General features: G+C 71.2%; 48 protein-coding genes and 2 pseudogenes (1 of these 50 cut by a window edge). 20 read left to right on the forward strand and 30 right to left on the reverse strand.

The genetic code is table 11. The features are described 5' to 3' along the window. Positions 1–464: hypothetical protein (locus NLX86_RS08755; RefSeq protein ID WP_254371029.1), on the reverse strand; the 464-nt coding region annotated here is incomplete at its 3' end. Between the two features lie 335 nt (positions 465–799). Between NLX86_RS08755 and NLX86_RS08760 the strand changes: the two genes are divergently transcribed. Then, entirely contained in the window at positions 800–1468 is a 669-nt protein-coding gene (locus tag NLX86_RS08760; protein WP_254371030.1) for a class F sortase, read from the forward strand. A gap of 4 nt (positions 1469–1472) precedes the next feature. Here the strand turns inward: NLX86_RS08760 and NLX86_RS08765 are convergent, their stop codons facing one another. Then, entirely contained in the window at positions 1473–2369 is an 897-nt protein-coding gene (locus tag NLX86_RS08765) for a polysaccharide deacetylase family protein (protein ID WP_254371031.1), read from the reverse strand. Positions 2370–2472: 103 nt separating this feature from the next. Next, the gene (locus NLX86_RS08770; RefSeq protein ID WP_254371032.1) at positions 2473–3702 is read right to left on the reverse strand and encodes a CapA family protein; all 1230 of its coding nucleotides are present in this window, start codon (positions 3700–3702) and stop codon (positions 2473–2475) included. Between the two features lie 263 nt (positions 3703–3965). Between NLX86_RS08770 and NLX86_RS08775 the strand changes: the two genes are divergently transcribed. After that, positions 3966–4523 (forward strand): sigma-70 family RNA polymerase sigma factor, encoded by a 558-nt coding sequence (locus NLX86_RS08775; protein WP_254371033.1) that lies wholly within the window; start codon positions 3966–3968, stop codon positions 4521–4523. A gap of 16 nt (positions 4524–4539) precedes the next feature. Here NLX86_RS08775 and NLX86_RS34670 read toward each other — a convergent pair whose 3' ends face one another. Next, a complete protein-coding gene (locus tag NLX86_RS34670; protein ID WP_308409562.1) occupies positions 4540–7851 on the reverse strand; it encodes an AAA family ATPase in 3312 nt (1103 codons plus the stop codon). Positions 7852–8145: 294 nt separating this feature from the next. Between NLX86_RS34670 and NLX86_RS08785 the strand changes: the two genes are divergently transcribed. Further along, entirely contained in the window at positions 8146–8604 is a 459-nt protein-coding gene (locus tag NLX86_RS08785) for a hypothetical protein (RefSeq protein WP_254371225.1), read from the forward strand. Positions 8605–8610: 6 nt separating this feature from the next. Here NLX86_RS08785 and NLX86_RS08790 read toward each other — a convergent pair whose 3' ends face one another. The 4 genes from NLX86_RS08790 to NLX86_RS08805 all read right to left on the reverse strand — a co-directional run bounded on the left by NLX86_RS08790 (position 8611) and on the right by NLX86_RS08805 (position 13090). Beyond that, positions 8611–9813 (reverse strand): histidine kinase, encoded by a 1203-nt coding sequence (locus tag NLX86_RS08790; protein WP_254371035.1) that lies wholly within the window; start codon positions 9811–9813, stop codon positions 8611–8613. After that, positions 9810–11540: a cation acetate symporter gene (locus NLX86_RS08795; RefSeq protein ID WP_254371036.1), complete on the reverse strand. Its 1731-nt coding sequence runs from the start codon at positions 11538–11540 to the stop codon at positions 9810–9812. Before NLX86_RS08795 ends, NLX86_RS08790 begins: the two co-directional genes overlap by 4 nt. Positions 11541–11545: 5 nt before the next feature. After that, on the reverse strand, positions 11546–11926 hold the full coding sequence (locus NLX86_RS08800; RefSeq protein ID WP_254371037.1) for a hypothetical protein: 381 nt from the start codon (positions 11924–11926) through the stop codon (positions 11546–11548). A 345-nt stretch (positions 11927–12271) separates the two neighbouring features. Beyond that, the gene (locus NLX86_RS08805) at positions 12272–13090 is read right to left on the reverse strand and encodes a LytTR family DNA-binding domain-containing protein (RefSeq protein ID WP_254371038.1); all 819 of its coding nucleotides are present in this window, start codon (positions 13088–13090) and stop codon (positions 12272–12274) included. 174 nt (positions 13091–13264) lie between these two features. Between NLX86_RS08805 and NLX86_RS08810 the strand changes: the two genes are divergently transcribed. Further along, positions 13265–13909 carry a zf-HC2 domain-containing protein gene (locus tag NLX86_RS08810; RefSeq protein ID WP_254371039.1) on the forward strand — a complete coding sequence of 215 codons (645 nt, stop codon included), beginning with the start codon at positions 13265–13267 and terminating at the stop codon, positions 13907–13909. 38 nt (positions 13910–13947) lie between these two features. On the opposite strand, the gene NLX86_RS08815 is transcribed toward NLX86_RS08810, so the two are convergent. From NLX86_RS08815 to NLX86_RS08825, 3 genes are read right to left on the reverse strand one after another with little or no spacing between them, the layout of a single operon-like run. Then, positions 13948–14808, reverse strand: coding sequence for an Fpg/Nei family DNA glycosylase (locus NLX86_RS08815; protein WP_254371040.1), 861 nt, complete (start codon positions 14806–14808; stop codon positions 13948–13950). A gap of 58 nt (positions 14809–14866) precedes the next feature. Then, positions 14867–16915, reverse strand: a complete 2049-nt coding sequence (locus tag NLX86_RS08820; protein WP_254371041.1) for a SpoIIE family protein phosphatase — start codon at positions 16913–16915, stop codon at positions 14867–14869. Between the two features lie 51 nt (positions 16916–16966). Next, the gene (locus tag NLX86_RS08825; RefSeq protein ID WP_254371042.1) at positions 16967–18052 is read right to left on the reverse strand and encodes a DUF6777 domain-containing protein; all 1086 of its coding nucleotides are present in this window, start codon (positions 18050–18052) and stop codon (positions 16967–16969) included. A gap of 197 nt (positions 18053–18249) precedes the next feature. Between NLX86_RS08825 and NLX86_RS08830 the strand changes: the two genes are divergently transcribed. From NLX86_RS08830 to NLX86_RS08840, 3 genes are read left to right on the forward strand one after another with little or no spacing between them, the layout of a single operon-like run. Then, entirely contained in the window at positions 18250–18759 is a 510-nt protein-coding gene (locus NLX86_RS08830; protein WP_254371043.1) for a DUF1990 domain-containing protein, read from the forward strand. Between the two features lie 43 nt (positions 18760–18802). Then, complete coding sequence (locus NLX86_RS08835) at positions 18803–20215, forward strand: lipase maturation factor family protein (RefSeq protein WP_254371044.1); 1413 nt, start codon at positions 18803–18805, stop codon at positions 20213–20215. Beyond that, entirely contained in the window at positions 20212–21576 is a 1365-nt protein-coding gene (locus NLX86_RS08840; protein WP_254371045.1) for an amidase, read from the forward strand. The genes NLX86_RS08835 and NLX86_RS08840 overlap by 4 nt, the downstream gene beginning before the upstream one ends. 33 nt (positions 21577–21609) lie before the next feature. Here NLX86_RS08840 and NLX86_RS08845 read toward each other — a convergent pair whose 3' ends face one another. Next, entirely contained in the window at positions 21610–22593 is a 984-nt protein-coding gene (locus tag NLX86_RS08845; protein WP_254371226.1) for an NAD-dependent epimerase/dehydratase family protein, read from the reverse strand. 178 nt (positions 22594–22771) lie between these two features. Further along, entirely contained in the window at positions 22772–22942 is a 171-nt protein-coding gene (locus tag NLX86_RS08850; RefSeq protein ID WP_254371046.1) for a hypothetical protein, read from the reverse strand. 343 nt (positions 22943–23285) lie between these two features. Here NLX86_RS08850 and NLX86_RS08855 point away from each other — a divergent pair, with 343 nt between their 5' ends. Continuing rightward, positions 23286–23717: an inositol oxygenase family protein gene (locus tag NLX86_RS08855; protein ID WP_254371227.1), complete on the forward strand. Its 432-nt coding sequence runs from the start codon at positions 23286–23288 to the stop codon at positions 23715–23717. On the opposite strand, the gene NLX86_RS08860 is transcribed toward NLX86_RS08855, so the two are convergent. Together NLX86_RS08860 and NLX86_RS08865 are read right to left on the reverse strand one after the other, a co-directional pair. Next, complete coding sequence (locus NLX86_RS08860; RefSeq protein ID WP_254371047.1) at positions 23696–25150, reverse strand: SDR family NAD(P)-dependent oxidoreductase; 1455 nt, start codon at positions 25148–25150, stop codon at positions 23696–23698. The two genes, NLX86_RS08855 and NLX86_RS08860, sit on opposite strands and share 22 nt — an antisense overlap. Positions 25151–25250: 100 nt before the next feature. Beyond that, positions 25251–25943: a (2Fe-2S)-binding protein gene (locus tag NLX86_RS08865; protein WP_254371048.1), complete on the reverse strand. Its 693-nt coding sequence runs from the start codon at positions 25941–25943 to the stop codon at positions 25251–25253. A 234-nt stretch (positions 25944–26177) separates the two neighbouring features. Here NLX86_RS08865 and NLX86_RS08870 point away from each other — a divergent pair. Continuing rightward, positions 26178–27003, forward strand: a pseudogene (locus NLX86_RS08870) (DMT family transporter); the annotation flags it as partial. Positions 27004–27023: 20 nt separating this feature from the next. Here NLX86_RS08870 and NLX86_RS08875 read toward each other — a convergent pair. Next, positions 27024–28178, reverse strand: a complete 1155-nt coding sequence (locus NLX86_RS08875; protein ID WP_254371049.1) for a transglycosylase family protein — start codon at positions 28176–28178, stop codon at positions 27024–27026. Between the two features lie 195 nt (positions 28179–28373). On the opposite strand from NLX86_RS08875, the gene gndA reads away from it, so the two are divergent. Next, on the forward strand, positions 28374–29816 hold the full coding sequence (gndA, locus tag NLX86_RS08880; protein WP_254371050.1) for an NADP-dependent phosphogluconate dehydrogenase: 1443 nt from the start codon (positions 28374–28376) through the stop codon (positions 29814–29816). A 378-nt stretch (positions 29817–30194) separates the two neighbouring features. Here gndA and NLX86_RS08885 read toward each other — a convergent pair whose 3' ends face one another. From NLX86_RS08885 to NLX86_RS08915, 7 genes are all read right to left on the reverse strand, one after another. Beyond that, a complete protein-coding gene (locus NLX86_RS08885; RefSeq protein WP_254371051.1) occupies positions 30195–30635 on the reverse strand; it encodes a nitroreductase family deazaflavin-dependent oxidoreductase in 441 nt (146 codons plus the stop codon). Between the two features lie 81 nt (positions 30636–30716). Further along, the gene (gene panD, locus NLX86_RS08890; protein WP_254371052.1) at positions 30717–31148 is read right to left on the reverse strand and encodes an aspartate 1-decarboxylase; all 432 of its coding nucleotides are present in this window, start codon (positions 31146–31148) and stop codon (positions 30717–30719) included. Between the two features lie 240 nt (positions 31149–31388). Continuing rightward, the gene (gene argJ, locus NLX86_RS08895) at positions 31389–32555 is read right to left on the reverse strand and encodes a bifunctional glutamate N-acetyltransferase/amino-acid acetyltransferase ArgJ (RefSeq protein ID WP_254371053.1); all 1167 of its coding nucleotides are present in this window, start codon (positions 32553–32555) and stop codon (positions 31389–31391) included. Positions 32556–32685: 130 nt separating this feature from the next. Continuing rightward, positions 32686–34335: an ABC transporter substrate-binding protein gene (locus tag NLX86_RS08900; protein ID WP_254371054.1), complete on the reverse strand. Its 1650-nt coding sequence runs from the start codon at positions 34333–34335 to the stop codon at positions 32686–32688. Positions 34336–34388: 53 nt separating this feature from the next. Then, positions 34389–35471: a GNAT family N-acetyltransferase gene (locus NLX86_RS34675; RefSeq protein ID WP_254371055.1), complete on the reverse strand. Its 1083-nt coding sequence runs from the start codon at positions 35469–35471 to the stop codon at positions 34389–34391. Continuing rightward, the gene (locus NLX86_RS08910) at positions 35468–37096 is read right to left on the reverse strand and encodes an ABC transporter substrate-binding protein (RefSeq protein ID WP_254371056.1); all 1629 of its coding nucleotides are present in this window, start codon (positions 37094–37096) and stop codon (positions 35468–35470) included. Before NLX86_RS08910 ends, NLX86_RS34675 begins: the two co-directional genes overlap by 4 nt. Then, entirely contained in the window at positions 37096–38178 is a 1083-nt protein-coding gene (locus NLX86_RS08915; RefSeq protein ID WP_254371057.1) for a GNAT family N-acetyltransferase, read from the reverse strand. The genes NLX86_RS08910 and NLX86_RS08915 overlap by 1 nt, the downstream gene beginning before the upstream one ends. Positions 38179–38316: 138 nt before the next feature. Between NLX86_RS08915 and NLX86_RS08920 the strand changes: the two genes are divergently transcribed. The 6 genes and pseudogenes from NLX86_RS08920 to NLX86_RS08945 form a co-directional block, all read left to right on the forward strand. Then, positions 38317–40038, forward strand: coding sequence for a thiamine pyrophosphate-binding protein (locus NLX86_RS08920; RefSeq protein ID WP_254371058.1), 1722 nt, complete (start codon positions 38317–38319; stop codon positions 40036–40038). Between the two features lies 1 nt (position 40039). Further along, positions 40040–41569, forward strand: coding sequence for an asparagine synthase-related protein (locus NLX86_RS08925; RefSeq protein WP_254371059.1), 1530 nt, complete (start codon positions 40040–40042; stop codon positions 41567–41569). After that, positions 41566–42849, forward strand: a complete 1284-nt coding sequence (locus NLX86_RS08930) for an ATP-grasp domain-containing protein (RefSeq protein WP_254371060.1) — start codon at positions 41566–41568, stop codon at positions 42847–42849. The genes NLX86_RS08925 and NLX86_RS08930 overlap by 4 nt, the downstream gene beginning before the upstream one ends. A gap of 53 nt (positions 42850–42902) precedes the next feature. Further along, complete coding sequence (gene speB, locus NLX86_RS08935; RefSeq protein WP_254371228.1) at positions 42903–43805, forward strand: agmatinase; 903 nt, start codon at positions 42903–42905, stop codon at positions 43803–43805. 2 nt (positions 43806–43807) lie between these two features. Beyond that, the gene (gene cs1 / locus NLX86_RS08940; protein ID WP_254371061.1) at positions 43808–44785 is read left to right on the forward strand and encodes a clavaminate synthase Cs1; all 978 of its coding nucleotides are present in this window, start codon (positions 43808–43810) and stop codon (positions 44783–44785) included. 144 nt (positions 44786–44929) lie between these two features. After that, a pseudogene (locus NLX86_RS08945) lies at positions 44930–45098 on the forward strand (IS5/IS1182 family transposase); the annotation flags it as partial. 173 nt (positions 45099–45271) lie between these two features. On the opposite strand, the gene NLX86_RS08950 reads toward NLX86_RS08945, so the two are convergent. Further along, entirely contained in the window at positions 45272–46042 is a 771-nt protein-coding gene (locus NLX86_RS08950; protein WP_254371062.1) for an AfsR/SARP family transcriptional regulator, read from the reverse strand. Between the two features lie 971 nt (positions 46043–47013). Here NLX86_RS08950 and NLX86_RS08955 point away from each other — a divergent pair. From NLX86_RS08955 to NLX86_RS34680, 3 genes are all read left to right on the forward strand, one after another. Continuing rightward, entirely contained in the window at positions 47014–48033 is a 1020-nt protein-coding gene (locus NLX86_RS08955) for an MBL fold metallo-hydrolase (protein ID WP_254371063.1), read from the forward strand. A 251-nt stretch (positions 48034–48284) separates the two neighbouring features. Next, positions 48285–49580 (forward strand): MFS transporter, encoded by a 1296-nt coding sequence (locus NLX86_RS08960; RefSeq protein ID WP_254371064.1) that lies wholly within the window; start codon positions 48285–48287, stop codon positions 49578–49580. Next, positions 49577–50554, forward strand: coding sequence for a hypothetical protein (locus NLX86_RS34680; RefSeq protein ID WP_254371065.1), 978 nt, complete (start codon positions 49577–49579; stop codon positions 50552–50554). The genes NLX86_RS08960 and NLX86_RS34680 overlap by 4 nt, the downstream gene beginning before the upstream one ends. A 428-nt stretch (positions 50555–50982) precedes the next feature. On the opposite strand, the gene NLX86_RS08970 is transcribed toward NLX86_RS34680, so the two are convergent. Further along, the gene (locus NLX86_RS08970) at positions 50983–52428 is read right to left on the reverse strand and encodes a glyceraldehyde-3-phosphate dehydrogenase (RefSeq protein ID WP_254371066.1); all 1446 of its coding nucleotides are present in this window, start codon (positions 52426–52428) and stop codon (positions 50983–50985) included. Positions 52429–52703: 275 nt separating this feature from the next. Between NLX86_RS08970 and NLX86_RS08975 the strand changes: the two genes are divergently transcribed. Next, positions 52704–53054 carry a VOC family protein gene (locus NLX86_RS08975; protein ID WP_254371067.1) on the forward strand — a complete coding sequence of 117 codons (351 nt, stop codon included), beginning with the start codon at positions 52704–52706 and terminating at the stop codon, positions 53052–53054. Between the two features lie 132 nt (positions 53055–53186). Here the strand turns inward: NLX86_RS08975 and NLX86_RS08980 are convergent, their stop codons facing one another. The 5 genes from NLX86_RS08980 to NLX86_RS09000 all read right to left on the reverse strand — a co-directional run. Next, complete coding sequence (locus NLX86_RS08980; protein ID WP_254371068.1) at positions 53187–54404, reverse strand: ABC transporter permease; 1218 nt, start codon at positions 54402–54404, stop codon at positions 53187–53189. Beyond that, positions 54401–55114 (reverse strand): ABC transporter ATP-binding protein, encoded by a 714-nt coding sequence (locus NLX86_RS08985; RefSeq protein ID WP_254371069.1) that lies wholly within the window; start codon positions 55112–55114, stop codon positions 54401–54403. The genes NLX86_RS08980 and NLX86_RS08985 overlap by 4 nt, the downstream gene beginning before the upstream one ends. Further along, the gene (locus tag NLX86_RS08990) at positions 55111–56346 is read right to left on the reverse strand and encodes a peptidoglycan-binding domain-containing protein (RefSeq protein WP_254371070.1); all 1236 of its coding nucleotides are present in this window, start codon (positions 56344–56346) and stop codon (positions 55111–55113) included. The genes NLX86_RS08985 and NLX86_RS08990 overlap by 4 nt, the downstream gene beginning before the upstream one ends. Further along, complete coding sequence (locus NLX86_RS08995; RefSeq protein WP_254371071.1) at positions 56343–56891, reverse strand: hypothetical protein; 549 nt, start codon at positions 56889–56891, stop codon at positions 56343–56345. The genes NLX86_RS08990 and NLX86_RS08995 overlap by 4 nt, the downstream gene beginning before the upstream one ends. A 134-nt stretch (positions 56892–57025) precedes the next feature. Beyond that, positions 57026–57671, reverse strand: partial view of a cell wall metabolism sensor histidine kinase WalK gene (locus tag NLX86_RS09000; RefSeq protein WP_254371072.1) — the 3' portion only. Its footprint extends 857 nt past the window's final position; 646 of the gene's 1503 nt are visible here — the last part of the coding sequence; its start codon lies beyond the right edge, outside the window; it ends in the stop codon at positions 57026–57028.

The following is a 57671-nucleotide window of genomic DNA, read 5'->3' on the forward strand; positions in this document are numbered from 1 at the left end:
ACGTTGTCGCCCCGGTTGTCACCGTTGCCGTTACCACCCCGGTTGTTGTCGCCCCGGTTGTCACCGTTGCCGTTACCACCCCGGTTGTTGTCGCCCCGGTTGTCACCGTTGCCGTTACCGCCCCGGTTGTCGCCATCGCACCTGACGGACAGCGTGTGCCGCCCCGGCGACGCGTGATCGTTGATCCGGACCCTGGCGAATCCGACCGAGCCCGCCGACAGCTCGGCACGCGGAAACGTGCCGTCATTGGATGTCACGGTGCCACCGCGGTCGCAGCCGCTGGCACTGACCTGCAAGATGCCGCCCTGGTGGACCTGCCGTGGGTTGACCGTGACGTTGCGCGGTCCGCCGTTTCCGCCGCTCGGCGCCCCGCCGTTGGGGACGTTGGTGGCTGTCGCCACCGGGGCGGAGAGCGCGACCGCGGCGCAGGCGGCGATCAGCGAGAGAGCGCGTGAAGCACGCATGTGAACCTCCATCAGGGAAACGCCCCGGGGCGGTGCCCTGGGATATTCGACGAGAACGCCTCCCACGACGAACACTCACCGGAGTAGGCAATCGGCGCATTTCGGCACTGGTCCGCCCCGGTGAGGCGACACGCCGGAGCGGAGTCGCCCGGAACCGGCTGACGCGCAGGTCACGGACCGTCAGCCCGCTTATCGGATCAATACTCGGATGGATGCACCCGGATCCGGAGCCGCCACCCGTTCGCCCTTCCCTCCTCGCCGCCCTCCTCGCGCGCGCTTAGCGTGCGTACTGGCGCAGTGAACGCGGGGACGGACCGCGTCGGGAAGGGAGAGCCATGACCGAGGACGAGACCGGCACGGAGTCCAGGAGGCGCCGCTCCCCCTGGGGTGTCCTGGCTTTGGTCATGCTCACCGGCCTCGCCATGATGCGAAACGGCGCGGATGTGCCCATGGGGCCGCCGCAACCCGCCGCGGCCGCCGCAGTTGACGGCCGACCCGACTCCCTCTCCGCGGCTGCGCCGACGCCCCCCGAGGGTCTCGACCCCCTGATGCACTCCTCGGTCCAGGGGGTACGGATTCCCACCATCAATGTCGACGCACCCGTGATGACGGTGGGTCTGGACAGCCAGGGGTGGATCGAGGCACCGCCGCCCGGGGACTCCAATCTCGCCGGCTGGTACTTGAACGGCATCGCGCCGGGGCAGCAGGGCACGGCGGTTATCGTCGGCCATGTCGACAACGACTCGGGCCCCGCGGTGTTCTACAAACTCGGGACACTCCGGAAGGGCCACCAGGTCGAGGTCACCCGGTACGACGGGCGGGTCGCGATCTTCGAGGTGTACGGCGTCGAGGTGTTCAGCAAGAACGGCTTCCCCGGCGCTCTCGTCTACGGCGACAACGGGCACCCGGAACTCCGGGTGATCACCTGCGGCGGCGGTTACTCGAAGGCGGGCGGCTACGACGGGAATGTCGTGGTCTTCGCCCGGATGATCGCGACCCGCTGACGGCTCAGCGTGCCGGCAGGACGGGGAGGGTGACGCCGTAGCCCGCGTCCAGCAGCTCCGGCAGATATCTGCGCAGCGCACGGACGCTTTGCGAGCGGTCACCGCCCGCGTCGTGCGACAGGACCACCACCCCCGGGCCCGCGCCTTCCCGTACTCGCCTGACGATGGTCCCGGTGCCCGGCTCGGTCCAGTCCAGGGTGTCCACGGTCCAGGCGAGCGGCTCCATGCCGAGTTCGGCGCCGATTTCGAACGTCCACCGGTTCCAGGCCCCGTACGGTGCCCGGAACCAGACGGGCGGCATTCCGGTCGTACGCGCCACCAGGTCGCTGGTGCGGCCCAGTTCGGCGGCGATCATCCGCCGTCGGAGCCGGGTGAGGAGCGGGTGCGACCAGGAGTGATTGCCGACCACGTGCCCGTCGTCGGCCATCTCGCGCAGCAGGTCCCGGTTGTCTACGGCCATCTCGCCGCAGACGAAGAACATCGCCCGGACCTCGTGACGGCGCAGGGTGCGCAGGATGGCGGGGGTGTAGCGCGGGTCGGGTCCGTCGTCGAAGGTCAGCACCATGCTGCGGTCGTGCGGGGGCAGCCGCAGGATCGGCTTGCGCCGCACGGGCGGCAGTCCCGGCCGGTACCGTTGCGGTGCGTGGGCGGCCATGGGCCGGAGCCGGTACGAGGCGGGCCCGAGCGGACGACTCACCCGCACCCCCGCGCCGGACCCGACACCCGTACCCACACCGGGCCCCACGCCGGGACCGGCGGCGGGGGGCGCGCCGGGGGCGTCTGGTCCCGGCGGGCCGCCGGTCTGTTCCCTGATCAGGGCTCCGGCGGCCCAGATGGCGCCGAGGCAGACGGCCGCGCGCAGCAGCGCTCGGCGCTCAATAGGCGGTTCATCGTTTTTCATGATTAATGGCTTGCATGGTGGGCAGCCCACCTGCCCGACCCACACCGGCCGACACAGCGAAAGCACCCGATAGGACGAGCGGACACCCGACGGGGCATCGCACTCAGCGGCCCATCGTCAGTCCTTGGCCGGCCGCGCCCCGGCTCAGCACCGCCTGGCGTATGGCCTGCTGAGCCTTCTCGTAGTCGTCGCGGCCGGGGCTGCGGCTCAGCACCTCGGGCAGATTGACCACGCGCCCCGCCGTTACGTCCATCCACTGCGGGATGAACTCCGCCTTCCGCACCTGCCAGCGCTCGCCACGCCCGGCCGGCGGCGCGAACGTGAAGCGGCCGATTGAGCCCTGGTTGCCCCGGGGGTCGGCCCTGTTCTCGTAATTGATCATCGGCCCGGCTATCTGGTCTCCCATGCCGTAGACGATCCAGGTGCCGTTGACCTTCTCGTACGCCTGCGGGACATGGGCGTGCGTGCCGAGGATCAGGTCGATGTCGCAGCGGCCGCCGGTCTGCGAGGCGGTGAGGCTTCTGCCGAGGGTCAGTTGCAGTTCGTCAGGGGCCGTCTGCCACTCGGTGCCCCAGTGCAGGCTCACCACCACGACGTCGGCGCCCTCCCGGCGGGCCGCCCTGGCGTCGGCGACGATCTTCTCCTCGTCGATCAGACTGACCGCCCAGGGCTGTCCCTCGGGCATCGGGTAGCCGTTCGTACCGTAGGTGTAAGCCAGTTGGGCGACCTTGGCGGAGCCCGCCGTCAGCCAGGCGGGCCGCCCGGCCTCGGCGGCGGTGCGGGCGGAGCCGGCGTGTTTGATCCCTGCCCGGTCGAGCGTGTCCAGGGTCCGGCCGAGGCCGGCCGCGCCGTCGTCCAGTGTGTGGTTGGAGGCGGTGGAGCAGGAGTCGTAACCGGTGGCCGCGAGCGCTTCGGCGATCTGCGGCGGGGACTTGAAGTCCGGGTAGCCGGTAAAGGGTCCGCCCGCCTCGCCGTACACCGTCTCCATGTGGCAGATGGCCAGGTCCGCCTGGGCCACGACGGGCCTGACGCCGGCGAGCATCGGCTTGAAGTCGTACCCCTCGCCTCCCGCGTCCGCCTTGGCCTGGCGTATGACCGAGGCGTGCGGGAGGACGTCTCCGCCGGCGACGAGGGTGAAGCCGCCGGCCGGCGCGGAGCGCGTGGCAGCGGAGGGTTCGGGGCCGGCCCGGGAACCCTCGGTGGCGGAGGGCGCTTCCGGGCCCTCGGAGCCGCCGAGCCGGGCGGGGGCCGGGGACGAGCCCGCACACCCGGCCGTCGATCCGAGCAGGAGGACGGACAGGGCCATCGCTGCCAGGCGTGTTCGCTTCTTCATCAACCCGGCCTCCATACATAGGATTATCGGGCATTTCAATCCATAGGGAAGCCGACGGCATGTCAAGCAGCCGTCCAGAGCGCCGTTCGCCTTACCGTTCGACCGCTCACCGCACCCGCCGGACGGTCCGCTCGGCCGCTGGGCGCTGCGCTGCCGCGTATACGCCGACTGGCGGATATCTCCGCCGGAATGCCGGGCCAGTCTGTGATCACCGCCGCAGCCGCGGTCCACGGCCAACCGGACTTCCCGAAGGAGCGTTTACGGTGCCTTCCTCCCTCCAGCAGCACACCGGTACGACCGCGACGGCGCCGCGCACCGGCGATCGGGCGCTGGCCGAGCTCCAGCGGGAGCACGGCAAGGCCCTGTTCGGCTTCCTGCTCGGCCTCACCTACGGCGACCGGCAGCGCGCCGAAGACCTGGTACAGGAGACCCTGGTACGCGCCTGGCAGCACCCGGAGGCGCTGGAGAGCGACCACGAGTCGATGCGCCCCTGGCTGTTCACCGTGGGCCGCCGGCTGGCGATCGATGCGCGCCGGGCCCGGCAGGCCCGGCCCAACGAGATCGGCGCGGATGTGCTGGAGCAGTCCGCCGCTCCCGACGACCACATGGCGCAGTCGGTCACCGCGCTCGATGTGCGCGAGGCCGTGCGAGCGCTGAGTCCCGAACACCGCGATGTGCTGGTACAGGTCTACTTTCGCGGCCGGTCTGTGGCCGAGGCGTCCGAGGCGCTGCGCATACCGCCGGGCACGGTCAAGTCCCGTTCGTACTACGCGCTGCGCACCCTGCGGAAGGAACTCCCCGGATACGGCCTGGTCGGCTGACGGTCACCGCAGCCGCTCAGCCCCCGCCCGCGTGCCGGTCGACGGCCTCCCGGGCCACCTCCCGGGCCACCTCGGTGCGCGACCGCATCCCCAGCTTGCTCAGGATGTGCGAGACATGCGTCTGCACGGTGCGGGGAGAGAGGAACAGCTCGGTTGCGATCTCGGGATTCGAGCGCCCCTCCGCGACCAGCAGCGCGACCTTCAGCTCGGTGGGGGTGAGCGCGTCCCAGCCGGTGGTGGGCCTGCGCCGCGCGGTGCGGCTTCCTCTGCGTACGCCCAGCGGGCGCAGCCGGGCGTCCGCCCGGGCGACGTCCCACCGGGCGCCCAGTTCCGTATAGACATCCACGGCGCGGCCGAGGCTCGCTCGCGAGCCGGCGAGATCGCCCCGCCACGCCTGCGCCACCGCGAGGTCCTCGAGGGACTGCCCGAGCAGCAGCGGCCACGCGCCGCGCGCGTACTGGGCGACCGCCTGTCCCAGTACCTCGGGGTCCTGGGCGAACAGCCCTCGGCAGCGCACGGCCGCGGTCGCGGGTCCGGGGAAGTCGGGTGCGCCCGCCGCTGCCGCCTCGCAGGCCGCCACCGCGGCCTCGGCGGTCCTGGTGTCACCCGTCTCCAGCGCGAGACGTACCACGTCCGGCAGCAGCGAGAAGGACTCGTGGAGCATGGCGGCGGCGAACTCGTCGGTCAGGACCGGCAGCAGTTCCCCGAGCGCGTCCGCGATCCGTCCCTCGCGCTCCGCCCCCAGGGAGCGGGCCAGCAGCAGACTTCCGCAGTAGCGCCGGGCCGCCGCCGTCCTGAGCACGCCGGGATCCAGCCGGCTGAGGCGGTCGAGTGCCTGCGGCCGCTGGTCGCGGTGGCCGAGGATCAGGGCCTGCGTGCCGTGCACCAGGACGGGCAGCCACGGGTCCGAGACCTGGCGGGCGGAGGCCCGTTCGAGGTCGTCCACCGCGCTGTCCCAGTTCCCCCGGCGGAAGTGCAGCTCGGCCGAGCGGGCCTCGATGCCGGCGAGCCGCCCGGTCGACCCGGTCCGTACGGCCAGTTCGCGCGCCTCCTCCAGGGCCTGCCGCGCGGCCTCTCGATCGTCAAGCTCCGCGAGGCCGTCGGAGTGGTTGACGAGCAGCAGCAGCTCGATGTCGGTGGCGGCGGGCGTCCGGCGCGCGCAGGCGATGCCCTGTGCGGCGTGGGCGACGGCGTCCCGGCCGCGCCCCAGCACGGTCAGCGCGTACGACATCGCGTGGTGCGCCTCCGCCTGGGCTTGCGGGTCCGCGAGCCCGGCCGCCTCGGCCACCAGCGCCTCGGCGTCCCGGCACGCCGGCGCCGCCTGCCCCAAGTCCGCCCGGCAGAGCACCTGGCACGCCGCGAGCCTGACCCGCCACAGGCGGGAGAGCCCGGGCGCGGACAGCGCGTCCTCGGTCGCCGCCAGCGCCTCGGACGTGCTGCCCTGGATCATCAGGGCCGACGCCAGCATGAAGTCGAGGGCGGAGCGGCGGTCGGGATCCTGGGCGCGATCGAGGTCGCGGTCGCGGTCGCGGTCGCGCAATGTGGCCAGCAGACCGACCGACTCCGGGCGGCGGAGCAGCAACGCCGCCTCCGCGAGACGCTCTTCGAGGACGTGGCGGACGGAGTCGTGGGGGCGGCCCTGACCGATGGCGCGCTCGATGAGGGCGGCGGCCGCGGCGGGAGCCACGGCGATCAGCTGCTGCGCCGCCGCCACGAGCCAGCTCAGCGCCCAGCCGTCCAACGGGCCGGTGGTGTCGAGGAGTTGTCCGGCGACGGTGGCCGGGGCGGCGCCCGACGCGGCGAGGGCGCGTGCGGAGTCCAGGTGCAGGGCGGAACGGACCGAGGCGGGGAAGCCCGCGTACAGGGACTCGCGGAGCACGGCGTGCCGGAAGCGCAGCCGGTCCCCCGCATCGACCAGCAGCCCGGCGGCGATCGGCTCGGACAGCGCGCCGAGCAGGTCCCGTGCAGAACGGCCTACGACGACGCCGAGCTCGCCAACGGTGAACTCGGTGCCGAGCAACGAGGCCTGGTACAGCGTGTCGTACGCGTCCGGGCCGAGGAAGCCGAGCATGCCCCGCATGGCCTGCAGAAACCCAACCGACCCGGCCCCGCCGAACCCAAGGCCCCCGTCGGCGCCCGAGGAACCGGCGGCACCGGCGAGACCGGAGGGACCAGCAAGACCGGGAGGGCCGAAGCGACCGGACGGATCGGCAAGACCGGCCGGACCGAAGCGACCACGAGGACCGGCGGCACCCGGGAGACCGGAGGAACCGGGGCGCCCGGCGGCGGCGGAGGGACCCGAGGAACCGGAGCCACCGGCGAGACCCGGGAAACCGGCAAGTCCGGCGGCACCGGCGGCACCGGCGGCATCGACAAGACCGGAGGAACCGGCCAGACCCGAGGAATCCGCAAGACCGGACGGACCGGAGGCACCGGCGAGACCGGGGCGCCCGGCGGGGCCGAGGGAAACTGCGGGGCCGGAGGGAACTGCGGGACTGGCAGGGCCGGCGGGGCCGGCGAGGCCCGCCAGGCCTGCGAGGGCGTCGCAACTGCCGTTGCCGGCGTCAACGGCCGGGGGCAGCTCGGCCTGTCCGCCGGAGGCGGTGATCTGCCCCTCCGCGGCCAGTCCGGTGATCAACTCCCGGAGGTAGCGCGGGTTCCCGCCCGCGAGGGCGGCCCGGCCGCGCAGCCGGGGTCCCGGCGGCGCACCGACGACGTCCTCGACCAGCCGGGTCGTCTCCTGCGGTGTCAGTGACCCGAGCCGGACGGACATGGTGCCGCGCTCGGCCAGGCCGGCCCGCACCCGCGTCAGCTCACGGCGCACCGGCACCGGCCGGCAGGCCGCGGCGAGCAGCAGCGGCATGCCGGGCGCCGCCTTGGCCAGCCGATGCCAGACCAGCAGGCTGGCGTCGTCGGCCCACTGCAGGTCGTCGAGCACGAGTACGAGCGGTTCCTCGGCGCACAGCCGGCCGATGAGCGCGTGGACCAGGTCCATCGCCCCCATCTGTACGGCTTCGAAGGCGCGCGCGTCGCCCGTGGCGCCGCGCAGGAGCCGCATGATCTCTGTACGGGTCGTGTCCGCCGCGGCGCCGCCGCCGGACAAGCAGTCGAGGACCGCGCGGAGCGGGAAGCGGCTGCCGAGTTCGTCGGCCGCTCCGTGCTGTGCGCGGACGCCGAGCTTCGCGGCCTCCGCGAGCAGGGCATCGAGCAGGTCGGACTTGCCCACTCCGGGCTCGCCCTCAACGAGCACGGAGCCACCTCGCCCCGCGGCTGCCGCACGCAGCAGCTCACGCAGCGTGTGCACCTCTTGCTCCCTGCCGATCCGCACGGCTCATTATCGGCCCGCCGGCGCGGTAGTCCACCCCGGTGGTGCCGGTAGGCTCGGCCGCGCGGGGAACGTACGCCCGGCCTTGCGCCCGGTCTCAAGGCGCGGCCCACGCGAACGCGTGGCGTATAGAAAACGAAACCACAGCGACAAATTGAGTAAAGCCCGTCCGTCGCGCGTGTCTGAGAGTGAAGGCTCGTCGGTGACGGCACGGCGTGCGAGATAGACCGGGAGAAGGTGGAGCGGTTGCGGCCCGAGAGCACGAACGGCACCAGCGGGGGCGAACTGGCGGTTCCCATGGCGTGGTTGTACGCCGAGTACATCGCCGACGAACTGCTGCGCACCGGCAACCTGATCCCGTCCGGCACGCTGGAGTTCCGGTCCGGCCGGCAGACCCTGGCGCTGACCATCTACCTCTCGGACAGCGCGGGCGAACTCTCCGGCATACGGGTCATATCGCGGCTCGACGAGTGGCTCTCCCTGACGGCGTACGGCCACCCCTGGCAGGACTGGGTACGCGACCGCTTCGCCCGCATCGACGAGGAGCGGGGCGAAGGGTCCGGCACCGGCCCGGACCTCGAACTCGCCCGGTCCACGTGGCGCTGGCTGGAGCGCACGGAACTCCTGGCCACGGACCTGGACACGGCGAACCCCTGGCACCAGACGGACCTCACCGTGGACGAGACCATCCAGGTATGGACGCCGGCCTGGCAGCTGGGACTGCCCCTGGGCCACCTGGCGATCCATCTCTTCTGACGCGCGTCACTTCTGCGAGTGCACCCCCGCGCGGTACTTGGGGATCCGGACGGTGACCTTCATGCCCGCTCCCGGGCCCGTCTCGATGACCAGGCCGTAGTCGTCCCCGTACACCTGGCGCAGGCGGTCGTCGACGTTGGAGAGCCCGATCCCGGCGGACGCGGTGCTCTCCCCCGCCAGGATCCTGCGGAGCAGCGCCGGGTCCATGCCGACTCCGTTGTCCTCGATGGTCACCATCGCCTCGGCGCCCGCGTCCTGGGCCGCGATGGTGATGCGGCACTCGTCGACGGAGTCCTCCAGGCCGTGCTTGACCGCGTTCTCCACGAGCGGCTGAAGGCACAGGAAGGGCAGCATCACGGGCAGCACCTCCGGGGCGACCTGGAGGGTGACCTTCAGCCGGTCGCCGAAGCGGGCGCCGGCCAGGGCGAGGTACTGCTCGATGGAGCGGAGTTCGTCCGCGAGGTTGGTGAAGTCGCCGTGCCGGCGGAACGAGTAGCGGGTGAAGTCGGCGAACTCCAGGAGGAGTTCACGGGCCCGCTCCGGGTCGGTGCGGACGAACGAGGCGATCGCGGCAAGCGAGTTGAAGATGAAATGTGGTGATATCTGAGCGCGCAGCGCCCGGATCTCGGCCTCGATCAGCCGAGTGCGCGACTCGTCGAGCTCCGCGAGTTCCAGTTGTACGGAGACCCAGCGGGCCACCTCGGTCGCGGCCCTGACCAGCACGGCCGACTCCCGCGACCCGTACGCGACGAGCGCGCCCAGCACCCCCTCCTCGCCGGTCAGCGGCGCGATCACCGCCCAGCGCAACGGGCATTCGGGGTCCTCGCAGTGGGTCCGGACGCTCTGGCTCCGCCCGGAGTCCAGCATCTCCGCCACCCGAGGCATCACCCGTTCCTCGTGATGGCCGCCGCCCGGCCCGTCCCAGGCGAGCACGGTCTCGCGGTCGGTGAGGCAGAGCGCCTCCGTGCCCAGCAGGGAGCGCAGCCGGCGGGCGGCCTTGCGAGCGGTGTCCTCGGTGAGCCCGGCCCGCAGCGGCGGCGCGGCCAGTGAGGCGGTGTGCAGGGTGTGGAAGGTGGCCCGTTCGACGGGGGTGCCGAGGTCGAGGTCCGCCTTGTGGCCGCGCCGTGCCGTCAGTCGGCCGAGCGCGAAGCCCGCGGCGAGGACCACAGCCGAGGCGGCGGACAGCGCCGCGATGAGGGTCGCACTCATCGCGGCGCTCCCCCGGTCTGCTGGGCGAGGTCTTCCGGGAGGTGCAGGCGCGCCAGGGTGGCGGCGGTACCGGCCGGGATGCGGCTGCGGGTGGCCAGCGACACCAGCACCATGGTCAGGAAGCCGAGCGGCACGGACCATACGGCGGGCCAGGCCAGCAGGGTGTGCGGCCAGCCGCCGCCGGGGACGCCGGCCCGGGTGGCCATCACGGCGGTCAGCGCGGCCCCGCCGCCGACGATCAGCCCCGCGACCGCTCCGGGCGGGGTGAGCCCGCGCCACCAGATGCCGAGTACCAGCAGCGGGCAGAACGACGAGGCCGAGACGGCGAAGGCGAGCCCCACCGCGTCGGCCACCGGCACGTTCGTCGTCACCGTGCTCAGCGCGAGCGGCACCCCCATGGCGAAGACGGTCGCGAGCCTGAAGTGCCGTACGCCGCGCGTCGGCAGGACGTCCTGGGTCAGTACGCCGGCGACCGCCATGGTCAGCCCCGAGGCGGTGGAGAGGAAGGCGGCGAACGCGCCGCCGGCCAGCAGCGCGCCGAGCAGGTCCCCGCCGACGCCTCCGATGATCCGCTCCGGCAGCACGAGTACGGCGGCGTCCGCCTCGCCGGTGAGGGCGAGTTCGGGTGCGTAGATACGGCCGAGGGCCCCGTACACGGGCGGCAGCAGGTAGAAGGCTCCGACCAGGCCGAGGACGACGAGCGTAGTGCGGCGCGCCGCGTTGCCGTTGGGGCTCGTGTAGAAGCGGACGGCCACGTGCGGCAGTCCCATGGTGCCGAGGAAGGTGGCCAGGATCAGCCCGTACGTCGCGTACAGCGGGTGTTCCTCCCGGCTGCTGGAGAGCGGCTGGGACCAGCTCGACCCGCCCGCCCCGGCCGGGTCGGCCTTCTCCGGCACCTGAGCGCGGGCGGGGAAGCGGAGCGTGGTGCCGGCCTCGATGAGGTGGGTGCCGGGGGCGAGCGCGAGCGGCTCGCCGTCGTACGGCTTGTCGTCGACGGAGCCGGTGACGGTGATCCGCAGCGGTTCGGCGATCTCTATCCGTACGGTGTCGTCGACCCGTACGGCGGTGTGCTCGCGGAACGTCGCCGGCTCGGCGAAGCGGGCGCGCGGCGCGTCGTCGCCCAGCCAGGCCAGCACCAGGAAGAGCGCGGGGACGAGCAGCGCGGTGAGCTTGAGCCAGTATTGGAACGCCTGGACGAAGGTGATGCTGCGCATGCCGCCGGCCGCGACCGCCCCGGTCACCACGAGGGCGACCACCAGCCCGCCGACCCAGTCGGGCGCGCCGGTGAGGATTTCGAGGGTCAGCCCCGCGCCCTGGAGCTGGGGCAGCAGATAGAGCCAGCCAATGCCGACGACGAAGAGGCTGGCCAGCCGGCGGACGTGCTGCGACTCGAGCCGCGCCTCGGCGAAGTCGGAGAGGGTGTACGCGCCGGACCGGCGCAGCGGGGCGGCGACCAGCACCAGAAGGACGAGATAACCGGCCGTGTACCCGACCGGGTACCAGAGCATCTCGGGGCCTTGCAGGAGGACCAGGCCCGCGACGCCGAGGAAGGACGCGGCGGAGAGGTACTCGCCGCTGATGGCGGCGGCGTTGAGGCCGGGCTTCACACTGCGGGAGGCGACGTAGAAGTCCGAGGTGGTACGGGATATCCGCAGCCCGAGCGCGCCGAGAGCCACGGTCCCCAGCACTACGACGGTGACAGCGGGGACAGCGTACGCCTGGTTCACCGGCGTCAGCGTCCTTCGACGAGACCGGTGAAGTCACGCTCGTTGCGTTCGGCGCGCCGGACGTACCAGCGGGCTATCAGCACCAGCACGGGGTAGACGGCGACGCCGAGGACGCCCCAGAGGAGGGGCGTGGGGGACGCGAGCGCACCGGAGGCGCGCGCGAGCGCGAACAGCAGCGGCAGGGTGCCGACGACCAGCACCAGCACGCCGAGGGCGAGCAGAGCCGTCCGCAGCTGGCTGCGCATCAGCGAGCGTACGTAGGTGGTGCCCAGCGTGGTCTGCTCGGTGATCTCGGACCGGGCCGGCGCATGCCCGGGGGGCCGCCGCCGGGCACTGCGGGGCACACCGGTAACGGTCTCGCGGCGGGGGGACTGCTCAGCAGACATCGTCGTCCGCTCCGGCATCTCTCGGCGGCTGTCGGGGCGCAGTGGAGTCTACGCAGCGACGATTACCGCGGGTAGACGGGAACCCGGTTCCACGATGCGCAAGCTATGCGCCCGGCCCAGCCCAGCCCGGCCCTGCCAGAGCACAACCGGGCCCAGCCCGGCCCAGCCCCGCGAGGGCACAACCGGGCCCAGCCCAGCGCGGCCCAGCCCAGCCCCGCCCGGCCCAGCCCCGCCAGGGCACAACCGGGCCAGGCCCGGCTCAGCGCGGCCCGGCTCAGCTGGGCCCGCCGGGCACGACCGGGGCCGTACGGCCGGCGCGCGGTGCCGAACGGGGTCGGTGGGCGATCAGCGCTGGGCGTGCCGCATCAGCAGGTCACGTAGCTCCCGTGCGTGGCGGCGGCTGACGGCGAGTTCGGCCTCGCCGACCCGCACGCTCGTCGTCCCGGCGTCCAGCCGCAGTTCGTCGATGCGGCCCAGCGCCACCAGGTGACGGCGGTGTATGCGGACGAAGCCCCGCGACGCCCAGCGCTCTTCCAGCGTGGAGAGCGGAATCCTGACGAGGTGGCTGCCCGCGCCCGTGAAGAGCCGGGCGTAGTCGCCCTGCGCCTCGACGTACGCGATGTCGTCGACCGGGATGAGGCGGGTGACTCCGCCCAGTTCGACCGGAATCTGGTCGGCGCTGCTGCCGGCCGGGCTCGTACCGGCGTGGGCAGGACCGCTCGGCGGCAGACCTGCCAAGGACACGAGCGGTGGGGTACGGGACTCACGCGCCGCCTCGAACCGGTCGCACACCCGGCGCACCGCCTCGGCCAGCCGCTCCCTGCGGACCGGCTTGAGGACGTAGTCGACCGCCTTGAGGTCGAAGGCCTGGACCGCGAAGCCCTCGTGGGCGGTGACGAAGACGATGTGCGGGGGCCGGGCGAACCCCGCGAGCAGCCGGGCGACGTCGAGACCGGTCAGCCCGGCCATGTGGATGTCGAGGAACACCACGTCGATGGCGTCCGCGCCGTCCGGTCCCGAGTCGAGCGCCCGGTTGATCCGGCGCAGCGCCTCGGTGGCGTCGGTCGCGCCCTCCACGCTCCGTATCCGCGGATCGGCGCGCAGCAGGTACAGCAGCTCCTCGAGAGCGGGTCTCTCGTCGTCGACGGCCAGTGCTCGCAGCATGCAGCGGAGTGTAGGCGGGACCAGGACGGCCTGGAACCGCCCCTCCACGGCCGGTCCACGGCCGGGCCGTCTGCCGCCGGCCGTGAGCAGAAGGGCGCCCGGTTCCGTACTCGTGGGCAACACCTCCCGCACGCCACGCCCCGTAGAACGCGCTCGACACGCAAGGAATGGCCCATGAGCCCGCAGCAGCGGCACCGAGACGCCGGCGCGTACGCGCTCGGCATCCTGGATCCGGCGGAAACGTTCCGCTTCGAGGAGCACCTGGCCGACTGTGCCGTGTGCGTGATACGGCTCAACGAGCTGGCCGGGGTCGAAGCGCTGCTGGCTCCGCTGGGCGAAGTCGGACCGCCCGCCCGGCCGCACCCCGGACTGCTGGGCCGGCTGCTGGACGAGGTCACGGCGCGCCGCCGCAGGAGCAGCAGGCGCCGGCTCCGGCTGGTCGCCGCGGCGGCCGCGCTGATCCTCGCGGCTCCGGCGGCCGCGCTGGGGTGGGAGAGCCGGGGGGACGGCGGCGTGCGGCAGTTCACCGCCACGGACGCGGTCACCGGGGTCTCCGCCGCGCTCGCTCTGGAGGAGAAGGAGTGGGGCACCGACGTCGGGCTCCGGGTCACGGACGTGCCCGGCCCGTCGACGTGTTCGCTGGTCGCGGTCGGCCGGAACGGCGAAGAACAGACCGTCGCCACCTGGGCCGTGGCCACGGCCTCGGACGAACCCCTGGTCGCGCAGGGCGCCGCAGCGCTCGGGCGGGACGAGATCGACCACTTCGAGGTCCGTACGCCGGACGGCAGGCGGCTGGTCAGGGTCAGCATCGGCCTGTGACCGCCGGCCCTGACTGCGGCCTGTAACCATTGACCCGCCTACTTGAGCAGCCGGGACATCCGCCGGTCGGCGAGCGCCTTGCCGCCCGTCTGGCAGGTGGGGCAGTACTGCAGCGAGGAGTCGCTGAACGACACCTCCCGGATCGTGTCGCCGCACACCGGGCAGGGCTCGCCGGTACGGCCGTGCACTCGCAGCCCGCTCTTCTTCTCCGCCTTGAGCCGTCCGGCGGCCACCCCGCGAGAACGCTCCACCGCCTCGCGCACGGTGTGCTCCATGGCCTCGTACAGCCGGTTCACCTCGTCGTCGGTCAGGCTCGCGGCGAGCTTGAACGGCGACATCTTCGCCGCGTGCAGAATCTCGTCGCTGTACGCGTTCCCGATCCCCGCGATCACGCTCTGGTCCCGCAGTACGCCCTTGAGCTGCCGCCGTTCCCCGGCGAGCAGCGCGGCGAACGCCGCCCGGTCGAAGCCCTCGCCCAGCGGATCCGGCCCGAGCCGGGCGATGCCGGGCACCTCGGCCGGGTCACGTACGACGTACACGGCCAGCCGCTTCTGTGTGCCGGCCTCGGTGAGGTCGAACCCCTCGCCACTGTCCAGTACGACCCGCAGGGCCAGCGGGCCCTTTCCGGGCCGCGGCGGCGCGGCGGGCACCTGGTCCTTCCACTGCAGCCAGCCCGCCCGGGCGAGGTGGGTCACCAGATGCAGCGCGCCCACCGTGACATCGAGAAACTTCCCGTGCCGGTCGACGGCGGTGACGGCCTGCCCCTCCACCGCGGACAGCGGAGGGTCGTACGTCTTGAGCACACTCACGGCGACCGGCATGGCACGGGCGACCGTCCGACCGACGAGGTGTTCGGTCAAAAACGCCCTGAGCGCTTCGACTTCCGGCAGTTCGGGCATGCTTCCCAGCCTGCCTCACCACACCGCCACTCGCTCGGCAGCTGACCGCCATGTCGCCTCAGGGCACGCTGAACTCGCACCACACGCACTTGCCGCTGCCGCGCGACTCCACGCCCCATACGTCGGCCAGCCGATCCACCAGGATCAGGCCGCGGCCCGAGACGCCCGACTCGCCGGCCTCCCGGCGGCGGGGCAGGGCGCTGGAGCGGTCCTCCACTTCGACGCGCAGGCCGCGTTCGGGGCCGGTCAGGACGCGGATGGTCACGATCGCCGGGCCGTCGGTGTGCAGCAGGGTGTTGGTGATGAGTTCGTCCGCGACGAGCTCGATCTCGTCCGAGCGTTCCTTGGCTCCCCAGGCTCGGACCGCCGCGCGGATCATGTGGCGGGCGGAGGAGAGCGCCTCCGGGTCGTTCTGGGCGACATGCTGCTGGAGCCGGCCGCCGCCCTGGGGTGCGTCGGTCACGCGGCGGCGCATCAGGAGCAGTGCCATGTCGTCGTCGCCGCCGCGTTCGTCGCCTACTTCGCAGAGCCGGTCGGCGAGTTTCTGGAGGTCCGCCGGGCCGCCGCGGACCAGGGAGGTGAGGAACCGGACGCCGTCGTCGAGGTCGGCGCCCGGCTGTTCGACGAGCCCGTCGGTGCACAGCAGGAGCGTTTCGCCCGGGTCGAGTTCGACCGTGGTGACCGGATACTCGAGGCGGCCGAACTCGGCGGAGAGGCCGAGCGGCATTCCGCCGTCCACCGGAAGCCGGCGGCAGTCGCCGTGCCGGCCGCGGAGCAGCGGGTCGATGTGCCCCGCGCGCACGATCTGCAGGACGCCGGTCGAGAGGTCGGCCTCCACATACGTACAGGTCGCGAAGCGGTCGGTGTCCAGTTCGTCCAGGAAGACCGAGGCCCGTGCCATGACTGTGGCCGGCGAGTGGCCCTCGGCGGCGTAGGCCCGCAGGACGATGCGCAACTGGCCCATGACCGCGGCCGCGTGGGTGTCGTGGCCCTGGACGTCCCCGATCACCGCGCCGACCCGGCCGCCGGGCAGCGGGATCACGTCGTACCAGTCACCGCCGATGTCCCGGCCCATCCGCGCCGCACGGTAGCGGACGGCGATCTCGGCACCCGGTACGGCGGGGATGCGGCGCGGCAGCATCGCCTGCTGGAGCCCTTCGGCGAGATCGTGCTCCTGTTCCAGCAGCATGGCCCGCTGGAGGCTCTGCGCGATGCTGCTGCCGAGTGCGACCAGGAGGTTGCGCTCCTCCTGGGAGAAGCCGCCCTTGTCCTGGTAGAGCAGCCCGAGCGCACCGATCGGGCGGGCCTGGGCGATCAGCGGCAGGTACGCGGCGGCGGTGAAGTCCATCCACGAGATCTTCGACCACAGTTGCGGGTACCGTCCCTCGAACTCCTCGCGGGAGTCGATGAAGCGGGGTTGCAGGGTCCGTACGACCTCGCTCATCGGGAACTCTTCGTCGATACGGGTGTACCGGGTGCCGGGGACGAAGCTGCCGGGCGGTCCTTCGGCGACCAGGTGGATGCGGCCCGACTCGACCAGGCCCATGATGAGCCCCATCGAACCGAGCCGTTCCATGCCGTGGTGGTCACTGAGCGCGTCGATGACGTCCTGCACGGTGCGGGCGTGGGCGAGCGCCGCGGTGGTGCCCTCGACGACGGAGGTCTGCCGGCGCCGTTCCTCGTCGACGCCGAGGCGTTCGGCGGAGTGGGACAGTTCCTCGGTGGCGTCGCGGACGATGCCGATGATGCGGTGCGGGCGGCCGTCGCCGTCGTGGCGCAGGATCCGGCCCTGGGCGTGGGTCCAGCGCAGTCGACCGTCACGGCGGCGGATGCGGAAGTACGCGCCGTACGACGCCGCGCCGCTCTTGAGCGCCTGGGAGACGAGTGCGTCGAGCCGGACGGCCTCGGCGGGCGGGACGCGGTGGGCGAGGGACTCCGGGTGGTTGTCGTACTCGTCGGGGCGCAGATCGAAGACCTCGAGGGCGGTCCGGTCCATGTGCATGAGGCCGGTGGCGAGGTCCCAGTCGAAGCTGCCCATGCGATTGAGCGCGAGACTCAGGTCGGGGTGCGCGGGCCAGTCGTCCGGCAGCGTGAGGGCGGTCGGCACCGATCCACCATGACCTTCTTTGTGTGATTCCCCGACATGACCCGGATCGGCCTATGCCTCCTCCTGGAAGACCTCGCCGTAGGCCGTCTCGGCCTCTTCGGGCTGCAGGTACGGGTACCCCGGGTCGGCAGGGTCGGCAGGGTCGGCCGGCAGGTCTTCCGTCGGAACGTCCTCTGTCGGCACGTCTTCCGTCGGAACGTCTTCCGTCGGAACGTTCTCCGTCGGCACCGCTTCCGTGGGCACGTCGGGCTGCACGGGCTGCACGGGCTGCTCCTGCTGCCCCTGCTGCTCCGACTGCTGCGGCACCGCCGGTTCCTCGGTGAACGTCTCCGGCTGGTCGGTGGGGAAGCCGTCGTCGGGGTCGTACGGAGGCAGCACCTGCGCGGGTTTGTCCTGGGCCCCGTCGTCGCCGGTCTTTCGCTCGATCCAGGTCTGGTCGGTGACGTTGACGATCACCAGGCTGTTGATCATCCTCGCGGCGGGCTTGATGACGACGACCTGTGCGGGACGGTAACCGGTCCAGGTCGGGCCCCGGTACACGGTGGCGCCCCGGGCGGTCGCGGGCGGCAGCAGCGGGTTCCCGCAGGCGCACCGGACGCGCGGCATACCGTGGGCGTCGACCAGCACGGCGGTGCCGGCCTGGAGCACGGCCTGGTAGGGGGTGGCGGCGCCGTCGCGGTATCGGTGGCCGGTGACGCGCACGTCAGCCCGCAGGTGGACCGGGGTCAGGGCGCGCAGGTACGCGGGGACGGATTCCTCGGAGCTGTCGCTCGCCCGGGCGAAGGCGCGCGCCTTGTCCTGGTCGGTGCTGAGGAGACTGACCTGCTGTTCGATATCGCAGCTGCCGAGCGACCGCGTACCGCCGTACAGGCCCGCAGTGGAGCCGATGACCGTACGGACGGCCTGCCCGGTGGCGGCGGGCGGGGGGCTGCCGGCCGGCCCCGGCGGTCGCGCCGGGGTCGCGTCCGAGGTGGCCGTCGACCCGGTGAAGGGGTTGGGTCCCTGGTCCGCGACCGGCTGCAGGAAGACCTCCTGCGCATCCGTCATGTCCTTGGCTGTACTGCCGCCTCCGCAGCCCGCGACGACAAGGACGAGCAGTGACACGGTCAGCGCGCCGGCCAGAGCGAAGGAACGCATCGGTCGAGGCACAAGGTTCTCCCGCCATGTCTGTACGGCCGCGATCAGCACGATTTGCCCTTTATTTCTCCAACACCCCCGCCGCCCCCGCAAGCGGGGAGCGTCCGTCCGGAACCGGCGTCGAACGAGGTCAAGCCGCGGCATAGGGTTCGTGAGGTGTCGTCCGTACCGGCCGGCCGGCTGAAGGAGAACGCGGCGTGAGCACGCTCACCTACCCCGAGCGAGGCGCAACAGCCCACCGCCCGCTGCCCACCGGGTACCACCACCTCCACCACCGCACCCTCGTCGGGCACGGCCGCGCCGCCTTCGAGGCGGCCGGGGCCGCGGTGACTACCTTCCGGATGCACCGGCGCGCGGGCGTACGCATCCGGGCCGACCGGGAGCGCGCCCAGCCCGGCGGAGCCGTCGAGTGCGCGATCGGCTTCGGGCCGCTGCGGATCGTCGCGCCGTGCGAGGTGGTCTGGACTGCGTACGAGAACGACCGCGTCGGCTTCGCGTACGGCACCCTCGCCCGGCATCCCGAGTGCGGCGAGGAGTCCTTCGTCGTCCATCTGGCGGCGGACGGGGCGGTGTGGTTCACCGTGACCGCCTTCAGTCGTCCGGCCCGTTGGTACTCCCGGCTCGTGGGACCCGTCGTGCCCCTGTTGCAGCGGTTGTACGCCCGGCGCTACGGGAACACGCTGCGTCGGATCGCCGCCGGCGCCTGATACTGGAGGTACCGCCGGGGGTGGCGTCGAAGGAGCGCCCGCGATGGAGTGGTTCACCGCACCCGAGTACTGGCTGAGCAGACTCGTCTTCCAGCGTGCGCTGGCCGGCGTTTACCTCGTCGCGTTCCTCGCGGCGGCACTCCAGTTCCGTGCGCTCATCGGCGAGCGGGGCATGCTGCCGGTGCCCGAGTTCGTCCGGCGGGTGCCCTTCCGTAAGGCGCCCAGCCTGTTCCAACTCCGGTACTCCGACCGCCTCTTCGCCGCCTGCGCGTGGGCGGGCGCGCTGCTCGCCGCTGCGGTGGCCGGCGGCGCCGCCGACGCCGTGCCGCTGTGGGGCGCGATGCTGATGTGGGCCGTCCTGTGGGCGCTGTACCTCTCGATCGTGAACGTCGGCCAGACCTGGTACAGCTTCGGCTGGGAATCGCTGCTGCTGGAGGCCGGGTTCCTCGCCGTCTTTCTCGGCAACGACCGCACCGCGCCTCCCGTCCTGATCCTGTGGCTGCTGCGCTGGATGCTGTTCCGGGTCGAGTTCGGCGCGGGGCTGATCAAGTTGCGGGGCGACCCCTGCTGGCGCAAGCTGACCTGCCTGGACTACCACCACGAGACGCAGCCGATGCCCGGCCCGCTCAGCTGGTTCTTCCACCATCTGCCGAGCCCGGCCCACCGGGTCGAGGTGGCGGCGAACCACGTCACCCAACTGGTCGTCCCCGTGCTGCTCTTCACCCCCCAGCCGGTTGCCTCGGTGGCGGCTTGCGCCGTCGTCGCGACCCAGCTGTGGCTGGTGCTCTCGGGGAACTTCTCCTGGCTCAACTGGCTGACCATCGTGCTCGCCGTGTCCGCGTTCGACGGTTCGCTGATCGCCGAGCCGCCGCCTCTCACCGCTGCGCCGCTCTGGTACGACGTGGTGGTGATCGCCGTCACCGCCCTGGTGCTCGTGCTCAGTTACCGGCCGGCCCGCAATCTGGTCTCCCGCCGTCAGGTGATGAACCGCTCGTTCGACTCCCTCCATCTGGTCAACGCCTACGGCGCGTTCGGCAGCATCAGCCGCATCCGGCAGGAGGTGGTGGTCGAGGGCACGGACGAGCCGGTTCTCCACGTGGGCACGGTGTGGCGGGAGTACGGCTTCAAGGGCAAACCCGGAGATCCGCGCCGGCTGCCGCGCCAGTACGCCCCGTACCATCTGCGCCTCGACTGGATGATGTGGTTCGCGGCGCTCTCCCCCGCCTACGCCGAGTCCTGGTTCGGCCCGTTCGTCGAGCGGCTGCTGGAGAACGACCGGGACACGCTGCGCCTGCTGCGGCACAACCCCTTCCCCGACGCCCCGCCCACGTACGTCCGCGCCCGCGTCTACCGGTACCGCTTCACGACGTGGCAGGAGCTGCGCGCCACCGGGGCGTGGTGGCATCGGACACTCGTACGGGAATTCCTGCCGCCCGCCCGTATAGTGCGGCCGTGACCACGACGTGGACAGGCCGCACCGCTGCCGACATAGCCGCCGCCGTACGGGAGAAGCGGGTCACCCCGCGTGAAGTCGCCGCCCAGTACCTGGCGCGTATCCAGGAGTTGGACGGGCGGATAGGCGCCTTCCGTACCGTACGCGCGCAGGCCGCACTCGCCGAGGCCGGCGAACTCGCCGCCCGCACCGACCTGGACCGACTCCCGCTGGCGGGCGTGCCCGTCGCGGTCAAGGACAATCTGCCGGTACGCGGGGAGGCGACCCGTAACGGCTCGGCGGCGAGTTCTACCGCGCCGGCGGCCGAGGACCATGTCACCGTCGCCCGGTTGCGGGCGGCCGGGGCGGTCGTCGTCGGGCTGACGAACGTGCCGGAGCTGTGCGTCTTCGGCACGACGGACGGTGTGCACGGCACCGCACGCAACCCGTGGGACCTCTCGCGCACGGCCGGCGGCTCCTCGGGCGGCAGCGCCGCCGCCGTCGCAGCCGGGATGGTGCCCATCGCGCTGGGCAACGACGGGATGGGGTCGCTGCGCATACCGGCCGCCAACTGCGGGCTGATCGGTCTCAAGCCGGGGCTCGGCAGGGTGCCGGCCGGGATCGGCAACGGTGACTGGTTCTCGATGGCGGAGAACGGTCCGCTGACCACCACCGTCGAGGACGCGCGGCTGATGCTGGCCGTCCTCGCGGGCGGGGACGTAGCCGCGGGCGAGGCGACGCGGCCGGCCCCGGAGCCCGCCCTGCGGATCGCCGCCTCCACCCGCAGCCCGCTGCCGGGCGTGACCATCAGCCGCCCCTACGCCCAGGCGGTACGCGAGGCCGCCCGGCTGCTCGCCGGTGCCGGGCAGACGGTCCGGCGCACCGACCCGCCGTATCCGCTCAGCCTCGGCCCGGCCGTCCTCGCCCGCTGGACCGCGGGCACCGCGCAGGACGCCGAGGGCCTCGATCCGCAGTTGCTCACCCGCCGCACGCGCCGCCATGCCGCCGCCGGCCGGCTCGCCGCCCGTACGCCGCTGATGCGCACCGACCACCGGGCGCGGCTGCGGCAACGGCTGACGCCGTTCTTCGAGCGGTACGACGTACTGCTCACCCCGGCGCTGGCCCGCCGGGGGCCCGCGGCGGCGCCCTGGCACGAACGCGGCTGGCTGCCCAATCTGCTGGTCAACACCCGTTACTCGCCGTTGACTCCGCCGTGGAACCTGACCGGGTGGCCGGCGCTCGCGCTGCCGTTCGGCACGCTGCCGGGCGGCGCCCCCTGCTCCGTACAGCTGGTCGCGCTGCCCGGCGGTGAGGAGCGGCTGCTCGAAGTCGCGGGCCTGCTCGAGACGTTGCGGCCCTGGACGCGGACCGCGCCGGTCGGCTGACCGGCGCGCCCGGGCCGCTGAGGTCAGCCGGGGTCAGCCGCCCAGAACCTTGGCCTCCGTCTCCGGGTCGAGTCCGACCCGCGGGCGGTCCGGGCGCTGAGGTGCCACGCCGCCCAGGCCCTGGAGCCAGGTCCAGGTGTCAGCAACGGTATCGGCGGCCGGGCGGCAGCGCAGCCCGGCCGCCAGCGCCTTGGTCACATCGCCGCCGTGCATGGTGTCGTGCGCCTCGCCCGGCGGCAGCCAGACGGGCAGGTCCATCCAGGGCTCGATGCCGGCCGCCAGAATCACTTCGGGGTCGGTCCAGCGCAGTTCGGCGCCGGATCCGGTGACCCGGACACACGCGTCGAGCAGCTCGCCCATGGTGGTGTGCCCCGGCGGGCTGACCAGGTTGTACGGACCGCCGAGCCCGCGCTCGGCCGCGTCCAGGGTCCACCGGGCCAGGTCGCGGACGTCGATGTACTGCACACCCAGGTCCCGGGGGCCGGGCGCCAGGACCGGCCCGCCGCGCGCTGTCCGCCCGAGCCACCACGGCAGCCGGCCGATGTTCTCGCCGGGGCCGAGGATCAGGCCCGCCCGGACCAGTAGCGCCCGGTCTCCGAAGGACGCGGCAGCGGCCAGTTCCCCGCCGCGCTTGGACTCCGCGTACCCGACCTCGCCGGCGTCGGGCGAACCGTCCACCAACGGGGCGTCCTCGCCGAGGCCGGCCGGGGTGGGGTAGCCGTAGACGGACCTGCTGGACACATAGATGTACTGCCCGGCCCGGCCGGCCAGCAGCCGGGCGGCGTCCCTTACCGCAGACGGGGCGCCTGACCAGGTGTCGAGGACTGCGTCCCACTCCCCTGTGGCGAGGGCCGCCAGGCCGTCGGCGGTTGCACGGTCGCCGTGAAGTACGCAGACGCCCGGCGGCGGCTCGTGGTGACCGCGGTGGAACACGGTCACCGCCCAACCGCGGGCGAGTGCCTCCTCGGTGACGGCACGTCCGACGAACTCGGTTCCACCCAGCATCAGCAGCTTCATGGCAGTCAGCCTGCCCGCCACCCGGTGCTCGGGGAACCCCTGCATGCTCAGAGCGGAATCGGTCGTCGCAGGTCTCGCCGCTCCGAACGGGTGACCGTACGGTGAACCCCTGCGGCCCGCCGGAGCCGCAGGGGTGCCGGTTCACGCCCGTGGAGCTGGTGGAACTGCTCGTGGAATCTCAGTCGATCCCGGGCAGGATGTGCGGCTCCGCGAGGTCGTCCTCGTAACCCGCGAGCCGGATGGGTGCCGACCGGGCCCACACTTCGAGGCTGCCGAGTTCTGCGGGCCGGCCGGCCCGTTCACCGCCCTCGTCGGGGTCCTTCTCATCCTTCGTCATCTCTGGTGTCACCGCGCACTCCTCTGTGTCGCGTAACCCTTCGGACGTTCCCGCTGCGGCCTGAAGCCGACCGCGCGGCCGCCTGTTGGGCAGGGGGAAATGCCTGTTCGCGGTCGCGGTGGCGCCGTTGTGCTCCGTCGGATTCGGCCTTGTGGGGCTGTCCGTGCCCATCAGAGTACCCATTTGAGCGGGTTGCCGCTCGATGGGGGCTCGAATCCGGACTGTCCGCTCCTCGACGCTCTCCGTTCAGCCGGGTGTTCATCCAACCGTGATCTGCTCGGAGTGTCGGCGGCAGGTCCGGGGAGGAGTCCGCGTGGAAGTACGCAGTGCCCAGATACGCAGTGTCGAGGAACTGATGTCCTTGCTGCACGCCTGCCGGGGCGCCCGGGACACAGCCGACCGCGGCGGCGGCCCCGTGGACCTGCACGACCACGCCCTGCAGACGGCGCACTCGCTGCGCCGTTCGCACCCCGCCGACAAGGAACTCCAGGTGGCGGGACTCGTCCATGTGCTGGGGCATCTGCTGCACCCCGGCGACGACGCGGGGCACGCGCGTCATGCCGCGTCCGCCGTGCGTCCGCTTCTGGGCGCACGGGTGGCCCGCCTCGTCGAACTGCACGTACCCGCGGCGGAGGCGGCGGTCTTCATGGACGGCCCGGACGCGGAATCGGCGCTGACGCTGCGCCAGGCCGACGACGCGGCGAGGGTCGTGGGCCTGGACGCGGGGGTCATGGAGGACTGGCGTCCGGTGCTGGAGCTGGTGAGTTACCAGGCCGCGGGGGCGTAGTCCTTCAGGAAACAGCCGAAAAGCGTCTCTCCGTCCTCACCGCGCACGATCGGGTCGTACACGCGGGCAGCGCCGTCGACCAGGTCGAGCGGGGCGTGGAAGCCCTCCTCGGCCAGCCGCATCTTGTCGGGGTGCGGGCGCTCGTCGGTGATCCAGCCGGTGTCCACGGCGGTCATCAGGATGCCGTCCGACTCGAACATCTCCTGGGCGCTGGTGCGGGTCAGCATGTTCAGCGCGGCCTTCGCCATATTGGTGTGCGGGTGGCCGGCTCCCTTGTAGCCGCGGCCGAACACACCTTCCATCGCCGAGACGTTGACGACGTACTTGTGCCGGGCGGCGGCCGCGGCCATCGCCGGGCGGAGCCTGCTGATCAGGATGAACGGCGCGGTGGAGTTGCACAGCTGCACTTCGAGCAGCTCGACGGGGTCGACCTCGGAGACGGTCTGGACCCAGCTGTTGGTGTCGTGCAGGTCGGGGACCAGCCCGCCGGCGTCGATCGCCGTACCGGCCTCGATCCGCGCGAGCGAGGCGGAACCGGTGACCAGCGCCAGATCCGTGACGTCCTGTGCGCTCAGCACGTTCTGCGCCCCGGACGGCAGTACGGCCTGGGCGCCGCTGCCGAATGCGCCGATCACCTCGGCCGAGGGCAGCTCGCCGGCGGGCAGCGGCGCCGACTCGGCGGCGATCAGCTCGCTGTACGCCTGCGGGGAGCGGCGCACTGTCTGCGCCGCGTTGTTGATCAGGATGTCGAGCGGACCCTCGGCGGCCACCGAGTCGGCGAGCGCGACGACCTGCGCCGGGTCGCGCAGATCGATGCCGACGATCTTCAGCCGGTGGATCCAGTCGGCGCTGTCCGGCATCGCCTTGAAGCGGCGGACCGCGTCCTTGGGGAAGCGGGTGGTGATCGTGGTGTGCGCCCCGTCGCGCAGCAGCCGCAACGCGATGTACATGCCGATCTTCGCCCGGCCGCCGGTGAGCAGTGCGCGCCGTCCGGTGAGGTCCGTGCGCGCGTCGCGGCGGGCCCGGTTCTCGGCGGCGCACTTCTGGCACAGCTGGTGGTAGAAGGCGTCGACCTCGACGTACCGGGTCTTGCAGATGTAGCAGGACCGGGGGCGCTGGAGTATGCCCGCGATCTCGCCGGACACCGAGGAGGACGGCAGGAGGCCCTCCGTCTCGTCGTCGATCCGCTCGGCGGAACCGGTGGCGGTCGCGTGGGTGACGGCGCGGTCGTGGGCGGTCTTGGCGGCCCGGCGCTCCTGGCGGCGGCGCTGCTTCACGGTGCGGTAGATACCGGCCGTGGCGCGCCGTACGGCGATCGCGTCGGGGTGGTCGACGTCCAGCTTGTCGAGCTCGTCGAGCACGCTCAGGCAGACGGCCAGGCGCTCCGGGTCGATTCCCGGCCCGTACGCCTGGATCTCTTCTGTCACCGTCATGGCCGTTGCCGTTCCTCAATCACTCGTGCACTCGTGCTGGGTGAAGTCCCAAAAGCGGAACTTTACGGCAGCCCTGGGGCCCTGCGCCAAACCGGTGAACTCAAGGCCGCCCGGGCGGGCGGTCGAAGGCGCAGTCCCCGCACAGGCCGCCGCCCGGGCACCGGTAGTAGAGGCAGCAGCTGCGGCGCCGGAAGGAGCCCGGGCCCAGGACGCCGGTGGACCGCAGGTCGGGATGGGCGAACAGTTCCCGCGCCAGCGCCCCCGCCCGCTCCGCCACCTCCGGCCGGCCCTGCTGCTCGGCCCATACCAGCAGTTCCCGGGCGGCGCCTGCCAGCGCCGAGCCGGCGTTGCCCCACAGCAGTCGCTGCGAGATCCGGCACTCGCGCCGGAGCGCCGCCGCGAGCGGTACGAGATGGCCGTACTGCACCGCCTGGCGGAGCGACTCCGCGGTGGCCGGCAGCGGGCGCGGCGCCGCCAGCACCAGATCGTCCGGGGAGGTCCGGCGCGGGTCCCACAGGAGGCCCGCCGGGTCGAGGTCGGGGATCTCGCCGTACAGCGCGGCCGGGCCCAGCGCGACGGACCAGAGCCGGGCCGCGAGCCCGAGGTGGGCGATGGACGCGGCGACCCGCCGCTCGGGCGCCCGGAGCCGTTCGGCAACCCGGTCGATCCGGACAGCCAACGGCCCTGGCTCCGCCGCATACACCTCGGCGACCGGGACGTAAGCTCCGTCGTCGGGCCGGCCGGTCCGCAGCGCGAAGAACCCTCCGACCGAACCGGACTCCGCCAGGTCCATGCTCCCGCTCCCCTCGTCACCCCCGTACCGGGCCACCGTAGCCGTGGCGGTTTCTCCGCCGCCTGCCCTGACGCCTCTCACCTGGGGCGACCTTCGGGAGGACGACTTCCGCCGTAGTCTTGTACTGCGGAGGTAGTACGCCCGATTGCGTGCTCAAGGACGACGACGCCGACCCCCTCCCGGAGGCATCGTTGGGGCCATGGACGCCGACCGATCACCGCAGCGGAGGACACCGTGAGTGCCCTCGCACTGTCGGTGCTGCTCTCACTCGTCTCCGCAGTCGCCTACGCGGCCGGGGCGATCCTCCAGGAGCGCGTGGCCGCCGCCGCGACCCGCGCCCCCTATGCGCCTCTGCGCAGCGGCGGCTGGTGGGTGGCGGTCGCGCTCAACGGCGTCGGTGCACTGCTGCACGTGGCGGCTCTCGCGTACGGGCCGCTCAGTCTGGTCCAGCCGCTGGGCGCTCTCACCATCGTCTTCGCCCTTCCCATGGCCGCCCTGTTCGTACGCCGCAAGGCGGGGAGGACGGCCTGGCGAGGCGCGATCATGGCCACGGCCGGGCTGGCCGGTCTGCTGTCGCTGACCGGTGACGCCGACGCCCAGACGCTGGCCGGCGCGGAGCGGCTGGCCCTCGCGGTGGTGACGGCCGGCGCGGTGGGCGTCCTCTTCCTGGCCGCCCAGCGGATGCACCGACCGGTCGTGCGCAGCATGATCCTGGCCGGCGCGGCGGGTGTCGCCTTCGGTATCGCCTCGGTGTTCACCAAGACCGTCGCCATGGACTGGACGGCGGGCGCCCCGCTGGCGCAGCTGCCGAACATGCTGGTGATCGCGATGCTGGCGGCCGGGGGGCTGCTGCTGTCGCAGGTTTCCTACCGGGGCGCGGGCCTCGCCGCGCCGCTGGCCACCGTCACCGTCGTCAACCCGGTGATCGCGGCATCGGTGGGCATCACGCAATTCGGTGAGACGTTCCGGTACGGCCTGACCGGCACGGTGCTGGCGCTCGTCTGCGGCATGATCGCGGCGGGCGGCCTGATCCTCCTTACGACGGAGCGGCTGGCGGCGCAGCGGTCTTCCGTGGACGGCTCAGACCGTGACGCCGTGGGCGCGCAGGTAGGCCACGGGGTCGATGTCCGATCCGTAGCCGGCACCCGTACGGACCTCGAAGTGCAGATGCGGTCCGGTGCTGTTGCCCGTGGATCCGGACCGGCCTATCCGCTGGCCTCCGCCGACGTTCTGACCGTCCCGCACGGTGAGCGCGGAGAGGTGGGCGTACTGGCTGTACTTCCCGTCTCCGTGCCGGATGACGACCTGATAGCCGTACGCTCCGGCCCATCCGGCCGAGACGACCTCGCCCGGGGCGACCGCCCTGACCGAGGTACCGGTGGGGACGGGGAAGTCGACGCCGGTGTGGTAGCCGCTGGACCAGGATGCGCCGGCCGCGCGGTACGGGGTGCTGGGCCCTGCCTCGACGGGGGCGGAGAAGCCGGCCGCCTGCACGGTCTTCTTCGATGAGGACGCCGGGGCGGTCTTCTTCTGCGTCTGCGTCTGCTTCTGCGTCTGCTTGGGCGGGGACTCGGCGGGCTGCCTGACCCGTGCCGGCCGCGTCTGCGCGGGCTCGGTGACCGGCTTGTCCAGGACGCGCAGGATGAGCCGCTGGCCCGGGTAGATCAGGTGCGGGTCGCTGCCGATGACCTTGCGGTTGGCGTCGTACAGCTGCCGCCAGCCACCCCCGACGCGCTGCTCGCCGGCGATGCCCGAGAGGGTGTCGCCGCCCTCGACCGTATAGGTGTCCGGCTGCTTCGACTGCTGGGCGTGCTGCGTCCTCGGGCCCGGCTCGGGTGCGATGTCGGGGGCGTCGCCGCCCCGGGTGAGACCCGCCCGTACGGAGCACGTCGGCCAGGCCTGCGGGCCCTGCCCCTTGAGCACCTTCTCGGCGATCGCGATCTGCTGGTCCCTGGTGGCCAGATCGGCCCGTGGCGCGTAGGCCGTACCGCCGTACTCCTGCCAGGTGTTCTGGCTGAACTGGAGGCCGCCGTAGTAGCCGTTGCCCGTATTGATCTTCCAGTTGTTGGTGGACTCGCAGGCCGCCACCTTGTTCCACACGTCCACCGAGGCCGCGTCGGCCGTGCCCGCGCCGACGAGCGGCAGCACCATACCGGCGCCCCCCGCCGTGACCGAGAGCGAAGCCCGGTTGATGCTGCTCGGCTGATACCGGCGGTGCCGACCGCGTACGGCCATGGGGAGCCCCCTCCAAGACATCAGGAGCCGCAAAACTAGACGCTGCGAACAGGCCATGACAAGACGGTCTTCGGCCACCAAACGCCCGCCAAGTATGGCCAGTTGATCACCAGTGGTCGCGGCAACAGCCCGCCGCAAGGGCCGGAGGGGTAGCGTCGCGCGCGTACGCACTCCGACGGACCGCAGGAGCACGGCATGAGCAACACAGCCCAGATCGGTGTCACGGGGCTCGCGGTGATGGGCCGCAATCTCGCCCGCAACTTCGCACGCAACGGCTTCACGGTCGCCGTGCACAACCGCACGTCCGCGAAGACCAGGGCGCTGGTCGAGGAGTTCGGCGACGAGGGTACGTTCGTCGCGGCCGAGACGGCCCAGGAGTTCGTCGCCGCGCTGGAGCGCCCCCGACGTCTGGTGATCATGGTCAAGGCGGGCGAGCCCACGGACGCCGTCATCCAGGAGTTCGCCCCGCTCCTGGAGCCGGGCGACGTCATCATCGACGGCGGCAACGCCCACTTCGCCGACACCCGGCGGCGCGAGAAGGAACTGCGCGAGCAGGGCATCCACTTCGTGGGCGTCGGCGTCTCGGGCGGCGAGGAGGGCGCGCTGCACGGACCGAGCATCATGCCCGGCGGCTCGGAGGAGTCATACGAGTCGCTCGGCCCGCTGCTGGAGAAGATCGCCGCGAAGGCGGCGGACGGCAGCCCCTGCACCACGCACATCGGCCCGGACGGCGCCGGTCACTTCGTGAAGATGGTGCACAACGGCATCGAGTACGCGGACATGCAGCTCATCGCCGAGGCCTACCACCTGCTGCGGGCCGTCGCCGGCTACAGCCCCGCCGAGATCGCCGAGACGTTCCGGACCTGGAACACCGGCCGGCTCGACTCGTATCTGATCGAGATCACCGCGGAGGTGCTGGCGCACACCGACGCCGCCACCGGAAAGCCCTTCGTCGACATCGTCGCGGACCAGGCCGAGCAGAAGGGCACCGGCCGGTGGACCGTGCAGATCGCGCTCGACCTCGGCGTGCCCGTCTCGGGCATCGCCGAGGCCGTGTTCGCCCGCTCGGTGTCCGGGCACTCCGAGCTGCGCGAGGCCTCGCGCGGGCTCCCCGGACCCACGGAAACCGCGCTCGACGACGCGGCCGCGGCGAAGTTCGCCGACCAGGTCGAGCAGGCGCTGTACGCGTCGAAGATCGTGTCGTACACGCAGGGCTTCCACCAGGTCCGGGCGGGCAGCGAGGCGTACGACTGGGGCGTCGACCTGGGCGCGGTGGCCGCGATCTGGCGGGGCGGCTGCATCATCCGGGCGGCGTTCCTGGACCGGATCAAGGCCGCGTACGACGCGCAGCCGGCCCTGCCGAGCCTTCTGTCCGACAAGACATTCGCCGACGAGATCGGCGCCGCGCAGGACGACTGGCGCGCGGTGGTCGTGGCCGCCGCGCAGCAGGGTGTGCCGACGCCCGGCTTCTCGGCGGCGCTCGCGTACTACGACGCGCTGCGCGCCGAGCGGCTGCCCGCGGCCCTCACCCAGGGGCAGCGCGACTTCTTCGGCGCGCACACGTACCGGCGCACAGACCGGGAGGGTTCGTTCCACACCCTCTGGGGTGGCGACCGGTCCGAGGTCGAGTCCAGCTGATCGCAGCGGTCCGGGCCGCTGTCAGGTCAGCGGTCCCGGCTGCGGGCTCGGCTCCGGTACGGGGTCGGGCCCGGGCGGGCGGGGCACCGGATCGGGTTCCGGGTACGGCGGCGGGCCGGGTGCCGGCGGGCCCGGGGACGGTGGAACCGGCCCGGGCAGCGGCCCGGGGTCGGGTCCGCCCGGTCCGGGCGGCGGTGTGGGCGCGGGAGGTACGGGGTCGGGGGGCGGCTGGGTCATGACGGCCTTCCAGCGGTCGGGCTTCCAGTGGTCGGGGCGTGGGCCTTGTCGCCCACTCTCACCCCCTGCGGCTGCCCGCGCCCGCCGGGTCCACTCGTGCCATCCGCCGTTGGAGTTCAGTCGTTCCTTCAGTCGTTTCGTTCAGTCCTTGGTGCGGCTGAGGCGGACCACGGGGATGTCCCGCGCGGTCTTCTTCTGATAGCCCTCGTACGGGGCGAACAGCTCCACCAGGTACGGCCAGACCCGGGCCTTCTCCTCGGGGCCGAGCGTCTCGGCGCGGGCGGAGAAGCGCTCGGGGCCGACCATGAGCCGGACGTCCGGCTCCGCCTCCAGGTTGAGATACCACAGCGGGTGCCTGGCCGAGCCGCCGTTGGACGCGACGATCAGATAGTCGTCGCCGTCCCGGCCGTAGATGAGCACGGTGCGCCGCCACTGCCCGGTGCGACGGCCCCGGTAGTCGAGCAGCAGACACGGCGCGCCCTGCATGGTGGTGCCCTTGGTGCCGCCGGACTCCTCGTACGTACGCGCCTGCCGGGCCACCCAGCCCGCCGGACTGATCACGACTTCTTGGTCCTGGGCCATCCCCACTCCTACAAGCTCGTCCGGCACACCGGGCCTACGGCCGCCAACGCCGTCCACCCTAGGCCCGGTTGGCACCCCGGGTCAGTGGCCGGGCACCAGGGCGCGGGCGTGCGGACTGCGTTCGGTGTCCGTGCCGGGGGCCGGGGCGGAGGCGTCGGCGCCCAGCGCGACGATCCGGTTGCCGGCGTCCACATGGACGACCCGGGGCACGAGGGTGCGCGCCTCGGCGTCCTCGACCTGGGCGTAGCTGATCAGGATGACCAGGTCGCCGGGGTGGACGAGATGGGCTGCCGCGCCGTTGATGCCGATGACGCCCGAGCCGCGCTCACCCTCGATGACGTACGTCTCCAGGCGGGCGCCGTTGTCGATGTCGACGATGTGGACCAGCTCGCCGGGCAGCAGGTCGGCCGCGTCCATCAGGCCCGCGTCAACCGTGACCGACCCGACGTAGTGGAGGTCGGCCTGGGTGACCGTGGCCCGGTGGATCTTGGACTTGAACATGGTACGCATCATCGAGGCACTCCTGGATCTAGGCTCCCTGCCTGCGTTTTTGCAGGTCAAGTGCGGTTTCCTTACCCTACAACGAGTCGCATGTTCGGTCAGCTTTCCCTAGGCTTTTCAGGACTGATGCTGACCAATTGCTGACTTTTCTGACGCCCCATCAGGTAGTGGTGGAGGCGCTTCGCGGGCCTGCCACGCGGGACACCGCCGAACTCGCCGACATGCTCAACCGCTCCGCCGGTTCGCGTCGGGTCAGGTCGTGTACTGCGAGTTCAGACGCACGTACCCCTCGGTCAGGTCGCAGCCGTACACGGTGAAGCGGTCTTCCCCGATGCCGAGATCGATGCCGATCACGACCTCGTCGTTGCCCTTCAGGTAGGCGGCCACGGACTCGCGGCGCTCGTCCTCGTCGGCCCCGGGCGGGTAGACGCCGATGTCACCGAACCGCACGGCGACGTTCTCCGGGACGATGTCCACGTCCTCCTGGCACTTCCCGATGGCCATCACGACCCGACCCCAGTTCGGGTCGGCTCCGTGGACGGCCGTCTTGACCAGCGGGGAGTTGACCACAGCCTTTCCGACGCGCTTCGCCTGCGCCGTGTCACGGGCGCCTTCGACCTCGACCTGGATCAGCGTGGAGGCCCCTTCGCCGTCGGACGCGATCATCTTCACCAGCCCCAGCGCGACCGTGTGCAGGGCCTGCTCGAAGCCCTCGGGATCGACCGGTCCGGCGAGGCCGTTGGCGAAGAGGGCGGCGGAGTCGGACGTGGAGGTGTCGGTGTCGATGGACACGGCGTTGAACGTGACGTCCATGACCCGCTTGAAGACCGTCGTCAGCGTCTCCCTGTCGAGCTCGGCGTCGGTGACGAAGAACGTCAGCAGGGTCGCCATGTCGGGCTCCAGCATGCCGACGCCCTTGGCGATGCCGGTCAGGGTCGCGTCGCCGATCCGTACGGTCAGGCACTTCGGGCGGGTGTCCGTGGTCATGATCGCTCGCGCGGCCGACCCCATGTCCCGCGGCTCCCCCGGCGGCGGCCACGCGAGACTGTCCAGGTGGCCGGCGATCCGCTCCATGGGGTACTGGCGCCCGATGACCCCGGTGGAGGCGATCAGCAACTCGTCGGGGTCGATGCCGAGGGCGCGTGCGGCGGAGTCCCGCACGGCGGCGGCGTTCTGCGCCCCCTGTGCGCCCGTGGCGACATTGGCGTTGCGGGCGACGACGACCACGCCGCGCGCGCTGCCGTCGACCGCCGCGGCACACGAGAGGGTGACGGACGGACCGGCGAACCTGGACCGGGTGAAGACCGCCGCGGTGTGAGCCGGGACCTGTGAGGCGATGATGCACAGGTCGTCGCGCCCATCGTCCTCGATGCCGACGGGAGCGGTGTGGACGGTGAACCCACGGGGCAAACCATGCATGGAGATCCGCCTTTCGGAATAGATATGCGTTCATGGTCGAGCAATGGGCCGGGGGATCCACGACCCACCGGCCCACGTCCTTGGTATCAGACAACGCGTGCGTCATGCTCCCCGAACGCGGCACACCGCGTCAGCCGTTCGGGTTCTCGTCCACGACGTCCGGGTCCTCGTCCACGACCGACAGCACCGCGTAGTCGTACATCCCGTAGGCCGGGGACATCGTGACGTTCGCGGCCCTCTTCCCCCTGAACACGACCGACTTGACGTACATGTAGGGGCACATGACCGCCTCGTCCATGGCGGCGCGGTCCACGACGGCCCAGATCCGGGCGCGTTCCTTCCCGTCGCGCGTCGCCGCCCCGGTGTCGAGCAGCGCGTCGATCCGCGGCGAGGCCAGCTCTCCGAGGTTCTGGTTCCCCGTCTCCTTGATCGCCCGCGAGTCGGCGATCTGCTGGAGGAAGCCGTAGCCGTCCGGGAAGTCGGCCGCCCAGCCGAACATCACGATCCCGATCCCGTGCTCCCGTACGTAGTCCGGAACGCCGACCGTCTTGGTGAAGTAGTCACCAGAGGCGAACGGAACCACCTCGGCCCGGATGCCGACGCGCGCCAGCCCCTTCGACAGGGCCAGCGCGGCGTTCCACTCCTTGGTGCGATCCTCTCGGGCGGCGATTCTCGTGGTGAAGCCGTCCGGGTGCCCGGCCCGTGCCAGTTCGCGTCGGGCCGCCTCCAGGTCCCCCGTGCCCTCGGGACCGACCGGATACCGGTCGAAGGGGTAGTGTCCCACCACGGACGCGGGCAGCAGGGTGGTGGCGATCTCGCCGGCCGCATCGCCGCCGTAGGCGGCGAGCATCGCCGCCTTGTCGGTGGCGTACTGCACGGCACGCCGGGCGTACACGCTCGTCAACGGGCCGATGTTCCGGTTGACGCAGTAGAGCCAAACGAAGCCCGTGCGCGGATTGTCCACGTGCCGCCTCAGCGTCGGATCGGCGAGGATCCGCGCCTGCGTCTCGGGCTGCACCCCGACGCCGGCGAGGTCGATGTCCGCCTCCCCGTCGAGCAGGATGCGGTCGACCTCCGGTCCGCTCACCCCGAGCCGGACCGTGATCCGGTCCGGCAGGGCCGTCCGTACGGGATCGGTCGCGGACTCCCAGTGCGGGTTGCGGTCGAGCGTGAGCTCCGCACCCGGTGTGTACGTGTCGATGCGGTACGGGCCCGAGGACACCGGGCGCCGGCGGTACTCGGGGAAGGTGTCGCGCTCGCGCGGCACCGCGATGGTGGTGGGCAGCGCGGCGAGGTAGTCGAAGGCCGCGAAGGCCTCGCGCAGTCGGAAGACGAGGGTGCGGTCGTCCGTGGTCTCGATCCCGTCCGGACCCGTGAGGTACTGGCGGAAGTACGCAGGCCCCCCTCGAGTGGCCGGCCCGCCGTAGACCTGCTCGGGGTAGGTGGCGCGCAGCACCGCGTACTTCACGTCCCGGGACGTGACAGGGGTGCCGTCCTCGAACCGGATCCCCTCGCGCAGCCGGTAGGTCCAGGTGCGGGTGTCGTCGGATGCCTGGCCGAGTGCCTCCGCCAAGTCCGGTACGAGGCGCGGGTTGCCCTCCCCGTCGGTCGTGTAGCCGACAAGCGGGCGCCCGATGAGCCGGATGAAGTTCCAGGTGTACGCGTAGTACGTGTCGGCGGGGTCGAGCGAGTCGAAGTCGTCGGTGCGGACGTACCTGAGCGTCCCGCCCCTGTAGTCGGACGGGTTCACGATGCCGCGTGCTACCACATTGAATGCCACGGGTGTTGCCAGCGCCTCTCTCGTCGAGCGGGTGGTGTGGAAGGCTCGCGCGTTCAGCGACGACGGGCACACGACTGCTCGTCGCGGTGGGGCCGGGTATCCGGGGGCGCGGTCTGTCGTCCCTCGTCCGCGCCCGACGATCTGCGGCCGCCCAGCTCCCACATCCACCGCGTGCCGGCGTGGGTGAACCCGAAGTCGGCGTTGATACGGAGCATGTGCGTGTTCTCCGACGCGTTCCAGGTGTCCACATGGGCGAGCAGTGGCTCGCCTGCCCGGCATACGGCCAGGTTGTGTGCCTTGACCAGGCGTCCGAGTCCCCGCCCCCGGTAGGCGGGGTCGACCACGGTGACGGCCTGGAGCGCGTTGTCCGGGTTGGCCCGGGTCATCGACAGCGCGGTCCAGGCCACGATCCGTCCCGTACGGCCGTCGACGATGCCGCACTGGTACGCGCGCCGGCCGCGGGCGATGCGCATGCGCTCGAAGTCGCGGATCCGGGAGACCGCGCTCGGCTGAGGGTCCCAGCCGATCCGCCCGGTGGGGGCCTCGGCGGACAGGGTGGCCTCCAGGCGTGCGGCCTCCGCCACCAGGCCTTCGGGGACCGTCGATCCCCAGAAGCGCAGGCGCAGCGGTTCGTGGACCGGCTCGGGGCGGGGCGCGGCGTCGATATGGAGCCGGAGGTGGTGGAAGGCCGCGGCGGAGCGGGCGCCCAGGCTGGCCGCGAACCGGTGCCCGGGGGTCGCCGCCGGGTCGCCCGGTCCGGTGTCCGCGACCAGCAGGACACGCGAGCGGCCGCGGGCCGCGGCGCGGCCCCGGACGAACTCCGCGATCCGTCCCCCCACGCCGCGCCGGCGGAAGGCGGGGTGGACGAGGAGGACGCCCGCGGTGACGACGTCGGTGTTCTCCTCCAGGGGGAACTCCAGGCGCACGGACGCCACGCAGCGCCGGTCCGCGTCATAGGCCGCCCATTCCTCGACCCCGGTGGCCGGGGGCGCGACGGCGAGGGAGCCTTCGAGGTCGGCGAGGCAGGGCTTGGGGAGATGGGGGATGTCGGTGGCGTGCGCGGCCAGGCGAAGGTCGTACACGTCCCGGACCACACGCCGGTCGGCGGGGTCGACCGCGGTGAAGAAGGCCGTCACCGGGCCAGTCCCATCGCCTGGATGTCGTACAGCCCGAAGGCGGGGTGTACGTATACACCGGTGACGTCGGGGTGCCGGTAGTGCAGCGTGCGGTCGTGAGCCATCGGGAGCATGACGGCGCGCTCCATGATCGTCTCCTCGATGCGCTGCCAGAGCCGGTGCCGGTCGGCGGGGTCGGTCGGGGCCTGGGCTTCGTCGACGAGGCGCCGGACGAGAGGGTCGTCGAGTTCGGCGAAGTTGAAGTTGCCGCCGCCGTACTTGATCTGCCGCCCGTCTATCAGGGGGGCGAGGAAGCCGTACTCGGTGGGGTAGTCGGCTCCCCAGTCTGTGACGCCCAGGCCGAGTCCGAGAGCGCGCACGGTGTCGGGGTGTCCCAGGCCGGAGCGGTAGTACGAGGCGGTGTCCAGGACCTTGACGCGGGCCCGGATGCCCACCCGGGCGAGAGAGGTCGCGAGGGTCCGGGCGACGAGCTCGAACTTCCCCGGCTGCGTGGCGATCACGGTCTCGAAGCCGTCGGGAAGCCCCGCGGCGACCAGTTCGGCACGGGCGGCCGCCAGGTCGCCCGTGCGGTCCGCGCCGGAGGGGTAGCGGTCGTGACCGGTGTGGGAGGGCAGCGTGGGAGGGATCAGGCTGGTGGCGAGCGAGCCGCCCACCCCGTCCCCGCCGCGCGCTTCGAGGAGCGCGGCCTTGTCGGAGGCGTAGAACACGGCACGTCTCGCGTGGACGTTGTCGAAGGGGGGCACACAGGTCTGCACGGTGATGTACTGAAGGAAGCCGGTGGCGGGGTTGTCGGCCTGGGCCCGCAGGGCGGGATCGGCCAGGATCGCGTCGCGTGCGGCGTGCTGGATACCGCGGCCCTCGACGTCGATGTGGAACTCCCCGGCGATGAGGCGGGTGTCCAGGTCGTTGACGTCCACTCCGAAGGTGACGGTCATGTCGTCCGGCAGGGCGGGGCGGATGGGATCGGTGGCGCGGTCCCACATCGGGTTGCGGACGAGGTGGAGGAAGTGGCCGACCCGGTAGCGGTGGATGCGGTACGGCCCGGAGCAGACCGGTGCCTTCCCGTAATCCTCGCGGGTGTCGTGGTGGACGGGGACGGGCGCCGTGTTGGGCTGCGCCATCAGGAAGTCGAAGTCCGCGAAGGGCCGCTTGAGGCGGAAGCGGAGGGTGTGGTCGTCCGGGCACTCGACGGCCTTGCAGCGCTGCCCGCGGTAGGGGCCGCGGTAGCCGCCGTGGTCGAGCAGGTCGACGAGGTAGGTGGGTCCGCCGGGGAGGGTGTCCTGCGCGAAGATCCGTTCCACGGCGTACGCGATGTCCCGGGCGCGGATCGCCTCGCCGGTCTCGAACCTGATGCCGTCGCGTATCCGATAGGTCCACGTCAGGCCGGAGTCCGACACCTCGCCGGGGCCGCTCGCCAGGTCCGGCACGACCGTGGGGGTGACCGGATCGGTGCCGAAGGCCATGAGGGTGCGGTGCATGGTCCGCTGCAGCAGCCACGACCACACGTAGTAGGTGCGGGCGGGATCGAGGGAGTCGACGTCGGCCGAGGCCACCATGGCCAGCCGTCCCCCGGGCCTGCCGGCGGGGTTGGCCACGGCTCCGACGGCGGCGTTCCAGCCGGACATCAGCCGAGTTCCTTCACGTACAAGTACTGCGCCGACAGGGCGCACCCTCGGGACACCTTGGCCTCCGTGGAACCGATGCCGTAGTGGACCGTCTTGACCCCGTGTCGCGGGGCGTGGTCGGCGAGCGTGTAGTACACCAGCTCGTAGTACAGCGGCAGCTTGCCCACGGCCTCGTAGTCGAAGCCGGCGCGGTGGACGAACCAGGCGTCCCCGTGGGAGAGGACCAGCGCGAAGCCCACGATGCGTCCGTCCCGCACGGCCTTGGACACGAGCGCCCGGTCGCCGAGTCGCTGCGCGGCGGCCCGCAGGACGGCCTCGGAGCGCCGCGGGTCCCAGCCGGCCATGCCGTACTTGGCGAACAGTTCGGTTTCCAGGGCACCGAGCCGGGGGATGTCGGCGGGGTCCAGGGGGGCCAGGGTGATCCGTACGTCCGAGGCTTTGATGTGGCGCCGCTCGGCGCGCACCCGGCGCGAGCGCCGTGCCGGGAAGGCCAGGGCGTAGTCCGTGAAGCCCTCGCCGGGCAGGGTGAGGGTGGCGAACTGCCCGGACAGGTGGGAGATGTAGCCGCGATCGCGGAGCACGTCGCGCTGGAGTCGGTCGGACGCGTCCACGTACGGGAGGCAGATCGACCGGCATCCGTCGCGGGCGGCGGTGCGCTCGGCCTGCTCGATGATCCGGTGCGCCGTCTCCGCGCCGGCGTCGGGGTGCAGGAGCAGGCGGGTCCGGCCGAGGTGCCGGCCGCCGCACATCATCGACGGCATCAGTCGCTCCACGTCACCGAACCCGGCCAGGACCTCCGCGGACCCGTCCATGCCCTCCTCGGCGCAGTGCCGGATCAGCAGGTCGGTGCGGCCCAACGACCACGGGGATTCGTGGGTGGCCCGCACCATCGGCAGCGCCGCGAGCACACGGTCGTCGGCATGTGCGGTGAGGTAGCCCATCCACGCCCCGGCGGAGTCCTGGAGGACACGCATCCAGTCGGGGCCGAGGAAGAAGTCCTCCGCGCCGACGAGCGCGTTCCAGCCGGCCTCGCGCGCGTCCTCGGGCGTCTGCCATTGGTTGATCACAACTCCACTGGTCACAGGGCAGATCCTCGGTCGTGACGGTCTCCGCCCACTCTCGACACGCTCCCTGATAGCCGCCTGAGAGAACGGCGAGAGAACACCGCCGCAGGGTGTGTCCTGATCCCTCGTCATCTCGCGAAACAGGAGACCCGATCCATGTCCCGTGTATCCACCGGCCCCAGCGAGCAGCCAACCACCGCGCACGCTCTGCTCAAGCGCCTGCGAGAGCACGGAGTCGACAAGGTGTTCGGTGTCGTCGGCCGTGAGGCGGCCTCGATCCTGTTCGACGAGCAGGACGGCATCGAGTTCATCCTGACCCGGCACGAGTTCACCGCCGGGGTCGCCGCCGACGTGTTGGCCCGCATCACCGGCCGGCCGCAGGCGTGCTGGGCCACACTGGGCCCCGGCATGACCAACCTGGCCACCGGCATGGCGACCAGCGCCCTCGACCGCTCCCCCGTCATCGCGATGGCGGCCCAGTCGGAATCGCACGACATCTTCCCGAACGACACGCACCAGTGCCTCGATCTGGTCCGGATCGCCGAGCCGATCTCGAAGTACGCCGTCGAGCTGCAGCGCCCCCACGAGATCACCGACCTGGTCGACTCGGCCGTGACGGCCGCGATGACGGAGCCGGTGGGCCCCTCCTTCATCAGTCTTCCGGTGGACCTGCTGGGCTCCTCGGCGGGCATCGACCTCGAAATGGACCACGGTCCCGCCCTCACCCCCGCCAAGCCGATCACCGCGATCCAGCCCGGCTGGGAGCAGACCGCGGACCGGGCCGTCGCCCTCGTGCGCGAGGCCCGCAACCCGGTGTTCGTCGTCGGTGCCGCCGCGATCCGCGCCGGTGCGGTCCCCGGGATCCGCGCCCTCGCGGAGCGGCTGAACATCCCCGTGATCACCACGTACATCGCCAAGGGTGTGCTGCCGCACGGGCACGAGCTGAACTACGGCGCCGTCACCGGCTACATGGACGGGATCCTGTCGTTCCCCGCGCTGGATACCCTCTTCGGCCCGGCCGACGTCATCCTCACCCTGGGCTACGACTACGCGGAGGACCTGCGACCTTCGATGTGGGAGCGGGGTCGGGCGAAGCAGACCGTCCGGGTCTCCCCGACCGCCAACCCCGTTCCGCGGATCTACCGGCCGACGGTGGACGTGGTCACGGACGTACTCGCGTTCGTCGAGCACCTGGACGCCGACACCGCGGACGTCCGGCCGAAGGACCGGCACGAGATCACGGCAGTGCGGGAGCGGATCGGCGAGCTGCTGTCCGACCCGAAGCAGTACGACGACGGCATGCGCGTGCACCAGGTGATCGACTCCATGAACACCGTCATGGCCGAGACCGCCCAGGACGCCGAGGGAACGATCGTCTCGGACATCGGCTTCTTCCGGCACTACGGCGTGCTCTTCGCCCGCGCCGACCAACCGTACGGGTTCCTCACCTCGGCCGGTTGCTCCAGCTTCGGCTACGGCATCCCCGCCGCCATCGGCGCCCAGCTGGCCCGCCCCGGCCAGCCGACGTTCCTGATCGCCGGCGACGGCGGTTTCCACTCCAACAGCGCCGATCTGGAGACCATCGCCCGGCTCCGCCTGCCGATCATCACGGTCGTGGTGAACAACGACACCAACGGCCTGATCGAGCTGTACCAGAACATCGGCCACCACCGCAGTCACGACCCGGCGATCAAGTTCACCGGGGTGGACTTCGTGCAGCTCGCCCAAGCCAACGGCGTCGACGGAACCAGGGCGACGACCCGCGACGATCTGCTCGCCGCGCTGCGCAAGGGCGTCGAGCTGGGCCGCCCCTACCTGATCGAGGTCCCGGTGAACTACGAGTTCACCGCAGGTGGTTTCGGAGCGCTGAAGATCTGACATGACGCAGACCGAGCTTCCCGCCGCCTTCGGTTTTCTGGCCTCCGCCCACACGGGCGGAGGCAGGATCCCCACGGCAGTCTTCGCCACGCGCGGCCGGCACACCCGGCTGTCCGAGCGGTTGCGTACGCGGCCCGTCGACGTCGACGCCGTTCTGGTCCATCCCGATGCCGGCTCCTGCGGGGCGCACGCGTCCGACGGGGACACCCTGGTGCTGTTCGCCGGGGAGATCTACAACCGCGACGAGATCCACGGCACCCTGGGCACGCGCACGAGCGCCTCGGACTCCGAGCTGGTGTCCGGCCTGTTCGAGAAGTACGGACTCCATGTGTTCCGGGTGATCAACGGCCGGTACGCGGCGCTGCTCGTGGCGGGCACCCGCGTACTGGCGGCCACCGACCACGCGGGGTCGGTTCCGCTGTACGTGCGCCCCGAACCGGGTCATGTGCTGGCCGCCACCGAGGTGAAGGCACTGGCAGACGCCGATGCAGCGGTCCGCGGCGCCCCGATCTCGGGGGCGCGCCGCATCCGGGGGCTTCCCGGGCTCCACCAGGTTCCGGCCGGGGCCGTGCTCGACATCCGCGTGGACACCGGTGCGGTGACGGTGCACCGCACCTGGGTGCCACCGGTGCACCGGTGCCTGACGGAGGAGGACGAGGCCGTCAACCGGGTGCGGGCGGCGCTGGAGAAGGCCGTGATCCGGCGCCTTCCCGACGCCGGCCGGCCGCTCGTGGTGCTGTCCGGCGGAATCGACTCCTCTGCCGTGGCCGCGCTGTCCCACGGCGCGTCCGCGTCGGGGATCGACACCCTGTCGATGGGCACAGACACCTCGAACGAGTTCCCGCAGGCCCGAGTGGTGGCGGAGCATCTGCGCTCGGAGCACCGGGAGATCACCATTGAGTCCGGGGATCTGCTGACCCTGCTTCCGCACACCGTCCACGCCGCGGAGTCACTGGACCCGGAGGTCATCGAGTACCTCCTGCCGCTGACCGCGCTGTACCGCCGCATGGACGGACCGCCGCGCAGGGTGCTCACCGGGTACGGGGCCGACATCCCCCTGGGCGGCATGCACCGGGAGGACCGGCTGCCGAATCTGGACACCGCGGTGGTGTTCGACATGGACACCTTCGACGGGCTGAACGAGATGAGCCCGGTGCTGTCGACCGTGTCCGGTCACTGGTCCACCCATCCCTACTGGGATCGCGAGGTGCTGGAGTTGCTGACATCGCTGGAGGCCGGCCTGAAACGCCGGTACGGGCGGGACAAGTGGGTACTGCGCGCCGCCATGGCCGACCTGCTGCCCGCCGAGACCGTGAACCGGCCCAAGCTCGGCGTGCACGAGGGCTCCGGGACGACGGCGTCCTTCTCCATGCTGGTCCGCCGGGCGGGCGCGGCGGAGGACGAGGTCGCAGCCGTCAAGGCGCGGGTCGTCCAGGAGCTGTTCGACCGGACCGTGGTGGGCGGCGTGCACCCGGACGACATCGAGGTCGAGGAGATCGTCGGGAAGATCGTGGCCGAGGGCAGGAGATGAACGGATACGAGCGGTTCCGGGGCAAGCGGCTCGCCGTCGTCGAGTCGATGCTGCACGACGCGTTCTACAACGGCATCCACCGCGCGCGGGACTTCGGCTGCGAGGTGTGGCTGCTGGTGCAGGGCGAGGAGTGGTACACCGGCGGCGGGCGGCCGTTGGCCGAGCATCCGCTGGGCCGGGTCGACCGCGTTCTGCACGTGGACACGCACGACTGGCGCGCCGTCGTCGACGTCCTCACCGACGACGACGGCAAGCCCCTGGTGGACGGGGTGCTGTCCTTCTCCGACTACCACACGGAGGTGACCGCCCACACGGCCGAGGCCCTCGGGCTGCCCTCCCAGGGTCTGGATGCGGTGCGCGCGGCGAACCACAAACATCTGCTTCGGGCCGCGTTGGACGGGGACCCGGCGAATGTGCGGTGGCGGCTGGTGACCTGTGTCGAGGAGCTGGACGAGGCGATCGCCCACGTCGGGCTGCCACTGATCGCGAAACCCCCGTCCGAGGCCATCTCCTACGGGGTCCGCAAATGCGCGACCCGCGCGGAGGCGGTGGATGCGTGGCGAGAGCTGTCGGGTATCCGGCAGTCCCTGCGGGGGCAGCCGCGTCCCGGGGACGTGCTCGTCGAGGAGTACGTGCGGGGTACCGAGGTCAGTGTCGAATCCATGACCGTGGACGGGGTCACCCACTTCTTCGGCGCCACGTCCAAATACCTGCACAAACAGACCATGTTGGAGGAAGCCCACTCCTTCCCGCTCGCTCTCGAACCCGCCGTCTGGGACGAAATCCGGTCCTGCGTGGATCGCGCCCTGCGCGCGATCTCCTACCGGCAGGGCCCGGCCCACACCGAGGTGATGATCACCGAGGAGGGGCCCCGCATCGTCGAGGTGAACCCCCGGCTGCCGGCCCACATGATCTCCACGATGGTCACAGATGTGTGCGGGACCAACCCCCACCTGGACGCGAAGCTGCTCGCTCTCGGCGTGGAGCACGTACCCGACCGCAATCCCGGTCAGGGTGTGGTGGGAGGCGCCGCCGTGGCCGTGCTCTTCCCGGACGAGAGCGGCGAGTTCACCCACGTCGACGGTCTGGACGAGGCCGAACGGCTCGGTGTGTCGGTCCGCCTCCACCACGAGCCGGGCGACCTGGTCGCCGGCCGGCTGGACAACTCGGCCTCCGTCGGCTTCGTCTACGCACACGCCGACACCGCCGAGGCCGCGCTGGACAAGGCCCGGCAGGCAGCGGCACGCATCCGCATTCACACCCGGAGGACGGCGCCGTGAGCGGTCAGATCAACTCGAATGTCTCGCCGCGGTACGCACAGATCCCCACGTTCATGCGGCTTCCGCACGACCCGGCCCCGAAGGGGATGGACGTCGTGGTCATCGGGGCTCCCTACGACGGGGGCACCAGCTACCGTCCGGGTGCGCGCTTCGGCCCCCAACAGATCCGCTGCGAATCCGGACTCATCCACGGTGTCGGCATCGACCGCGGACCCGGAGTCTTCGACCTGATCAAGGTGGTCGACGGCGGGGACATCAACCTGACGCCGTTCAACCAGCACATCGCCATCAAGACGGCGCAGGACCACCTGTCGGCTCTGCTCGCGGACAACTCCGCCTTCCTCATGCTCGGCGGCGACCACTCGCTCACGCTGTCCGCGCTGCGCGCCGTCCACGGCCGGCACGGTCCGGTGGCCGTTTTGCACCTCGACGCCCACTCGGACACCAACCCCGCCATGATCGGCGGCGAGTTCCATCACGGGACGCCGTTCCGACACGGCATCGAGGAGGGGCTCGTCCAGGCGGAAGCCATGGTCCAGCTCGGCATCCGCGGGCACAACCCGAAACCCGACAGCCTGGACTACGCGCGCGGTCACGGTGTGCGCATCGTCACCGCGGACGAGTTCGCCGACCTGGGTGTGAAAGGCGCGGCGGACCTGATCCGGGAACGGCTCGGAGACCGCCCGGTGTACGTCTCGGTGGACATCGACGTCTTCGATCCCGCCTTCGCCCCGGGCACCGGTACCCCGGCCCCGGGCGGCCCCACCAGCCGGGAGGTACTCGCCCTGCTGCGCACGGTCGGCGAGCTCAACCCGGTCGGATTCGACGTGATGGAAGTGTCGCCCTTGTACGACCACGCCGGGATCACCAGCGTCCTGGCCACCGAAGTCGGCGCGGAGTTGCTCTACCAGTACGCACGCGCCCATCAGCCGAAGAAGAAGGAAGAGGAGGAGTAGTGGTGGCGATTCTGGATATCACCGAGCACCGAGAGCATCTGCTGTCGCTCGCGTCGAAGCTTCCCGCCGTGCCCCGCCAGGACCTGTACCACTTCCTGGACGTGGCGCACAAACTCGCGCAGGAGCTGCCGTACGAGATCAGCGACACGCTCGACGCCTTCAACCAGGCCGGCAACGAGGACGGATACCTGCTGCTGCGCGGGCTTCCGGTCGAGGCGGACGACGAGCTGCCGCCCACGCCGGCGAGCACGCCGGCCCCGGTCGCGCGTGGCCGTCTGAACATGGAGGCGTTCCTCGCGATCCTCGGCCGGCGGCTCGGTCTGCACACGGGATACGCGGAGCTGCGGTCGGGAACGGTCTACCACGACGTGTACCCGTCGCCGGGTGCGCACCACCTGTCGTCGGAGACCAGCGAGACCCTGCTGGAGTTCCACACCGAGATGGCCTACCACACGCTGCAGCCCAACTACGTGCTACTGGCGTGCTCCAGGGCCGACCACGAGCGCAGGGCCCAGACCCTCGTGGGTTCGATACGCAAGGCCATCCGACTCCTGGACCGGGAGACGATCGGCCGGCTCCACGGCAACAAGCAGCCCTGCGAAGTCGACGTGGCGTTCCGCGGCGGAATCGAGGACCCCGGGGCGATCGCGAAGGTGAAGCCGCTGTACGGGCCCCAGGACGACCCGCTGCTCGGCTACGACCGGGAGCTGCTCAAGCCCGACGAGGGCCCGGACGCCGAGGCCGTGGCGAAGCTGTCCAAGGCGCTCGACGATGTCACCGAGGGAATCTTCCTCACCCCCGGCGACGCGCTGATCATCGACAACTTCCGTACCACGCACGCGCGTACCCCCTTCACGCCGCGCTGGGACGGCAGGGACCGGTGGCTGCATCGGGTGTACATCCGCACCAACTCCCACGGTCAGCTTCCCACGGGTGGCGAGCGCGCGGGCGACGTGATCACCTTCACCCCACGCCGGTAGATCGTCTCCGAGGACGTGCCGATCGGCAGGCCGGACCCCGCCCGGACGGGACGCTGTTGGTCAGTCTGCGGGCTGGCCTGACGTCGGTCTCCAAGACCCGGTTGTGGTCTTGGAGACCGACGTCGTCGTTTGGGGTGGGTGGTGATGTCGATGCAGCCGAAGGGGTCGTGGGAGGTCCCGGCGGAGACGGTGCGGGTGGCGCGGGCCGCGTTCCCGAAGGGAAGTCCGGCGGGCCGGGGTCCGGGACGAGCTGGGGATGCTGTTCAGCGATGAGGAGTTCGCGGACCTGTTCCCGGTACGGGGGAAGCCTGCCTGATCACGCTACCGCGGTCTCGCGAAGACCAGCCTCCGGCACCAGCTCACCGGCGCCGCGATCAGCCTCGTCCGCATCGTGAATCTCCTCGGGTCATCGGTGACGGTGGCCGCATGCGTGAGGAAATGAGTGCGGTGCGTACGGTGCTGAGCACAAGGACGCATGACGAATCGTCAGGCGGGGATGAGGGCGCTGTCCTGTCGCAGGATCGCCTGGGCCAGCGTGCGCAGCGTGGGCCCTGGGTCGATGCCGAGTTCCTCGGCGAGGGTCCGCCGCACGCCGTGGAAGACCTCCAGGGCATCGGCCTGGCGGCCCGAACGGTAGAGCGCGAGCATGAGGTCGGCGTGGAGGCTCTCCCGCAGGGGGTAGTGGTCGACCAACTCGAACAGCTCCGAGATGACCTCCTCGTGTCGCCCGAGCTGCAGTTCGAGGGAAGCCCGGTAATGCACCGCGACGATGTGTTCCTCCTCAAGACGAGTGGACCAGCTGCGCAACCCCTGATGCGTGATGTCCGCGAGGGCCGGGCCGCGCCACAGCTCGTGGGCCGATCGCACGAGCCGCGCCGCCTCGTCGAGCCGGCCCCATCGGTGCATCTCGCGGGCGGCGGCGACCTTCGTGCGGTAGCTCGCCACGTCGACCGAGCAGAAGTCGTTGTTCAGCCGGTAGCCGGTGGCACACGACTGCACCGCCTCCGACGGCCCCCCGGCATTGACGAGGGCGGTCCGGAGCATCCAAATGCCGGTCTGAACCTGTCCCATGGCGGTACGGGGTGGCTTGTCGTACCAAACGGCTTTGATCAGGTGGTCGGTGGCCACGATACGCCCCGGCTGCAGCGCCAGCGCGGCCAGAATCCCCCGCTGACGGCGGCCCGGAACGGTCACGCGCGCTGCACCGATCCGCACTTCCAGCGGGCCCAGCACGGCGACGTGAACTGGCCGAGACACGCCCTCACTGTCATCTGCGTTCATCCTGGGCCCCTTCGCGAGGTGACACGCGTTGACTTGCGGTCGAGTTGTGCGTGAGAAGTAGACGGAACGCGTAAGGGGTGTGTCAATGGACGCCCGCACGCACCGACTGATTGGCTGATTTGGCCTACGGGCCGCAGGTTCGCCGCCCACCGCACCGGAGAGCGGACAGCACGCGTACAAGATCGGACGCGCGGCGCGGGACATCGCCTCCCCCGGCCACCGGTCGACGCCTCGGAGCCGGCGCGTGTCGCTACCCCTCGCTCGCCGGTCCGGGCCGGCCGCCGTGCGCGGCGCGAATGGGGTTGCGTACGTGCTTGCGCAACTCCGTACGTGCCCTGTTCCGAAGGGCGGTCCGGTATGGACCACACCACAGCCGGTATGCCCGGACCCGCGGAGCAGGACGCGCTTGGGCGGCGACCCGGTTCGCTCCCGGGAACGGCCCTGGGGTCCCGCGAAGGTCACAACCGCGGGCCGGGCGTCGACGCAGGGCGAACCGGGAAGCGCCCCGTCCGCGGGGCGCGCGGCACCGGTTCCACGCACCCGCCGACAGAAGGGCGAAGATCGCGCAGCCGCGGTCGCCCCGGCGGCTGTGACCGCGCGCAGCCACAACCACCCCGCGCCCAGCGTCAGTCAGCAATGAAACCAGTATGTTCTCAGCCAATCGGCGCCGCGCCCCGTCGCCGGAAGCGGGCTCCTCCTGCACTCGACCTACCGCAGACACCACCTCTCACGTCGGCTCTTGTTCGAACGCTGAGCACCGGATCAGCGCGCGGAGCCGGGCATTGCCGAGTGCCGTTCGATGGAGAGGCTCGACCATCTGAACTCGCGTCCGGATCCGGGGGATAAGCACACCCGTCGCGCACCGTAGCCGAATGACCGGAAAGAGCAGCCTCCATTTGCGCTCTGTGTACCTTCCTGACCACATGACGTCACCGAAGGAGGGGTGTATGCGGCAGCGACGGCGGATGGTCCTCAAAGGCGCCGTGGCGATCGGCTCATCGGGGCTGATGAGCAGAGCGCAGCCGAAACGAATCAGCGTCGACACCCGGCGTCCGTCGTTGGAGGGACTGACCCTCCAATGGCTCGGGGTCGCGGGCTGGGAACTCGGCTTCGGCGAGAGCAGGTTGCTCTTCGACCCCTACCTGAGTCGCATGCCCTTCCAGTCGTCCGACGGATCCCTCGATCCGTCGCTCGCCCTGCGGCTGGACCCGAAGGCCGTCACGGCCGTCGCGGAGCGGAACCTCTCGGGTCCCCCCGCTCTGATCCTGGTCAGCCATGGCCACTTCGACCACCTCGCCGACGTACCGCAGCTGCTGGCCCACCGGGACTGGGCCGGGCACCGTATCCGCACCCTGTGCGACGAGACCTCCCACCACCTGCTCGCCGCCATGGGAGCTCCGGACCACCGGCTGGCCGAAGTGATCCGGGTCCGGGGCGGGGAGCACCTCCGGTTCCCCGGCTTCACCGTCGAGGTGCTGCGCAGCCTGCACAGCCAGTTCAGCGACCACGGCTATTTCGCTCCCGGGACACATGTCGGCCCGCCCCGCGCACCCCGGACGCTCGGGGATCTGATCGAGGGCCAGACCCTGGCCTATCAGGTGTCCTTCGACGACGGTCCGTCCGTCTATCTCTCCGGTACGAGCAATCTCGCCGAGCGGGAACTCACCGGCCTGCGACCGGACATCGCCATCGTCGGCATGACCTCGCACAGTGCCGTACACCGCTACCCGGAGCGGCTGCTGAGCGCGCTCGGCGATCCGGCGCTGCTGCTGCCGAGCCACCACGACGACATGGTCTCCCCCCTGCTCCAGTCGGGCGGAGCGCGGCAGGCGGGCGCGAACACCGGGCGGTCGGCGGCCGCTACCGCCCTGGAGCACGCAGCGGCGGCCCGCGGGGCGAGCGGAACGAGGGTCGTCGACCCCACCCCGCTGCAACCGTTCGGCCTGACCACCCCTGCGGGGCGCTGACGGCCAGGGCCGCACCCGGTCCCCCGCGTGGAGATGCTCTTGCCGGACTCTCCGCCTGCTCTCCCCTTCCCCGGGGTCCCGGCACCGCACGGCACTCGATCCGGGCCGATGACCTGCGCGGACGCCGGGAACACCGCAGCGCACTCGTCCGTGGGCCGTTGCGGGGCATGCGGATGACGCATAGCTTCTGCGCGTCCTGACGTGTCCCATTCCACGGCGCCTGGTCCCCCAGGCGATTCCACGGCGGTGCCATGCAGATCAGCAAGTTCCGCAGGGGCGCGACCCGGACCGCGGGTTCGCCCGGGCAGTCCTCCGGCCTTCGCCGGCTGCTGTTCGCGCAGTCGCTCAGCCAGGCCGGATTCGTGGTGCTGAACCTCGCGATGCCGCTGCTCGCGGCGACCGATCTCCGGGCCACCCCCTTCCAGGTGAGCCTGGTATCCGCCGCGCAGACGGTCGCCTTCCTGCTCATCGGGCTGCCGGTCGGAGTCTGGGTGGATCGGATGCGCAAGCGTCCGATCATGATCGTGGCCGACCTCACGCGGGCCGTGGCACTCGCCCTGGTGCCGGTCCTGTGGGCGTTGGACGCGCTCACGGTCGCCCACCTGTGTGCGGTCGCGCTCGTGGTGGGCCTCGCCACCGTCTTCTTCGATGTCGCCGACCAGAGCTATCTTCCGCATCTGGTGGGCCCCGAGGGACTGGTCACGGCCAACGCGCGCCTCGTCACCGTGGATCAGACGGCCTCGGTGGCCGGCCCCGGCATCGCCGGTCTGATCGTGCAGGCCGTCACGGCGCCGCTGGCCGTGGTGGTCTCGGCGGTCTCTTACCTCGGTTCCGCGCTCTGCGTGGCCCGCATCGAGGACCGACCCGAGCCCGTCGGCCGGACGCCGCGCGACCGCCTCGGCCGATCGATCGTCCAGGGCATCCGGTACGTACTGGGCCATGCGGTGCTCCGCCCGCTGGTGGCCTGCTCCACGACCATGACCTTCTGCTGGAGCATGGGCTACGGCATGCTCCTGGTCCTGCTGGCCCAGGACCTGGGGGTGTCCGCCGTCACCATCGGGCTGCTGTTCACCGCGGGAGGCGCGGGCGGTCTGTCCGCGACCTTCGTCGTACGGCGCATCGTCGAACGGCTCGGTGACGGACGGGCCGTCGTCCTCAGCGTGACCCTGACCGCTCCGTGCACCCTGCTGGCGGGGCTGACGGGGCCCGGAGCGCGGCTCGCGCTCGTGGCCTGCGCACAGTTCGCCTTCGCGGCGGGACTGGTCGTCTACAACGTCGCACAGGTCAGCTACCGCCAACGATCCGTACCGGCGGACCTGTTGGGCCGTGTCAACGCGACGGTCCGGTTCTTCGCCTGGGGCGCGCGGCCGCTGGGCGTACTCCTGGGAGGCGGCGTCGCCGAGCTCTACGGCACCCGGTCCGCCGTCTGGGCGGGAGCTGCCGGCACGGCCCTCGCCTCTCTCTGGCTCCTCTGTTCCCCGCTGCGCGGCATGCGTGTGCTGCCGCAGCCCTCACCCGAGTCGTCCGTCACCAAGGAAGCCCTGTGAACAACAGCATCGCCGAAACCTCCGCACCGCCGAGGCTGGTGTGGATCACCACTCCCGACAACTACGACCCGCACGTGCAGGAGCGACTGCGACGCGAGGGCTCCGAGCGCGTCGGCATGCTGCGTGCGGCGGGCTTCGACGTGCGCATCGTCCACTCCTGCGACATCGTTCCTGCCTGGAACGGCCGTCCGCGCCTCCTGTGGGGCGAGGAAGACCTGCTCGCGCAGTACGCGGGTTTCCTGGTCACCTCCTGGACCTGGGATCCGGCCATCGCCCGGCACATCGAGGCCATCACCCGGACCATCCGCGCCTCCGACTGCGTTCTACTCACGGACGGAACTCTGGATCCCGAAGCCCTCGGCCTCGACAAGCTCGCCATGTACCATCACGCGGCCGCGCTGGGCGCTCCCGTGCTGCCGACCGTCTCGGTTCCCTTCGGGCGCTACGCCCGACGCGCCCTGGACGCCGTACGCACGCAACTGCCGGCCGGACCGTACGTGGTGAAACCGCGCTCGATGGCCAGGGGCTTCGGGGTGCTGAAGGCGGACACGCCCCAGCACCTCGCTGCCTCGATCGACCTGTTGACGCCCGGGGGGCTGGGCTGCCTGGTCCAGCCCCATCTGCCCAACAGCGGCGATGTGCGCGTCTACGTACACGAGGGCAAGGTCATCGCCGCGCTGCTGCGGGAGCCTGCCGAGCAGGCGTACCTGGCCAATGTGAGCCAGGGCGGCAGCGGTTCCGGCTACGAGCCGCCCGCCGAGGTAGCCGACATCAGTGAGCGGCTGGCGCAGAGCCTGGACTCGGACTACCTGTGCGTGGACTGGCTGGTCGCCGGGGACGGCCACGTGTTCAACGAGTGGATGACCATCTCGGCCGCCTACGAGGACCTGCCCGACCCGGCCCGGCGGCGCGTCGAGGAGGCCCTCGTCCATCACATCCGTCGCCGCCTCGACGAGGGGCCCGGTCTGCGGTAACGGAATGTCCGGCGGGCTGCGCGCCGCGTACGAGGAGGCGTTGTCATGCCCGGAGGTCAGCATCGGCGGGACACAGTCCGGTCCCATGCTGACAGCGCTTCCTCTCCGTCGAGCGCCGCCCGCGGCCGGCGCAGCACAGGCCGTAGCGCGTCTCCTGGTCCAGGATCCCGAGCGCGGTGCCGGCCTTCAGCCGCATCTGCGCCGTCACGATGTCCGCGTCCTCGAACGACGACCAGTACGACCACCGACCACGGCAGGCTCCGCAGCAGGGCGGACAGCCCGGCGGTGGCCTGGTGCAGCCGGGCCATTCCGCTGCCGGCGGCGGCCGGCGGGTGGCGGTGGGAGAGCAACCGGATGCCGATCGGGATCGGTTGCCGCCCCACTGCCGCCCCGCCTGCCGGGACACCGGATCGGACAGTCCGCTGCGATCAGACCACCGGAACCGGGTAGGTCGGGTACTCCACCCCGGATACGTGCTGGACGACGCGGATGACCTGGCAGGAGTAGCCGAACTCGTTGTCGTACCACAGGTAGAGGATGGCGTCGTCGCCCTCGACCTTGGTGGCGCCGGCGTCGACGATCGAGGCGTGGCGCGAGCCGATGAAGTCGCTCGAGACCGCGTCGGGAGCACTGATGAAGTCGATCTGGCGCTTGAGCGGCGAGGCCAGCGACACGTTGCGGAGGTAGTCGAGGACCTCCTCGCGGGTGGTCTCGCGCGCGAGCCGCAGGTTGAGGATCGCGATCGAGACGTTCGGCACCGGGACGCGGATCGAGCTGCCGGTGATCCTTGCCTTGAGGTCGGGCAGCGCCTTGGCGACGGCGGAGGCGGCACCGGTCTCGGTGAGGACCATGTTGAGCGGCGCCGAGCGGCCGCGGCGGTCGGAGTCGTGGTAGTTGTCCAGCAGGTTCTGGTCGTTGGTGAACGAGTGGACGGTCTCCACGTGGCCGCGCAGGACGCCGTACTCGTCCGCCATCGCCTTCAGCGGCGGGACGATCGCGTTGGTGGTGCAGGACGCGCAGGACAGGATCTGCTCGTCCGGCTTGATCATGTCGTGGTTGACGCCATGGACGACGTTGGGGACGTCGCCCTTGCCCGGCGCGGTCAGGACGACCTTGGCGATGCCGGGGCGGAGGTGCTTCGACAGGCCCTCGCGGTCGCGCCACCTGCCGGTGTTGTCGATGAGGATGGCGTCCTTGATGCCGTACGCCGTGTAGTCCACCGACGTCGGGTCGTCGGAGTAGATCACCTTGATCTCGTTGCCGTTGGCGATGATCTTGCTGTTCGCCTCGTCGACGGTGATCGTGCCCTGGAACTGGCCGTGGATGGAGTCACGGCGCAGCAGCGAGGCGCGCTTGACGATGTCCTGGCCGGCGCCCTTGCGGACGACGATGGCGCGCAGCCGCAGGCCGTTGCCGGAGCCGGCCTTCTCAATGAGCAGGCGGGCGACGAGGCGGCCGATGCGGCCGAACCCGTACAGGACGACGTCGCGCGGCTCGCGGCGCTCGATCTTGTTGGCACCCGTGGCGCCGACGACGGCCTCGGCGGTGAACTCCTCCACCGAGAGACCGCGGTCGTCGGTCCTGTACATCGCGGCGAGCATGCCGATGTCGATCTGGGAAGGGCCGAGATCGAGCGTGGTGAGAGCCTGCAGGAACGGAAGCGTCTCGGTGACCGAGAGTTCCTCACCGGCGATCTGCCGGGCGAATCGGTGGGTCTTGAGGATGCTCACCACCGACTTGTTCACCAAGGCGCGGCTGTGAAGCAGGACCGTGATGTCCCGCTCCCGGTGCAGCTTCCCGATGATCGGGATCATCGACTCCGCGATCTCCTCGCGGTTCTTCCAGTTGGTGAACGAGTCGTCATTGACAGTCACAGGTTTATCTTTCGAGCTAGGCGGCGCTCACATGCTAACCCGCCATCAATTTGATCATTCAAACGGTGCCACCTGAGCGGGATGCCGTGATCGGCCCCATGGCCACACCAGGACAGGGATGGACCACTGTGTGGCGCGAACGTGCTCCAATTGGCGAGCATTTGCCCCGGTATGATCCCGCGGAGCACGAGGCCGACGCTGGTGCCACTGACGGAGTCGGCATGTCTGCCATCCACGTTGCGGGCGGAATTCCGTCCCAGGCGTAGCGTGAGCGCATGATCAATGGTGCTCACGTAGTCATCTACAGCCGTGACGCGGAGGCGGACCGTGCGTTCTTCCGGGACGTGCTGGGCTATCCCCACGTCGATGCCGGCGACGGTTGGCTGATCTTCAAGCTGCCGCCCGCCGAGATCGCCGTGCATCCCGTCGAGGGCCGGGAGTCGCACGAGTTCTTCCTGATGTGTGACGACGTCAAGGCCACGAGGGAGGAACTGAGCGCGAAGGGTGTGGAGTTCACGCAGCCGGTGAGTGACGAGGGGTGGGGGCTGATGACGGTCCTCAAGCTGCCTGGGGGCGGTGACCTCGGACTCTACGAGCCGCGACATCAGACGGCTTACGAGCTTTGACACGGCCGGGTACGGCACCGGACCGAAGAGAATGACCGAGCACCCCGACCTCGATCCCCAGGCCCGGACCACTGCGGAGTAACGGGGTGGTGCCCCCTGCCGCCGGGGGATGTCGGCAGGGGGCACCGGTCCTCAGGAGGCGGCCAGCGCCTCGGTGGGGGGCAGGCGGGCTGCGCGTACGGCTGGGTAGAAGCCGGCCAGGCCGCCGATGACGAGCGTGGCGCCGACTCCGCCGGCCATGGCCCAGGCGGGCACCACGGTGGGCCAGCCCTGGTACGTGGCGTAGCCGCCGGTGACGCCGATGCCCAGGAGCACGCCGCCGGCGCCGCCGAGCGCGGACAGCAGCAGCGATTCGCACAGGAACTGGGTGCGGATCTGCCCGCGGGTGGCGCCGAGGGAGCGGCGCAGGCCGATCTCGGCTCGGCGCTCCAGGACCGAGATGACCATGGTGTTGGCGACGCCGACGCCGCCGACGAGCAACGCCACCGCGCCCAGGCCGAGGAGCAGTCCGCTCAGGGTGTCGTCGGTGGCCTCCTTGGCGGCCAGGGCGTCGGAGGGCCGGGAGACCTCGACGGAGCTGGGGTCCTCGGGGTTGGCGGTGGCTCCGAGCACGGCCTGTACGTCGGTGACGGCTGCACCGTCCGCGCGAGTGTAGACAGTGCTCGGGTAGCCGTCGAAGTCGAGTTCCCGTTCGGCGGCTTCCCAGCCGACGAACGCGCCGGAGTCCAGCTCGGATGCGAGTTCGTTGGGCTCGAGGATCCCCACGACGGTGAACCACTCGCCTCCCAGCCACACTTGGGTGTCGGGGCCGGCCGCGGACACCGCCAGTTGCTCGGCGGCCTTGGGGCCCAGAACGACGGCCGGGTACTTGCCGTTGGCGCCGTTGAGCCACTGCCCGGTCGCCACCTGTCCGCCCACGGTGTCGGGGAGGTCGGTGCGGGCCGCGTACACGCCGATGCCGCCAGTCTCCTGCTTGGGGATGCGGTCGTTGCGGTAGATCTTGGCGTCTGTCTTGCCGATGGCCGACACCGACTCGACGGAACCCATCCTGCCGACCATCTCGACGGCTTCATCGGGCAGATGCGCATCGCCGCCGCCGAATGACTGGCCCGGAGAGACGGTGAGCAGATTGGTGCCCAGTGCGTCCAGTTTGCGGTTGAGCTCCTCGCTGGAGGACGTGGAGATACCCACGACGCCGATCATCGCGGCGATGCCGATGGCGATGCCGAGTGCGGAGAGGAACACCCGCATCGGGCGGGAGCGCAGGCCCGAGCCGCCGACGCGCAGTACATCCGACGGGCTGAGACGGGCCGCCTTCGGGCGGGGCCTGGTGGGTGCTGCCGTGCTCATATGCCGGCCCTCTCGTAGGCGTGTCCCGGGACGCCGGAGTCGTGTTCGATATGGCCGTCCTTGATGCGGACCTCGCGGGGCAGGGATGCGGCGATGTCGCGGTCGTGAGTGATGATCACGACGGTGGTGCCGGCCTCGTGCAGCTCGTGCAGCAGCTCCATCACGACCGCGCCGGAGCGGGAGTCGAGTGCCCCGGTCGGCTCGTCGGCGAGCAGCAGAGGCGGATCGCCGAGTACGGCGCGGGCGATGGCGACGCGCTGCTTCTCGCCACCGGACAGCTGGTGCGGTTCGTTGTAGAGCCGGTGCCCCAGGCCCACGCGGCGCAGGGTCCGTTCGGCGAGCATGCGTCGTTCGCTGCGGGGTTTGCCGCTGTAGAGCAGTCCGTCAGCCACGCTGTCCAGCGCAGGGACTCCGGGGGCGAGATGGAACTGCTGAAACACGAAACCGATCGTGCCGGCGCGCAGCGCGGACAGCTCACGGTCGCTGAGATCGGCGATGTCGTGGCCGTCAATGGCCACGGTTCCGGTGGACGGCCGGCTGAGCGTGCCGATGATGTTGAGCATCGTGGACTTGCCCGAACCGGAGGGGCCGACGACGGCCAGGAGTTCACCGCGCCGTACGACCAGGTCGGCTCCGGCGAGCGCGGCCACATCTCCGTACGTCTTGGTCACGCCGGTCAGCTCGATCACCGGTGGGGTGGCCGGGCTCACTTGGGAACCCCTACGACCAGGCCCTCGGTGACTCCCTTGCCGGAGACCTCGACCATTCCGCCGGCGAACATGCCGAGCTCGACCGGCACGTACTCGATGCCCTTGGTGCCGAACGTCTCGAGTGCGTAGCCGCCTTCGCGCAGCGCCACCAGAGCGTTGATCGGGACCGCCAGGACGTCCTTGCGGGTCTCGGCCTCGAAGGTGATGTCCACCGGCGCGGCCTGGTAGCGGCCAAGCTTCTTGTGGTCCTTGAGTTCGAGCTCGACCGGCAGCGTGGCGTCCTCGGAACCACCACTGGAAGACCCGGAGCCGCTGGTGTTGCCCTCGGCCGGCGCGGCGGTGGCCGCGGTGCCGATGTCCTTCACCGTGGCGTCGACCGTGGTGCCGTCGGGCAGCTTGATGGTGGCCTTGGTGCCGTCGTCGACCAGGTCCTCGAACTTCACCTCGAGGTCGACGGTGACGATGCGCTCAGTCCCGGTCCAGGTCAGGATGTCCCCCGTGGGCGAGCTGCCGCTGGTGGCCTTGACGTCGGCCACGCGCCGCTCACCGGTGGCCACGACCGCGTCCCCCGGCGCGACGGTGCCGGTCTCTTCGCGGCCGAGGTCTTCCTGCCACGCCTTCACGGCGTCTGCGGTGCCGTCGGTGTACTCGTCGTCCACGGTGAAGCCCGTGTAGCCGAGGGCGGAGAGGTTCTCCTCCAGCAGCTTCACATCCTTGCCTTCGCTGCCGGACTCAACCGTGCGGTACAGCGGGGTCGAACCGTACAGAAGCGGCACCTTCTGATCATCGAGGTTGTACACGGTGCCGCCACGCTTGATGGTGTCGCCCTCCCCCGGCAGCCAGGTGATCAGGCCCGAACCTTTGCTCTGCGCGCTCTCCCCGCCCTGCGTGTGGGCCTGAACTGCGGTGGCGTCGCCGTAGCCAAGGTTTCCGTTCACGGTCTCGGTGCGCGTCAGCGATGTGCTCTCGACCTTGGCGGTCTTGGGCGGGCCCGATGGGGCTGCGGAGGCGGACGTATCGCTGTCACCCCCCAGGACTCCGGTCGCGGCGGCGACGCCTGTGGTGGTGACGACCACCACCGCCGTAGCGATCAGCGAGGTGCGCAGCGGGCGCTTCCTACGGCGGCTGACCGCCGGTGCCTGTCCGCCCTGGCCGTCGCCGCCACGTGCGTCGTCGCCGCTGCCTGCGTCGTCCGCGGCCAGGACGTTCTCGGTGCTTTCGTGCAGGGTCACTTCTGGCCTCCCATCATGCCGCCGAGGAACTCGCTGCACTCGCCCATGGCGTCCTGGAAGTTGGGATCGCTCATGTTCATCGAATCCCGGTCGAGACCCTCGGGGCCGGGGTCGTCCATGTCGACACCGTTCTCCCGCATGCACGCGGCGAACTTCTTCATGTTCTCCAGCTGGGCGGCATCCGGATTGCCCTCGCCGCGCTCCTTCATCGCCTGCGGCGCCTTGTCGCGGCAGGCTTCCATCGCGGTGCGCAGCGCCTCGGAGTCGGCACCGCCGCCCATCACCGACTGCAGGTCCAGCTGCCCGGTCTCCGGGTCCGGGTCCTCCATGTCGACGCCGTTGTCGCGCATGCAGTTCACGAACTCCTGCGACTGCTCGGCATCGCTCTTGTCCGAGCCGCCACCGCCCGACGAGCCGCCCTCACCGTTGACGGAGGCCACGGTCGAGCTGTCGCTGCCCGAGCCGCCGCAACCTGTCATCAAGCCCATCGCCACGATCGCGGCGGCCGGCAGCGTCAGTACACGTGCCTTGAGCGCACTGCGCATCCTCACCACTCCTTGAATTCGAATGCCGCCGGCCACTGACGCAGCCGGTTTGTCGTACGAATGGCGATGCTGGCATCACAGGTTCAGCGGACCCTGGGCCCAACCTCAAAGCCACCTGGTAATCCCGAGCGGATTCAGAACAGCGGCAGGGTCACACGGAAGGTCGCACCCGTGCCCGAGGGCTGCGCTGCCAGATCCATACGGCCGCCGTGCGCCTCGACGATGGCCGCGGCGATCGAGAGGCCCAGCCCCGCACCACCGCCGGTGCGCGCGGGATCGGCGCGGTAGAGACGCTCGAACACATACGGGGCATGCACAGGCGGCACCCCTGGACCCGTGTCGGCCACCTCGATTACCGCGGCCGGCCTGTCGGCCGGCAGCAGGGTGCCCGCGGCCGCGACGGCCGGGCTGAGCGCGTCAGGCCGCCTGGACCCGAGCCGAATCGTGATCTGCGCACTGGGTGGCGTGTGACGGTCAGCGTTGGCCAGCAGGTTGCCGAGCACCTGCCGCAGCTGCAAGGGATCACCAGTCACGACCATGGGTTCGATCAGCCCGCCCGACTCGTCCAGGTCCAGGATCCGCACGACACGACTCGTGGAGCGGGCGTGAAGGCCCCGTGCCACATCCACCGTGAGTTCCAGGAGATCGACGGGGAGCTTCTGCGGCTCGCGCTGCTCATCGAGCCGGGCCAGCATCAGCAGATCCTCCACGAGCACACCCATCCGCGCGGCTTCAGCCTCGATGCGCCGCATGGCGTCCGCGCCGTCACCGCCGCGCCGG

Source organism: Streptomyces sp. A3M-1-3 (genome assembly GCF_024213665.1).
Taxonomy (GTDB): Bacteria; Actinomycetota; Actinomycetes; order Streptomycetales; family Streptomycetaceae; genus Streptomyces.

Excerpts from the sequence above, each read along its gene's own strand:
- NLX86_RS08845 (WP_254371226.1), bottom strand. The coding sequence starts at position 22,593 with ATGAAGCTGCTGATGCTGGGTGGAACCGAGTTCGTCGGACGTGCCGTC.
- NLX86_RS08770 (WP_254371032.1), bottom strand. The coding sequence starts at position 3,702 with ATGAAGAAGCGAACACGCCTGGCAGCGATGGCCCTGTCCGTCCTCCTG.
- NLX86_RS08855 (WP_254371227.1), top strand. The coding sequence starts at position 23,286 with ATGTCCTTGCTGCACGCCTGCCGGGGCGCCCGGGACACAGCCGACCGC.
- NLX86_RS08835 (WP_254371044.1), top strand. The coding sequence starts at position 18,803 with ATGGAGTGGTTCACCGCACCCGAGTACTGGCTGAGCAGACTCGTCTTC.
- NLX86_RS08760 (WP_254371030.1), top strand. The coding sequence starts at position 800 with ATGACCGAGGACGAGACCGGCACGGAGTCCAGGAGGCGCCGCTCCCCC.
- NLX86_RS08810 (WP_254371039.1), top strand. The coding sequence starts at position 13,265 with ATGAGCCCGCAGCAGCGGCACCGAGACGCCGGCGCGTACGCGCTCGGC.
- NLX86_RS08910 (WP_254371056.1), bottom strand. The coding sequence starts at position 37,096 with ATGTCCGGCTGGAACGCCGCCGTCGGAGCCGTGGCCAACCCCGCCGGC.
- NLX86_RS08925 (WP_254371059.1), top strand. The coding sequence starts at position 40,040 with ATGACGCAGACCGAGCTTCCCGCCGCCTTCGGTTTTCTGGCCTCCGCC.
- NLX86_RS08790 (WP_254371035.1), bottom strand. The coding sequence starts at position 9,813 with ATGAGTGCGACCCTCATCGCGGCGCTGTCCGCCGCCTCGGCTGTGGTC.
- gndA (WP_254371050.1), top strand. The coding sequence starts at position 28,374 with ATGAGCAACACAGCCCAGATCGGTGTCACGGGGCTCGCGGTGATGGGC.
- NLX86_RS08955 (WP_254371063.1), top strand. The coding sequence starts at position 47,014 with ATGCGGCAGCGACGGCGGATGGTCCTCAAAGGCGCCGTGGCGATCGGC.
- NLX86_RS08980 (WP_254371068.1), bottom strand. The coding sequence starts at position 54,404 with ATGAGCACGGCAGCACCCACCAGGCCCCGCCCGAAGGCGGCCCGTCTC.
- NLX86_RS08860 (WP_254371047.1), bottom strand. The coding sequence starts at position 25,150 with ATGACGGTGACAGAAGAGATCCAGGCGTACGGGCCGGGAATCGACCCG.
- NLX86_RS08805 (WP_254371038.1), bottom strand. The coding sequence starts at position 13,090 with ATGCTGCGAGCACTGGCCGTCGACGACGAGAGACCCGCTCTCGAGGAG.
- NLX86_RS08930 (WP_254371060.1), top strand. The coding sequence starts at position 41,566 with ATGAACGGATACGAGCGGTTCCGGGGCAAGCGGCTCGCCGTCGTCGAG.
- NLX86_RS08975 (WP_254371067.1), top strand. The coding sequence starts at position 52,704 with ATGATCAATGGTGCTCACGTAGTCATCTACAGCCGTGACGCGGAGGCG.
- speB (WP_254371228.1), top strand. The coding sequence starts at position 42,903 with ATGCGGCTTCCGCACGACCCGGCCCCGAAGGGGATGGACGTCGTGGTC.
- NLX86_RS08800 (WP_254371037.1), bottom strand. The coding sequence starts at position 11,926 with ATGTCTGCTGAGCAGTCCCCCCGCCGCGAGACCGTTACCGGTGTGCCC.
- NLX86_RS08765 (WP_254371031.1), bottom strand. The coding sequence starts at position 2,369 with ATGAAAAACGATGAACCGCCTATTGAGCGCCGAGCGCTGCTGCGCGCG.
- NLX86_RS08885 (WP_254371051.1), bottom strand. The coding sequence starts at position 30,635 with ATGGCCCAGGACCAAGAAGTCGTGATCAGTCCGGCGGGCTGGGTGGCC.
- NLX86_RS08825 (WP_254371042.1), bottom strand. The coding sequence starts at position 18,052 with ATGCGTTCCTTCGCTCTGGCCGGCGCGCTGACCGTGTCACTGCTCGTC.
- NLX86_RS08960 (WP_254371064.1), top strand. The coding sequence starts at position 48,285 with ATGCAGATCAGCAAGTTCCGCAGGGGCGCGACCCGGACCGCGGGTTCG.
- NLX86_RS08920 (WP_254371058.1), top strand. The coding sequence starts at position 38,317 with ATGTCCCGTGTATCCACCGGCCCCAGCGAGCAGCCAACCACCGCGCAC.
- NLX86_RS08865 (WP_254371048.1), bottom strand. The coding sequence starts at position 25,943 with ATGGACCTGGCGGAGTCCGGTTCGGTCGGAGGGTTCTTCGCGCTGCGG.
- NLX86_RS08815 (WP_254371040.1), bottom strand. The coding sequence starts at position 14,808 with ATGCCCGAACTGCCGGAAGTCGAAGCGCTCAGGGCGTTTTTGACCGAA.
- argJ (WP_254371053.1), bottom strand. The coding sequence starts at position 32,555 with ATGCATGGTTTGCCCCGTGGGTTCACCGTCCACACCGCTCCCGTCGGC.
- panD (WP_254371052.1), bottom strand. The coding sequence starts at position 31,148 with ATGATGCGTACCATGTTCAAGTCCAAGATCCACCGGGCCACGGTCACC.
- NLX86_RS08785 (WP_254371225.1), top strand. The coding sequence starts at position 8,146 with ATGGCGTGGTTGTACGCCGAGTACATCGCCGACGAACTGCTGCGCACC.
- NLX86_RS08995 (WP_254371071.1), bottom strand. The coding sequence starts at position 56,891 with ATGCGCAGTGCGCTCAAGGCACGTGTACTGACGCTGCCGGCCGCCGCG.
- NLX86_RS08875 (WP_254371049.1), bottom strand. The coding sequence starts at position 28,178 with ATGGCCGTACGCGGTCGGCACCGCCGGTATCAGCCGAGCAGCATCAAC.